Here is a 57671-nt window from a genome sequence, read left to right as displayed (position 1 = left end):
GCAGCACCACGTCGGCGGCCAATATCAACTGCGAGCACAGCATTCCGCAGTCGTGGTTCAGCTCGGCTGCCCGCATGGTGTCGGACATGCACCACCTCTACCCCACCTACATTCAGTGGAACTCGAACCGGGGCAATAACCCCTACGCCGACATTCCGGACGCCACCACCACCCTCTGGATGCGCAACACTACCAGCCAGAGCACCATCCCGACCACCAACATCGACGAGTACAGCGAGGACACCAACTCGCAGTTTGAGCCCCGCGAAGACCACAAGGGCAACGTGGCCCGCACGGCGTTCTACTTCTACACGATGCACGACACCCAGCCGGAACTGATTGCTACCGGCCACCAGAGCATCACGGCACTGGCCCCGCTGGCCACTCTCTACGCCTGGCACCTGGCCGACCCGGTGGATGCCCACGAGATTGAGCGCAACCGCCGCGTGGCCGCCAGCCAGGGCAACTACAACCCCTACATCGAGCACCCCGAGCTGGTGGCCCTGGCCTACGGCCTGGCCCCTCCCGGCCCGGTGTTCACGTTTGCCAGCGCTACGGGCAGCATCATTGAGGGCAATACCGGCACCAGCACGTACACGTTTACCGTGAACCTGGCCCCGGCCGCCACCACGGCCACCACCGTGCAGGTGAGCTTCGATGCAATGAACTCGACCGCCACCAGCGGCTCCGATTTCACCTTCGCCTCGCCCGCTACCGTGACCTTCCCGGCCGGCAGCACCAGCCAGACCGTGACCCTGAACGTGAACGGCGACACCCAGCCCGAAGCCGATGAAACCGTTGTTCTCAACCTGACCAATGCCAGCACCGGCACCGGCCTGGGCGGCCCCAACGTGCACACGCTCACCATCCTCAACGACGACGGCACGCCATCCACGGTGAGCTTCGCCTCGGCTACGGGTGCCATCATCGAAGGCAACACCGGCACCAGCACCTACACCGTGAACGTGGCCCTGACCGGCGCGGCCATCACCAGCGCCCTCACCGTGCCGGTGAGCGTGGACGTGGCCAACAGCACCGCCTCTTCGCCTTCTGATTACACCCTGAACACCACCAGCGTGAGCTTCACCGTGGGCGGCCCCACCACCCGGGCCGTGACCGTGACTGTGAACGGCGACCTGACCTTCGAGCCCGACGAAACCGTGCGCCTGCGCCTGGGCACGCCCTCCAGCACCACCGTGCTGCTGGGCCAGCCCACTGCCCACGTCCTCACCATCACCAACGACGACGCGGCCCCGGCCGGCGCGCCCTGTACCAAGCCCTACTTCACGCAGTACACCGAGTCGAACACGGGCAACACCAAGGTACTGGAAATCTACAACCCCACCACTTCGCCCATGCCCCTGGCCGGCAAGCGCGTGGTGCTGTATGCCAACGGCGCCACCGCCCCCACCACCACGCAGGCCCTGACGGGTACCATCGCCCCGGGCGACGTGTACGTGATTGCCAACGTTGGCGTGACCGATAACGGCGTGGCCGCTCAGGCCGACCTGCTGAGCACCGTGGCCTACTTCAACGGCGACGATGCCATTGCCCTCTTTGATGGCACCGACACCCTCGACATCATTGGCGTAATTGGCCAGCGCCCCACCGAATGGACGGTGGCCGGCGGCGGCTCAACTCTGAACAACACCATGGTGCGCCTACCCAACACCAACCAGGGCGGCCGCTGGTATGGCCCCTACGGTGCCGCCACCTGGACCGGCAACGGCGTGGACAACTTCGCCGGCGTGGGCAGCTACACCAGCACGGCCTGCAACGTGGCCACGGCCACCCGCACCGCCGCCGGCCTGCGCACGGCCCTCGAAATCTACCCCAACCCGGCTTCCGAAAACGTGCAGCTACGCCTGCCCGGCCAGTCGGCCGCCCTCGCCGCCACGGTGGAAGTGCGCGACATGCTGGGCCGCGCCGTGCGCCAGCGCACCGCCCTGCTCAGCGCCACCGAAGCGGCTTCGGTGGACCTGCGCGGCTTGCCCGCCGGCCTCTACGCCGTGCGCGTGCTGTGCGCCGGGGTCGAATATACCGGCCGCGTCGTGGTGCAGTAAGCTGCCCTGCTTTGGCTATAAGAAAGCCCCCCGGCCGGTTGGTCGGGGGGCTTTTTTGTGTTCGGTTGGTTGAGTGCACAGTAGGCCCGGTCGGGCCGCCTGGGGCGGTCAGACCGGACCAACGGGCTTTACGCCAGCAGGTCGGCGTATTCGGCGTGGTGCTTCTGCACGAAGCCGGCCATGAATTTGCAGCTGGCTTTCACCTTGAGTTTTTCTTCGCGGGCGAAGGCCAGGGCGGCACGGGCCAGGTCGTCGGCCAAGCCCTGGCCGCGCAGGGCCTCATCTACAAAGGTGTGGGTGACGTCGATAATACCCTCGGCGGGGCGGGCGTAGGCCAGCTCGCTGGTGTGGCCGTCTTGGGTGAGGGTGAATTGCTGGTTTTTGGGGTCGTGCTGAATGGGCATGGGCTTGCGTAGTTGAAAGGATAAAAGCTGCGGGCTATACGCAAAAGCGAACGAGTACCGCCGGTTTGCGTACAGAGATTATTGAAGCGGGCCCAAGCCCGTTTGCTTTTCAATCCCCTTCATTTTCTTCTGCAGCTGCATGGATACGCCCACTCCCCCCCTCTCAAACGATAACGCCCCCCGTCCTACCGACCAGCAGGAACGCGCCGCCGCTGACCGTCTCAATCCCAACGACCCCGCCGTGACGGCCGCCAGCCCCGACTACGGCAGCTTCGGCCATGCCAGCGCTGCCGATACCGCCGCCCCCGGCCGCAGCGGGGCCAATGACAACCCCGACGAGTTCAGCGAGTTCTCGGACCGCGAGAAAGAAGCGCAGAATGCCCCCGACAACCCCGAAGACCAGCCCGGCCACATTATGCAGAACCAGGCCACTGAGCTGGTGCGCAAGGTGCAGGCCGAAGGCGGCGACAACACCGAGCTGCGCGAAGCCTGGGCCAAAGACGACCCCCGCTACGCCGGCGGCGGCACCCACAACACCCGCGAGGAATCGGCCGATGCCGACTACCCCGCCAAAGACGAGTAAGCCGGCCCCGGCCCTACGCTTCGTTTCCCATTCGATTTTTTATCCCCGACCATGCCTAATAACCCCAACGATACTTTCGACCAGGAACCTTCGGAAGACGGTGCCTCTACCCCCATGCTCGACGCGGCCACCCACGGCCAGGTGCTCGACAATAACAACGACTCGGGCCAGGAAAAAGCCGACGAGATGGATGATTCCCTCCGCACCTTCGAGCAGGACATGAACATGAGCGAGCAGGCCGCCGGCGAAATTCCCGGTACCCTGCCCAAAGAGCTCATCAACCCTAGCGACACTGCCTTCACCCTGCCCGAAGAGCATAGCTAGAACGGCCAATTATGCTAGCCCCAGCGGGGCGACATATCGGTAGCAATGAACCGTAATTATGGTTTTCAAAGCCCCAGCGGGGCGACACTTGTTCGACAAGTGTCGCCCCGCTGGGGCTTTATCATTCGGTGTATGCTGCCACTACCGACATGTCGCCCCGCTGGGGCTTTGTTGGCTACTCCATTCGTGTTCACTACCACCGCCAGCCCACCTGTGCCCCGGCGTACCACGCCCGGCCCGGCGCGGGCTGGAAATACCGCCCACCGAAGGCATTCAAATCATTGCCCAAGCTATAATTGCGGTCGGTGGCATTATCGATACCGCCGTAAATATTCGTTTCCAAATGACCGAAGCTGCGCCGCCAGCCGCCCCGCGCCCCAAACACCCAGTAGCCGGCTGCTTCTTCGGTATTAGCATCGTTGAGCACGATGCGGGCCTGATGGCTGAGGCTGGGACTGAGGTAGAACCCGAGGCGCTCGCTGAAATCCAGGCCCGCGCTCAGCGTGTGCGGCGTGGTGCCGGTGAGGCGATTGCCGCTCAGGTCGGTGGTGCCGCTGGTGTAGCTGCCGAAGCGGAAATTATTGTAGGCGTAGCTGGCCCAGGCGCGCAGGTCGCGCCCGGCAGCTTGCGCATTTTCGGGGCTTGAAATGGGGCCGGTTTCGCGCCACAGCCAGCCGCTTAGGGCCGCTTCGAGACCGCGCTGGTGGGTGCTGCCGGTGTTGCGGAAGACGACGATGCCCTGGTCCGTAGTACTGCTGACAATGGTTTGGCGCAGCTCCAGGTCGAAGATGTTCACCTCGTAAGTCAGCTTATTAGCGAAGAAATTACCCCGTGCGCCCACCTCGTAGCTGGTGCCGCGCTCGGCCTGCAAGTCGCCATTGATGCGGCCATCAGAAGTCCGAATTTCATCCAGCGTGGGCGGCGAGAAGCCGGTACTCACGCTGGCATACACCGATAAGTTGGGACTGAACTCGCGCAGCAGCGCCACGCGGGGCGACACCACCGGCTGGAAATCGCGGCTGAGCTGGTAATCGTTGGGCTGGGTGGCGGCGTTGCTCACCCGCGCGATGCGGTAGCGCAGGCGGTTGTAGCTGGCGGCCACGGTCAGCTGGAAATCGGCGGGCAGGCTGTAGTCGGCCTGAGCGAAGGCGAAGCCGGTGGTGGTCGCGATTTCGTCGTTGTAGCGCAGCGCGCCGGGCGTGCCGCCATTGTTCTGGTAGCTTCGCCCGTCGGTGAAGCCAGCCTGGAACTCGCCGCCGCCCTGCACCCGCAGCACGCGCCCGGCCAGCAACGTGCGGTAGCTCAGGGCCGTGCGCCCGCCCACACCCACGCCGGTATTTCTTTCGTAATCCACCAGATACGGCGTCCGAATGACGGTGCCGCTGCCGTAGAGCGTGGTTTGCAGCTCCAGCTTATCCGTGAAGCGGTACTCGTGGGTGAGGCCCAGCAGGCCGGTGCGCGAGGCGTAAAAGGCCTTTTGCGCCACGGTGCCGGGCGCGGTGGCCGTGCCCGGGCGCGCCTGCCGGGGGTCGGCCGCGTACTGGGCGCGGGTGAGGCCACCGGGCAGCTGGTAGCTGATGTCGGTGTAGAGCAGGTGAGCGGCCAGCGTGGTTTTGGGGCCAGCCACGGTACGGGTGTCGAGGGCGAAAACGTCGCGCTGCAAGGCGCTTTGCTGGCGGTAGCCGTCGAGGCTTTGGTGGGCGTACTGGGCGCGGATGCTGCTGGTGGCGCTGCCCGTTTCGGCCGTGATGGTGCTGCGGAGCAGGCCGTAGCTGCCCACCGTGGCACCCACCGCCACCCGGCTAACGCCCGCTGCCACGGCCGGCGTACCAAACAGCGCCACGCCGCCCGTGCCCGCGCCGTACACGCTGCCGGCCGGCCCTTTCAGCACTTCGAGCCGCCCGATAATGGCGGGGTCGAGCAGATTGAGCGGCGTGCTGCCGCCGGCCTCGGTGAAGGGGATGCCGTTGTAGTACACCTTCACGTTGCGCACCCCGAACGGCGAGCGCAGCGAACTCCCCCGAATGCTGAGCCGGTAGCTGGCCGTGGCCCGCTCCTCCAGCCGCACGCCGGGCAGCGTATTCACGGCCTGCGTGAGGGCCGTGGGGCTGAACTGCGCAATCACGCGGGCATCAATCACGCCGATGGCGGCGGCGGTGCGGCGCAGCGGCAGCCGCTGGCCGTAGCCGGTTACGGGGACTTCGGGCAGGGCCACGATGCGGGTGGTATCGGGGCGGGTTTGGGCCCGGGCGGGCAGCTGGAGCAACCCCAGGGACAACAGCAACAGGTAACGAAGAGGCATAGATAAGCAAGGCAAACAGCACGACGCAGACCAGCGGAGTACGCAAATTGTTGCCGGATGGGGGCTTATTTATGCGGGTTTGCTGTGATTTGGCCCTTCCCCAGTTTGGCTGGCTATTCCTTTGCGCTGTCGTTCTTGGCTAATGCCGTTACGTTCTAGCGGGTTGCCCCTGCCCCACCGTTCTTCCCCACCAGCAGCGCGTCGATTTCGGCCGCGTCGGGCAGGCCGGAGCAGCACCAAAGCTCTACGCCGTGGTGCATGAGCACGCTGGCGGGCAGCTGGGCCGGCGCAAAGCTGCTCATGATGGCGGGGTAGCTGGCCTCATCAATTTGCAGCACCCGCACGGCGGGCCCCAGCTGGCTTTGCAGGGTGGCGAGGGCGGCCGCGAAAACGCCCTGGGGCTGAGCCAGGGGGTACCGGGCCGCCAGCGGCAGCATCACCAGCAGCACGGCCGCCGCCGGACGCTCATACTCAACAGCCTGAAGGCCAGTCATGGCACAATGAAAAAAGGGAGCAGAAAAGTGTGCGACAAAATTAGCCGGCCCCCGGAGGCCCGGACATGACAGCCGTCAGGCCGAAGCCCTGACATGCGTCAGGATACTCCGCAGGCGGCCATTCTGGTGGTACCTTACCGGCTTAATAGCCCGCCATGCCCGTCGACTTTTACCGCAACCCGCTCACCGACATTCTGTTTGAGCAGGCCAGCAACTTTGTGGGCCTGTATGATGTGAACGCGGCCTGGTTTACCCGCGTGAACACGGCCGGCTACCGCCTGCTGGGCTACCCGTCGGCCCAGGCCCTGTACGACGACCCCGTGCGTACCCTGTTGCTGCCGCCCCTCAGCCCGGCCGAGTGGGAGCAGGTGCGCGATGAAACCCTGGCCGTGGGGCACTACGCGCGGGAAGTGGAAATCCGCCGGCACGCGGGCCGCCCCTTCTGGGCCAACCTGGAGCTCACCAGCCTGGCCCTCGACGGCAAGCCCTACTTCCTGGTGCGCCTCACCGATACCGGCCGCCTGCACGAGGCCGAGCGCAGCCTGGCCCAGAGCGTGCGGCGCTTCGAGGCCGTGTTCACCCACGCCACCATCGGCATCATCGTGGCTACCCGGCAGGGCCATATCGTGCTGGCCAACGAAAAATCGCATCAGCTCTTCGGCTACCCGGCGGGCGCGCTGGCAGACCAGCCCATTGAGGTGTTGGTGCCCGATGCCGTGCGCGGGCGCCACGAGCACCTGCGCGAGTCCTTCAACGCACACCCCTCGGTGCGGGCCATGGGCTCGAACCGGGCACTGCTGGCCCGCCGCCGCGACGGCTCGGTGTTTCCAGTCGAAATCAGCCTGAGCTATTTTCATCTGGATGAGGAGCTGTACGTGGTGGCTTACGTGGTCGATATCAGCGCCAAGCAGGAGGCCGAGCAGAACCTGCAGGCCGAGCGCCAGCGCGTGGACCGCCTCAATGCCGAGCTGGAACAGAAGGTGGCCGACCGCACCCACGCCCTGATGACCACGCTGGCCCAGCTGGAGCGCCGCTCCGTGGAACTGACCAAGGCCCTGGCCGCCGAGCAGGAGCTGGGCGAGCTCAAGTCGCGCTTCGTGGCCATGGCCTCGCACGAGTTCCGCACGCCGCTCACGGCCGTGCTCACCTCGGCCACGCTGGTCGAAAAGTACCCGGCCGCCGAGCAGCAGCCCCAGCGCCTGCGCCATCTGGGCCGCATCCGGGCCTCGGTGAAGCATTTGACTGATATTCTGGAGGAGTTTCTGTCGGTGGGCAAAATTGAGGAGGGCAAGATTGAAGCCCACCCGGCCCACCTGGCCGTGCCTGCCCTGCTGCGCGAGGCCGTGGCCGAAGTGCAGGGCCTGCGCCGGCCCGGCCAGCACATCGAGCTAAGCGCCGACGGCCCCGAAATGGTGTGGCTCGATGCTTCGCTGCTGCGCAAAATCCTCGTCAACCTGCTTTCCAACGCGCTGAAATATTCCGGCGAAAACACCACCGTCGGGCTGAGTGCCACCGGCCAGGCCGGCTTGCTCACGCTGCGCGTGCAGGACCAGGGCGTGGGCATTTCGCCCGAAGACCAGGAGCATCTGTTCCAGCGCTTTTACCGGGCGCGCAACGTGGCCAACACCCCCGGCACCGGCCTGGGCCTCTACATCATTTCCAAATACCTGGAGCTGATGGGCGGTGCCATTTCGCTGCACAGCGAGCTGAGCGTGGGCACCACCGTCACCATTACCATTCCCTATGAAAACCATTCTGCTGATTGAGGACAACGACATTATCCGCGAAAACACGGCCGAGATTCTGGAGCTGGCCGGCTACGCCGTGCTCACGGCCGAAAACGGCAAAGTCGGTGTGGAGCAGGCCCTGGCCACCAAGCCCGATTTGGTGGTGTGCGATATTATGATGCCCGTGCTGGATGGCTACGGCGTGCTGCACATCTTCACCCAGAACCCGCAGCTGGCGGGCGTGCCGTTTATCTTCCTCACCGCCAAAACCGAGCGCACCGACCAGCGCCGGGGCATGGAGCTGGGCGCCGACGACTACCTCACCAAACCCTTTGAGGAAACCGAGCTGCTGAGCGCCATCAGCAGCCGCCTCAACCGCTTCCGCCAGCTGCAGCCCGACTACGACCTGCGCGCCCCCGAGGGCCTGGGCAACTTTCTGGACGATGCCGCCGCCGCCGGCCAGCTCCACGACCTCACCACCGACCGCCGCCCGCACGCGCTGCGCAAAAAACAGGAAGTGTACGCCGAAGGCGACGAGCCCACGCGCCTGTACTTCGTGCAAACCGGCCGCGTGAAAACCGTGCGCCGCAACCCCGGCGGCAAGGAGCTGATAACGGGCGTGTATGGCCCCGGCGAGTTCTTCGGCTACCTGCCGCTGCTGGAGCCGGGCCCGCACGCCGACACCGCCCTGGTGCTCGACGATGCCACGCTGCTCTACATCCCGAAGGACGATTTCAGAACGCTGCTGCACCGCAACGCGGCCGTGGGCCAGCAGTTTGTGCGCCTGCTGGCGGGGCGGGTGAGCACGCGCGAGGAGCAGCTGCTGGGCATGGCCTACGGCTCCATTCGGCGGCGTGTGGCCGATGCCCTGCTGCGCCTGCACGAGCAGGCCGGGGCCACGCCGGAGGCCGTCATCCAGCTCTCGCGCGATGACCTGGCCGCCGTGGTGGGCACCGCCACGGAGTCGCTCATCCGCACCCTGAGCGAGTTCAAGCAGAGCGGTTTGATTGAACTGAGCAGTCACGGCATCCGGCTACTGCAGCCCGAAAAGCTGCGCCAGCCTAACTGGTAAACACGCTCAATGAGTGCGCTGGCGCGCGTCTGCGACGCGTGCCGACTGGCTTCGAGCCTGCGGCTCGGGCGTGAGGGGCATTTTTGCGCGACGCTCTTTCGGAGTTGTACTCCGAAAGCCACCCTGCCGGGGGCTTGTAGCCCCCTATGTGAGGAATGCCGCGCCGTGCGTGGGGACTGCAAGTCCCCGGCAGGCCCACTTTCGGAGTACAACTCCGAAAGAGCAAAGGCAGACACGCGCCAGCATTACGTTCCCGCTGAGATTAATCAGGTTGTTGGCTGACATTCATCAGCCGGGGGGCTGGCGCGGGGCCGGAGCTTTGGGGTTGCCATCAGCCCTCCCTTTGCCTGTGCCCCTCGCGCCTGCCCTTGCCCCACCCCCGCCCCACGTTGGCGTAGCCTGCACGCACTGCGGCGATGCCTGCCCCGATACGCCCCTGCGCCTGCTGGCAGCGCCGGAGCTGACCTTTTGCTGCGCGGGCTGCCGCGCCGTGTACGAGCTGCTGGCCGCCAACCGCCTCTGCACCTACTACCGGCTCGACGAGCACCCCGGCCAAAAAACCAAGGCCGTGGAGCTGCCCGGCCGCTTCGACTACCTCGACGCCGAAACGGTGCAGGCGCAGCTGCTGGCCTTCCGCTCGCCCACGCTGGCGCGGCTCACATTCAGCATTCCGCAAATGCACTGCGCGTCGTGCATCTGGCTGCTGGAGAACCTGTTCAGGCTGAACCCCGGCATTTCATCGTCGCGAGTCAATTTCCTGCGCAAGGAGCTCACGGTGAGCTACCAGCCCGCCACCACCACACTCAAGGAAGTGGTGACGCTGCTGGCCGCAGTGGGCTACGAGCCGCAGATTACGCTGGCCGAGCTGGGTGCCCAGCCCCACGCCGGCAGCCGCACGCTGTACTACCAATTGGGCGTGGCGGCCTTCGGCTTCGGCAATGTGATGCTGCTGGCTTTTCCGGAGTATTTTTCCTTCGCCGGGCAGTTACAAAGCACGTTTGGGCGGTTTTTTGGTATCCTGAGCTTGCTGCTGGCGCTGCCGGTGCTGCTGGTGAGTGCGCGGGGCTTCTACCGCTCGGCCTGGCAGGGGCTGCGGCAGCGCTACATCAACCTCGATTTCCCCATCAGCCTGGGCCTCACGGCGCTGTTTGCGACCAGCGTGGTCGAAATTGTGACCCAGCGCGGGCCGGGCTATTTCGATTCCTTCACGGGACTGGTGTTCTTCATGCTCATTGGCAAATGGGTGCAGCAGCGCAGCTACGACGCCCTGCGCTTCGACCGCGACTTCACCTCCTACTTCCCCGTGGCCGTGACGCGCCTCACGCCCACGGGCGAGGAATCGGTATCGGTGAAGGTGCTGAAAACCGGGCAGCGCATCCGGGTGCGGCACCAGGAAATCATTCCGGCCGATGCCGTGCTGCTGCGCGGCGCGGGCCAGATTGACTACAGCTTTGTATCGGGCGAGAGCGAGCCGGTGGCCCGCCGGGCCGGCGACCTGCTGTACGCCGGCGGCCGCCAAATGGGCGAGGCCGTGGAGCTGGAAGTGGTGCGCGAAGTGTCGCAGGGCTACCTCACCCAGCTTTGGAACAACCCCGCTTTTCAGAAGGAAAAACAGCCCTCGCTGGAAACTTACGCCGACAAAGTGGGCCGCTACTTCGTGGGCCTCACGCTGACGTTGGCGCTGGGCGCGGCCATTTACTGGTACCCCAAAAGCCCGGCGATGGCGCTGCGGGCCTTCACGTCGGTGCTCGTGATTGCCTGCCCGTGCGCGCTGTCGCTGGCCACGCCGTTTGCGCTGGGGGCCGCGCTGCGGGTGCTGGGCCGGCGTAAGTTCTACCTCAAAAACTCGGCCGTGGTCGAAACCCTGGGCCGCGCCGATACCATCGTATTCGACAAGACCGGCACGCTCACCGATGTCAAACAATCGGCGGTCGAGTACGTGGGGCCGCTGCTCAGCCCCGGGCAGCAGCAGGCCGTGGCGGCCGTGGTGCGCCAGTCCACGCACCCGCTCAGCCAGCGCCTGGCCTCGGAACTGCCGGCCAGCGCCCTGGCCGTATCGGACTTTGCCGAGACGCCCGGCCAGGGCGTGTGCGGCACCGTAGCCGGCATAGTGGTGCGGGTGGGCACGGCCGCGTTTGCCGGCACTTCAGCAGCCACCGAAGATGCGGCCGGCACGCCGCAATCCCGCGTGTACATCAGCCTGGATGATGACTGGCGCGGCTACTACGCCTTCCGCAACGTGTACCGCGACAGCCTGCGGCCGGTGCTGGCCAGGCTCGGCCGGCACTACCGCCTGGCCGTGCTCTCGGGCGATAATGACACCGAGCAAGCCCGGCTGCGCGAGCTGTTTGGCCCGGCGGCCGAAATCCACTTCCGCCAAACGCCGCAAAACAAGCTCGACTACGTGGCCCAGCTTCGGCAGCAGGGCCGCACCGTGGTGATGGTGGGCGACGGCCTGAACGACGCCGGGGCCCTTCAGCGCGCCGATGCCGGCATTGCCCTCACCGACACGCTCACCAACTTCTCGCCCGCCTGCGATGCCATTCTGGAAGCCGGCAATTTTGGGCAGCTGGCCACCATGCTGGGCTTTTCGCGGGCCTGCCTGCGCATAGTGCTGGCCACGTTCGTGCTGTCGTTCGTCTACAACGGCGTTGGGCTCACGCTGGCGGTGCAGGGCCGGTTCACGCCCATTGTGTCGGCCATTCTCATGCCCATCAGCTCGCTGAGCGTGATGGTGTTTGCCACGGTGCTGGTGCGGCTGGCCGCGTGGCGGCGCGGGCTTTAATTCATCTCCACCATGTCCATCATCTTCCTGCTTATCGGCATCAGCCTGCTGGTGGCCCTCACCTTTCTGGCCGCGTTTTTCTGGGCCGTGCGCTCGGGGCAATACGAGGACGACTACACGCCCGCCGTGCGAATGCTGTTTGAGGACGAAACGGAGCCGGATATTCCGCCCGACAGCTCGGCTACCTGACATCAATCAGCCCGCACACCTGACTTTCGTCAGCTTTCACCACACAATCGGCCGGGACCTTTGGGGTACCAAATAATTCAATTCCCCCTCTATGCAGGCCGAACCGCTAGCTCCCATTGCTGCTCCCCGAGCGCCCCTGATTCCCAGGGTTGTGAACCGGGCCGTTGAGACTTTTTTCTACGACAACAAGATTGTTCGCGACTTCGGCATTGCCACCGTTATCTGGGGCATTATCGGCATGATGGTGGGTGTGCTGGCCGCTTTCGAGCTGGCCCGGCCCGAGGTGAACATGGGCACGGCCTACACCACCTTCGGCCGCATCCGGCCGCTGCACACCAACGCGGTGATTTTCGCCTTCGTCGGCAACGGCATTTTTACGGGCGTTTACTACTCGCTGCAACGCCTGTGCAAGGCCCGGATGTATTCCGACGTCCTTGGCAAAATCCACTTCTGGGGCTGGCAGCTCATCATCCTGTCGGCGGTGGCCACGCTGCCGCTGGGCTACACCACGAGCAAAGAATACGCCGAGCTGGAATGGCCGATTGACATTGCCATTACCGTGATTTGGGTGGTGTTTGGCTGGAATATGTTTGGCACCATTGCCAAGCGGCGCGAGCGGCATTTGTACGTGGGCATCTGGTTTTATATCGCCACGTTCATCACGGTGGCCGTTTTGCACCTTGTGAACTCGGCCGAAGTGCCCGTGAGCTGGATGAAGAGCTACTCGGCCTACGCCGGCGTGCAGGATGCCCTGGTGCAGTGGTGGTACGGCCACAACGCGGTGGCCTTCTTCCTCACCACGCCCTACCTGGGCCTGATGTACTACTTCCTGCCCAAGGCGGCCGAGCGGCCGGTGTATTCCTACCGCCTGAGCATCATTCACTTCTGGTCGCTGATTTTCATTTACATCTGGGCCGGGCCGCACCATTTGCTCTATACCGCCCTGCCCGACTGGGCCCAGAGCCTGGGCGTGGCCTTCAGCATCATGCTGATTGCACCGAGCTGGGGCGGCATGATAAACGGCCTGCTCACCCTGCGCGGCGCCTGGGACAAAGTGCGCGAGGAGCCCGTGCTCAAGTTCTTCGTGGTGGCCATCACGGCCTACGGCATGGCCACGTTCGAAGGCCCCATGCTCAGCCTGAAAAACGTGAATGCCATTGCCCACTTCACCGACTGGATTGTGGCGCACGTCCACGTCGGGGCCCTGGGCTGGAATGGTTTCCTCACCTTCGGGATGCTGTACTGGCTGTGGCCGCGCCTCTACAAAACGCCGCTGTTTTCCAAAAAACTGGCCACCACGCACTTCTGGCTGGGCACGCTGGGCATCCTCTTCTACGCCATTCCCATGTACTGGGCGGGCTTCACGCAAGGGCTTATGTGGAAGCAGTTTAATGCCGAGGGCATGCTGCAATACCCCAACTTTCTCGAAACTGTGATTCAGCTGGTGCCCATGTACTACCTGCGCGGCATCGGCGGGGTGCTTTACCTCAGCGGCGTGTTTCTGCTGATGTACAACCTCTACAAAACGGCCCAGGCCGGCACGCTGCTGGTGAATGAAAAGGCCCAGGCTCCGGCCCTCGGCCCCGAGAGCGAAGACCCGCACGTGCAGGCCGGCCACTGGCACCGCTGGCTGGAGCGCCGGCCCTTCCAGCTGGCCGTGGGCGCCACGGTGGCCATCGCCATCGGCGGCGCGGTGGAGATGATTCCGACCTTTCTGGTGAAGTCGAACGTACCCACCATTGCCTCGGTGAAGCCCTACCGGCCGCTCGAGCTAGAAGGCCGCGACCTCTACATCAAGGAAGGCTGTTCGAACTGCCACACCCAGATGGTGCGCCCGTTCCGCTCCGAAACCGAGCGCTACGGCGAATACAGCAAAGCCGGCGAATACGTGTACGACCGGCCCTTCCTGTGGGGCAGCAAGCGCACTGGTCCCGATTTGCAGCGCGTGGGCCAGAAATACCCCAACTCCTGGCACTACAACCACATGATGGACCCCACCAGCATGTCGCCCGGTTCCATTATGCCGCCCTATCCGTGGCTGTTCGAAAACACGATTGACTACAGCACGCTGCCCGCCAAAATTCGGGTGCTGCAGGGCCTGAATACGCCCTACCCCGCCGGCTTCGACCAGCAGGCCGTGGCCGATGCGCAGGGCCAGGCCCGGGGCATCGTGGCCGAGCTGAAAAAGGAGGACATCGAGGTGAAATCGGACCGCGAAATCGTGGCGCTCATTGCCTACCTGCAACGCCTGGGCACCGACATCAAGGTGAAAAAGTAGCGCGGACTTTGTAGTCCGCGAGTTCCCTCATCTATTCTTCTCACCCTGTTCACTAGCGGACTACAAAGTCCGCGCTACTCTATGGAAAAGAACGTGCTCCAGTCCATTGCCGGCATCACGGTATATCCGCTCATCTCCTTCGCCATCTTCTTTCTCTTTTTCATCGGCCTGCTGGTGTATGTGCTGATTGCCAACCGCCAGCACCTGCACAGCATGAGCCAGCTGCCCCTGGAAGACGAAACGGAAACCCTGAAATCGCACCTCGACCCCGACGAACTATGTTAACCAAACGCCCCCTGCTGCTACTCGCCACGGGCCTGCTCGGCGGCTACGCGGCGGCCGCCCAAACGCCCGACGCGCCCCCCGCTGCCAAAGCCGCCGCCATGAGCGAGCAGGAAGTACTGTTCTGGCTGCTGCTGAGCCTGCTGGGCCTGCTGCTGCTGGTGCTGCTGCTCACCGGCATCGTCATCACGCGGCAGATGAAGCCGCAGCTGCGCCAGCTCTACGACCTGCCCCTGGTGCACGACACCTGGAGCGGCCGCGTGCTGGGCCTGCTGGTGGGCGATGCCCGCCTGGTGCAGGGCGACGTGCGCGACGAACTGCTCGACCATAACTACGACGGCATCCACGAGTTCGACAATGACCTGCCGCCGTGGTGGAAGTACGGCTTCTACGCCACCATTATTTTCGCCGTCGGCTACCTCGCTTACTACCACGTTCTCAAAACCGGCCAGCTGCAGGGGGCCGAATATGCCGCCGAGATGCAGCAGGCCGCCCTGCTCATCGCCGCCACTCCCGACGACCCCAACCTGCTCACCACCTACCAGCCCCTGCTGGTGCCGGCCGAGCTGAGCAGCGGCAAAGCCATTTTCGCTACTAACTGCGCTCCCTGCCACGGGGCCAGCGGCGAGGGCAAAATCGGCCCCAACCTGACCGACGAATTCTGGCTGCACGGCGGCGAGGTAAACCACATCTACAAAACCATCAAATTCGGCATCAACGGCAAGGGCATGGTAGCCTGGAAAGGCAAGCTCTCGGGCAAGCAGATTCTGCAGGTCAGCTCTTACGTGCTGAGTTTGCAAGGCACGAAACCGGCTAATGCCAAGCCACCGCAGGGCGAGAAGGAAGCGGTGGGGAAGGCGGTGGCGAAGCTGTAAGAGGAACGTCCCAACGGTGCGCCTCCCCCCCCGGCCCCCTCTCCGAAAAGGAGAGGGGGAGCCAGCTGACCAGTTACTCAATTCGACACGCTAAATAAATTCGTCCGTGCCGACTCGGCTCCCCCTCTCCATCGGAGAGGGGGCCGGGGGGTGAGGCGAACGCCAGAACGACCATGTCCACCCCCTTCCAGCCCGACGACTCATACCGCGACTCGCTCTCCACGATAGGCGCGGCGGGCGAGCGGGTGTGGCTCTACCCCAAAAAGCCCGCCGGCCGCCTCTACCGCTACCGCAAGGCGCTGAGCTACGGCTTTCTGGCGCTTCTCTTTGCCGGGCCGTGGCTGCGCATCAACGGCCTGCCGGTGCTGCTGCTGAACCTGCCAGCGCGGCGCTTCATCATTTTTGGGCAGATTTTCTGGCCCCAGGATTTCTTCATTCTGCTGCTGGCCACGCTCACGTTTCTGGTGTTCATCATCGTGTTCACCGTCGTGTACGGGCGGGTATTTTGCGGCTGGGTGTGCCCCCAGACCATCTTTCTGGAGATGGTGTTCCGCCGCATCGAGTACTGGCTGGAGGGCGACGCGCCCCAGCAAAAAGCCCTTGACCGGCGCGAGCTGGACTGGGATAAGCTCTGGCGCAAAACCACCAAGCATGCGCTGTTTCTGGCCATCTCATTTATCATTGCCAACACTTTCCTGGCCTACATCATCGGCACCGAGGAGCTGATGAAGATTGTGACCGATGCGCCCACGGCCCACCTGGGCGGGCTGGCGGCGCTCACGGTGTTCACCGGCCTGTTTTATGCGGTGTTTGCGCGTTTTCGGGAGCAGGTGTGCACCATTGTGTGCCCGTATGGCCGCTTGCAGGGCGTTTTGCTCGATAAGGACAGCCTTGTGGTAGCCTACGACTACCAGCGCGGCGAGCCCCGCGAGAAGCTGCGCAAAACCCAGACCCGCACCGCCGGCGACTGCATCGACTGCCACCAGTGCGTGCAGGTGTGCCCCACGGGCATCGACATCCGCAACGGCGCCACCCAGCTCGAATGCACCAACTGCACGGCCTGCATCGATGCCTGCAACAACATCATGGACCTGATAAATAAGCCGCAGGGCCTCATCCGCCACGCTTCCGTGAATGGCATTGCCGAGGGCACCAAATTCCGCCTCACCGGCCGCGTGAAAGCCCTTTCCGGCGTGCTGGCCTTCCTGCTGATTGTGCTCACCGGCCTGCTGGTGTCGCGGGCCAACGTGGCGGCCACGGTGCTGCGCACGCCCGGCCAGCTCTTCCAGAAAACCGACCACGGCACCATCACCAACCTATACAATATCTCGGTCATCAACAAGACCAACCAGCCCTACCCCCTCACCCTGCGCCTGCTGGAACCGGCCCAGGGCACCATTTCCCTCATCAGCACCACCACGCTCACCCTGCCCGCCCAGGGCATTGCCGAGGGCGTGTTTTTCGCCGAGCTGCCCCGCGCCGCCCTCCACCACACCAACCAGAAAATCCGCATCGGCCTGTTCAGTAAAGGAAAGCTGATTGCGGAGACGAGCACGAAGTTTCTCGGGCCGGTGCAGTGAGTACGAGAATATGAAAGGCTGAAAAAGCCCGTCATGCCGAGCGCAGCCGAGGCATCTCGCGTGCCACCACTATTCCTTTTTCAACGATTGAATTACTAGCCCACGCGAGATGCCTCGGCTGCGCTCGGCATGACGGCCTGTTTACCCTAATATCCATGGTCACCTCCCCCTCCAAACCCCGCACCATCTGGCCCTACGCCATCATTGCCGTGTTCGTGCTCTTCGCCGGCTACATCGGCTTCATGGTGCAGCAGGCCATGCGGACCACCGTCGACCTCGTCAGCCCCGACTACTACCAGCAGGAGCTGGCCTACCAGCAGCGCATGGAATCGATGGCGCGCACCGCCGCCCTGCCCGCGCCCGTGCAGCTGCACCACGAGGCCGCCACCCAGCGCCTCACGCTGCAACTCCCGCCCGCGCTGGCCAGCCAACCGGTGCAGGGCCAAATCCACTTCTTCCGCCCTTCCGACCAAAAATTGGATTTCACCCTGCCGCTGCAAACCGGCGCGCAGCAACAGTTCAACACCGCCCAACTGCTGCCCGGCTACTGGCGCGTGCGGGTCGATTTCACGGCCAATAACCAAGCCTACTTCCTCGAAAAAGAACTCACTATTCGGTGAGGTGGTGGATTGGTGGAATAGTGGGTTGGTGGGTTCGATGTCCATCTCTGCTAGCTATGGCACTATTCCACCAATCCACTAATCCACCAACTCACTATTTCACCTCATGCTCTGGGCTGGCTTTTTATTTGGGTTGCTGGGCAGTTTCCACTGCGTGGGCATGTGCGGGGCCATTGCGCTGGCGCTGCCCGGGCCGGCGGCGGGGGCCAGCCGGCTGCGCTACGTAGGCGGCCGCTTGCTCTATAACCTGGGCCGGGCCACCACCTACGCCACACTGGGCGCGGGCGCAGGCCTGCTGGGCCAGGGCCTGCGGCTGGCGGGGGTGCAGCAGGGGCTGTCCATTGCCTCGGGGGTGCTGATTCTGTTGCTGGTGGCAGTGCCGGAGCGCTACACGGCGCGGCTCGCCGATGGGCTCGGTTTTGGGCGGCCGCTGGCCTGGGTAAAAGCCACGCTGGGCCGCCTGTTTCAGCAGGCTTCCAGGCCGGCGCTGTTTGCCACGGGGCTGCTCAATGGCCTGCTGCCCTGCGGGCTGGTGTACCTCGCTTTGGCCGGAGCACTGAGCGCGCCGGGCGTGGCGGGCGCGGCCGCCTACATGGCCCTGTTTGGGCTGGGCACGCTGCCGCTCATGCTGGGCCTCTCGCTGAGCGGGCAGTTGGTGCCGCTGGTTTGGCGCGGGCGGCTGCGCCGGGCGGTGCCCTACGCGGCCTCGGCGCTGGCGGTGCTGTTCATCGTGCGGGGGCTGGGGCTGGGCATTCCTTATATGAGCCCGCAGCTGCAGGCGCCGGCGGCGGCGGCCGGCTCCCAACCCAGCCAGGTACTCGACTGCCATTGATTTCTGCTAACTATCCCTTCAATACCCGCCCATGAAAACCATTCTCGTTCCCCTCGACCACACCGCCGCCACCGAGGCCACCCTCGCCTATGCCAACAAGCTGGCCGTGCGCTGGCCGGCCGAAATCGTGCTGCTCTACTGCCAGCCCGAGGACGTGGTTACCCCCCTCGAAACCCAGGAGCAGCACCTGCACAGCCTGGTGGAGCGCCTGCGCTACCAGCAGCTCACCCGGCAGGACGGCCGCCGCATCCGCTACCACTACCGGGTGCTGGCCGGCTGCCTGCACGACCACATCCGCGCCGAGGCCACCCGCTGCGCTGCCGACCTCGTGGTGATGGGCCTGGAGCACATCGACTGCGGCCGCCAGGAAGCCCCCGGCAACCACGCCGCCGCCCTCACCGAGCTTGTGGCCTGCCCCGTGCTGGTGGTGCCGCCGGGCCGCCGCTCGCTGCCCCAGCGCCTGGTGTTCCTCGCCGATTTCGGCACCCTCAACCCCACCGTGCTGCCCCACCTGGCCGCCCTGGAAAGCGCCTTCCGCACGGCCCCACTCGAATTGGTGCAGTTCTACGCGCCCGCCCAGCGGCCGCAGCGGCGCAGCCTGCGCCAGGGCCTGAGCAAAGCCACTGCCCAACTGGGCTGGACGGCCACCTGCACCCCACATCTGCTCGAAGACGATGCCCCGCTGGAAGGCATCAGCGAGTTCTGCGCCCACATTCAGGCCCAGCTGCTGGTGATTGCGCCCGCCAGCCCTGCCCAGCTGCTGCGCTATTTCGATGCCTGCTACACCACCACACAGGCCTACCACACCCGCATTCCGGTGCTGGTGCTGCGCGCCGCCGAGCGCCAGCCCGCCGTGCAGTGCTGCGACAAATGCGCCGAGCGCCTGGCCCGGCAGGAGGAGCCAACTGAAGCAGCAGCCGGGGCCACGGCCACCGCCGGTAGCCGCGCTACCTACCACGGCGTGAACTGGGTGTAGGCGTCTGCCCGTCATGCTTCGACTCCGCTCAGCATGACCGTTTATTTTTTATAGCCTTTCTTATTTCACTAATGGAAACCTCTGCCTTGCCCCCCCTCCCTGCTACCTCACCCCGCGCCATGGTCGAGCAATGGATGCGGCAGTTTCAGGACTGGCTGTGCCACCGCCTGGAAACCGCCGACGGCAGCGGCCACCGCTTCGTGCCCGAGGACTGGACCCACGCCGAGGGCGGCGGCGGCATCACCCGCGTGCTCCAGCACGGCGATATTCTGGAGAAGGGCGGCGTGGCTTTCTCGGCCGTGTGGGGCGAGATGAGCGAGGCCGCCGCCCGGCAGCTGCTCATGCCCGACCGCCGCTACTTTGCCACCGGCGTGAGCGTGGTGCAGCACCCGCGCAGCCCCCGGGTGCCCATCTCGCACATGAACGTGCGGTATTTCGAGGCCGGCAACGGCGAAGCCTGGTTCGGTGGTGGGCTCGATTTGACCCCGATTTATGTGGATGCGCGGCAGGCCCGCTGGTTTCATGAGCAGATTTGGGAGGTGTGCCAGCGCCACCAACCCGACTATTACCCGCGCTTCAAGGCCTGGGCCGATGAATATTTCTACCTGCCCCACCGCCAGGAAACGCGCGGCGTGGGCGGCCTCTTTTTCGACCGCCTCACGGTGGGCCGCGATGGTTTGTTTGAGGAATTGTTCGCCTTCGTGCAGGACGTGGGCGAGGTGTATGGCCGCAGCTACAGCGCCATTATGCGCCAGAATGCGCCCCTGCCCTACACCGAGCGCGAGCAGCAGTGGCAGCGCGTGCGCCGGGGCCGCTACGCCGAGTTCAACCTGGCCATCGACCGGGGCACGCGCTTCGGCCTCGAAACCGGCGGGCGCACCGAGTCCATCCTCATGAGCCTGCCCCCGCAGGCCGACTGGCACTACAACCTCACGCCCGAGCCCGCCTCGCCCGAAGCCGCCTCGCAGCAGTGGCTGCGCCAGGGCATCGACTGGCTGGCCGTGCCGGCCGACGGGGCGACCGCTTAGGCCGGCACCACCGTCAGGCGCACCGGCACGGGCACCACGGCAACGGACATTTGCCCCAGGCGCGGAGCCGGCACCGCCGTAGCCACCCAGCCCGCGCCCCACGCCGCCGAAACCGTGGACGACACAAAAATCAGTTGCAGATGGTCGGCAGAAACGTGCATGGTCCTGGCGGGGAATCGCTGAAATTCCCGCATGAATGAAGAAAGCAGGCCGATTTGGCGAGGCGCCCACCGGCCAGCCGAAGGCGCTCCGCGAGGCAGGGACTGCCCCGTGAATACCACCCTTAAAGCTCGCTCATTCTTCCTGCACATCCAATAATCAGCATCACACCGGTAGCTGACTTTTATCATTTCGCACAATTCGCAGCTTCCCGAAGGAGGAGCTTTAATTGTTGCGGCGAACGTTGATGGCCGCTCCGTTCCTACTCGCGCGGGCGGGCCGATAGCAGCAGCACCGGCACCTTGGTGTAGCGCAGCACATGGTCTATCACGCTGCCGCTCACCAGCTTGTGCATCCAGCCGTGGCCCTGGTCGAGCAATACCAGCAAGTCAGCGTTCAGCTCCTGCACCGCCTGCAGCACCCCCGATGCGGGCAGCTCGCTCAGCACCGGGCGCAGCTCGTGGCCGGGCGTGGCAGAGGCCAGGCCGCATGCCTGGGCCGCCGCGAAGCCCGCCCCGGTGCCGCCCGGCGCGCCCGGCGGCAGCACCGTCACCGAAATAATTTCGCACTCCAGGGCCTGCAGCACTGGGATTACGGCAGTGGCGGCGGGCTCCAGCGTGAAGGCTTGGTCGGCTTCCAGGGCCAGCACCACGCGGCGGGGCGGATGCATGGCGGCATCAGGCAGGTGCTCGGGCACGAGCAGCATTGGAAAGCCGGTTTGGTGCACCAGCGGCAGGGTGCGGTTGCTCAGCCACTCGTCGAGGTAGCCGCTGGTGGCCGTGAGGCCGGATACCAGCAGCAGCGGGTGGTGCTGGTGCAGGGCCTGCTCGATGGCGCTGGGCCAGTCGGATTCCAGCAGCTCGGCGGTGGCGTGCACGGGCAGGGAGGCGGCCACCTGCTGGAGGCTGCGCCGGGTGGCGGGCACGTACTGGTCGTCGAGCACGGGCAGCACCATCCCGTATTCGGTGGTGATGGGCTGCGGCAGGAAAACGTGTATCAGGTGCAAGTCGGCCTTGAGGGGCGTGGCCAGGGCGGCGGCATACACCCGGGCGCGCTCGGCGGCGAGCGAAAAATCGGTTAAGACAACAAAGTTGGGTTGCATGACGAAGCGAGAAAAAGGTGGCAGCACAATAGCCTGGGCAGTAGTTCGGCAATTCCAGCAGTTTAATTTTTTCGACTTTTCGACGTTTGTCATCCTGAGCATTCGGCAATTCAAGTGACATTCAACGCCTCAGCTCATGCTGGGCATCCAGCTGGGCAGCTCGGGGGTATCGGCCGGCAGCAGCAGCACCGGCACGGGCGTGTGCCGCAGCACCTGCGCCGTGACGCTGCGATGAAACAACCGCCCCAGGAAGCAGCGCGTGCGGGCAATGAGCACCAGCAGGTCGATGCGCGGGCCGTACAGGGCCTCCACGATGCCGGTGGCCGGGATGGGGTGGTGCGACTCCTGCAGCACCAGCGAGGTGGCGGCCGGCAACAGCCGGCTGGCCCGCACATCGGCCAGGGCCATGCGGCTGGAAAGGGCCAGTGGCTCGGGAGCGGCCGTGACGTGCACCACCGTGTAGGAGGCGTGCCAGGCAGCCATGAGCGGGGCCAGGGCCTTGGCGGCGGCATTGAGCTCAAAAGGCTCGGCATCGACGGCGATGACCACGCGGCGCGGCAGCCGGGGTTCGGGCGCGGCTTCGGGCACCAGCAGCAGGGGCCGGTGGGTGGCCCGCAGCGCGGGCAGGGCGCGGTTGTGCAGCAGGTGGTCGAACAGGCCGTGCTCCTCGCTCAGGCCCAGGGCCAGCAGCAGCGGGCGGTACCGGTGCACGGCCGTGGCCACGGCTTCGACGAGCGGCTCCCGGGTGCTGGTGATGCCGGGGGACGCGGGCAGCTGGTGGGCCAGGGCCTGAGCAGCTTCGGACCGCCCCGCCGGCTCGGGGCCCTGGCAGAGGTGCAGCAGTTCGAGCCGGGCCTGGAGCGGGGCACTTAGCGCGGCCGCCCACCGGGTGGCCTGCGCCGCCGGATTCGGCGGATTGTCGAGTACCAAAACAGATGGGTTCATGACTTTGAGCCAAAAAAATAACGTCCAGAATATCCCGAATATCCCTGCCCGGGCTACTCCCCGGCGGGTCGTTACAGCGCTGCCCCGGCGGGCCGGACATTGGCTTCCAGGTGCCACCCCAGCAGGGTCAGCACGCCGGCCAGCAGCAGCGAAAACAGAAGCAGCATCGGTTGCATAAGCAGTAGGCTTTGGAATGATGAAACTGGCATTGAGCGGCGTGGGCGGGCAGTCAAATAACGCACCATCAACCCGGCACCGCCATGATGTTAATCGCCTTATTGCATGATTTTTATCATCCGGCCATAGCGGTTGAAACGCGGGTTTCGGCTCAGGGCCGCAGGCCAAACAGGGCCTGGCGCAGGGGTTCGTCGCGGTGGTACACATCGGCCAGGAAGCGCAGCTGGCCGTTCTCGGCGGTGCAGGTGGCATAGCGCACGTAGAGCGGCAGAGGCCGGCTCAGGCGCACATCGCGCGAGCGCGGCATGCGGGCACATTCGTCTTCGGTGGGCAGCTGCACGGGGCGGCCTTCGCGGCGCAGCAGGTAGGCGGCCAGCAGCATGGGGTTCTGCAGGCGAATGCAGCCGTGGCTGAGCGCGCGGCGGCTGGCCTTGAACAAGGCCCGCGCCGGCGTGTCGTGCACGTAGATGGAGTACGGATTGGCAAAGCGAAACACGATGTTGCCCAACGCATTATCGCAGCAGGCCGACTGCCGGATGGTGTAGCTGAAGTTCTCTTTCGTGACGGTAGCCCAGTTGATGTGCCAGGGGTTGCGCCCCCGGCCCTGGGCATCGGTGAGGCGGTAGTTGTTGCGGTACAGATAGCCGGGGTCCTTCTTCAGACGGGGCAATATTTCCCGGGTGGCAATGGAATGCGGCACGTGCCAGTCGGGGGCCAGCGTGAAGTGGCTGAGGCGGCTGCTGAGCGTGGGCGTGGGCGTTTCGGGCTTGCCTATCACCACACGGTGGCGGCGCTGCACCGAGTCGCGGGCAATTACCTCCAGCTCGTAGGCGGGCAGGTTGATGAGGATGTATTCGGGTTCCGGAATGCCATCCCAGCGCCAGCGTTCCAGGTTCAGGGCCACCAGCTCGTACTGGGTCTGGTGCCGGGCTGCCGAGTCGGGCAGCACGGGGGCCGCCAGCCACTGCGCCAGGGCCTGCTGCAGCTGCCGGTACTCGCGGTTGGCGGGCTGGCTGGCCAGCAGGGCGGCGGGCACATTGTGGCCGGCCAGGGCGGCGCGCAGCACCGCACCCGGCTGCCCGGTCGGCCCGGCGGCCCGCTCCCCCCCCGACACCGTGTAGGGCCGCAGCCGCCCGCGCCGCAAATCGCGCATAAAAGCCAGCACCGCATCGCTGAGGTACACGTCGAGGCGGGCCTGCCGGGCAGCGGCCGGGTGCCGGGCGCGGCCCAGCGAATCGCGCAGGGCCAGCAGCTGGCCCAGGCGGTAGTCGGCGGGGCTCAGGCCGTGCTCGGCGGCGCGGGCCAGCAGGGCCAGGGCGGCGCCGATATTAAGGCTGTCGGGCGCGGGGCCCCAGGCCGGGGCGCAGTTGGGGCCGTAAAACGCCCGCAGGGCGGCTCCGGCCTGCAGGCCGCGCTGCTCATCGGCGGCGCGCTGGCTACCGGCCGCCGTGGTATCGAGCAGGGCCTGAATGTAGGGCGCCACGGGCTCGGTGGGCAGTGGGCTGGCGGGGTTGGTGGCGGCCGAAGCCGGGGCCGGGGCCTGCCAGACGGACGCGGAGCCGCTCCCCGAGGCCACCAGGACCAGGCACAGGCAAACCGGCAGGAGGCGAAGAGCAGCCATCAGCAGCAGACTTAATTCATTATAATAGTAATTAATATATATTACTTCACCAAATCCCTTCGCTGGCTTGCGGGACTGGGGCCAAGGCCGTATGATAAGGCCAGCTGCCCTTCGCAAAACATGATAAAAATCAAGTGTTTTTAATAATGTATGCCAGTTGACCGGCGCAGTGCAAGCCGGTTCTTTGCTTGGCGCATTCTCACCAGCCTCTCCTCATCATGACCGCCTCCCTGCTCGTTCTCACCGACTTTTTCCAGGCCGCCAACCGGGCGCTGGACTATGCCACCAACCTGGCCCGGCCCCTGCACGCCCGGCTGGTGCTGCTGAATGTGCGCCGCGACTCCGTGCTGGACCCGGAGCGCCTCACGGGCGATTTTTCCGACCTGAGCAAGGAAGCCGTGGCGCTGGCCCTGAGCAGTGTGGCGCGCGGCCTGCCGGTGCCCGTGGTGTCCGAAGTAGGCTACGGCCGCGTGGAAGTGGCCGTGGCCGATGCCGTGGCCCGGCACCACCCCGCCCTGATTGTGCTGGGCCGCCCCGACCACTCCGACCTGCCCGATGAGCTGGTGCAAACCACTTCGCTCGAGCTGCTGCGCCACGCCCCCTACCCCATGTTGGTGGTGCCCTACCTGACCAGCAGCACGGCCCCGCCCCGGCGCGTGCTGATGGCCGTGGATGGGGAACCCTTCAACCTGGGCGCACACGCCGGCACCATGCAGCAGCTCTTCACCGCCCTAAAGGCCGAAGTGACCGTGCTCAACGTATCGGCTGGCCACCACGAGCAGGACCTCGCCGCCCTGGAATCGGTGCAGCAAACCGGCCTGCTGGCTGACCTGGCCCCGCCCCACGCCCGCACCGTGACCAGCGCCAGCGTGGCCCGGGGCATTCTGCAGGTGGCCCAGCCCCACGACTTCGATTTGCTGGTGGTGATTGCTCGTGAGCGCAGCTTTCTGGGCAAGCTTTTTCATAATAGCGTGACGGCCCAGCTCGTGCTGGACAGCGCGTTGCCCGTCCTGATACTGCCGGCCCGGTAGGCGTGGCGGCACCTTCCCGGTCCGGGGCACGTAGTTTGCGGCTGAACCCCCGCCCGCGTAGCGCCTCCCCATGCCCGCCCTCCCGCCCGACCTTCGCAAAGCCCTGCTGCAGCTGCCGCAGAAAGAAAAAGACCAGCTCCTAGCCCGCCTCGTGGCCCAGGATGCCGTGCTGACCGAACAGCTGGCCTTCCGGCTGCTCGAAGGCCCCGAGGCGCTGGAAATGCGCCGCGCCGCCCTGCGCACCCAGGTCGACGACCCGGTGCGGGGCTTCCACCAAACGCCCAACGACCTGCTCGTTATCCTGCGGCAGCTGCAGGCCCGGCTGGCCTACCACGCCAAAATAACCGACGATGCCTTTGGCGAAGCCGAGCTCAGCTGGCGACTGCTGGCCAACGTGTTCCGGCACCAGACGGCCAGCACGGCGCGCCAGCACGGCGCGCCTGCACGGCCCCACCCAGCCCCTGCTCCAGCACCTGGCCAAGCGCACCCAGGAAGCCTTGCGCCAGACCACCCGCCTGCACGAAGACTTCCACCTGGAGCTGGCCGAAACTGCCAACGCCGTGCTGGCCGCCCTGTGGCAGTCGGGCGCGGCCCCACTGGCCCGGGAGTTGGGCCTGCCCCGCACCCTTGGTGGCTGACGAACTAATTTTTCAAAGCGCCCGAAACACGATGGGCATGGTCATGCTCACCCACACGGGCTGGCCGTGGATTCGGCCGGGTGTCCACCAGGGCATGAGGCGCACGAGGCGCAGGGCTTCGTCGTCGAGGCCGCTGCCCAGGCCGCGCACTACGCGCGGGTCGTGCAGGTGGCCGGCGGGGTCTACGGTGAAGGCGACGTGGACTTTGCCGGACAAACCACGGTCGATGGCGGCGGCGGGGTATTGCACCTTGCTGCTCAGGAACTTCACCAGCGCCGCGTCGCCCCCGGGGAAGCCCGGCATTTCCTCGGCCGTGAAGTAGACGGTGGGAGCCGCCGGGGCGGCGGCGCTGCTGCCTTCGGCCGGGGCTACCGCCACTACCGAAGCCGTCTGGGCCTGGGCCAGGCCGCTCGCCGCCGCCACCAGGCCAGCCACAAAAGCGCAACGGTAATGCATGAGGGGTCGGGCTAAAGTTCTATGCCACAAAGCTACCTGGCCTTATTGCGGGCGCAGCGGCCGGAGAATTATCCTTTTGTTGTGGTAATGTTGGCAACATAACCGGGGGGCGGACGACAGTCCTGGGCGGCATCTTTTCGGGGCCGAAAGCAGTACAATACCCAACTGTCCTGCCGCTTACTTCGCCGCCCATGGTTCCCTCCCCTACTTCCGACGCTTCCGCTCCGCGCGACCCGCAGCTTTCGGCCACCAACCTGCGCCTGGCCCTCGATGAGCTGGATGCCAAAATCAAGACCCTGCACAACCGCGCCCACGCCACGGCCGCCGGCTCCACCAATACCTACGAGGCCCACGCTGCCGCCCTCGAAGCCAAGCGCGCCCGCCTGGCAGCACAGCTTACGCAGGCCGACACGCCGACCTCCGGCTCCGAGCACGGCACCTGGCAGCAGCTGCGGCAGGACATCGAAAATTTGGGCCACGACGTACAAGCCCTATTGTAGCTGTCCGCTACTGGTTAACCGTTTACTTGCTTCTAAATCACTTCCCGAGCAACTTATTTGCCCCGTCCTTCACCGTCTTTTTTTACCGTCATGCACAAGTTTTTCTCCCTGCTCCTACTCGGCTTCGGCCTGAGCCTAACCATTCCGGCCACCGCGCAGTCGCGCCCCAAGTTGAAAGCCCGGCGCGCCTTTTCCCGCACCTCGGAATCGAGCCGGGGAAAAAACAACAAAATCCAGTTTCGCCGCGAGAGCAACCGCCCGGTTATCGACCTGAAGCCCCACAAGCTGGAGTCCTTCAAAACGGCCAAATCGCCTAAGCCCTACAAGTTCTACAACCCGCGTTAGCACCGCGCAACGCTACTCTGCCAAGCCCGCCGCTTCTGCCGAAGCGGCGGGCTTGCTTTTTACGGATACGCCGATAATCCAACCCGCGTAATAAATACGTAAGCCCTTATCTTTAACTGCGATATCACTGCAACGCTTCTACCTGATGAAAAACACGTTACGCGCATTATTTTTCTACTTAATAATTGGATTGGGGCAGGCGGCTACGGCCCTGGCCACGCCGCCCACCATTCCCGGCCGGCTGGTGCTGAAGCTGCGGCCCGGCCAGGCCCCGGCCGCCCTTGAGGCCGCGCTGAATGCGCTGAGCGCCCACGGTCTGCGGCAGAAATTCCCCCACACCCAGGCCCCCAATCCCGAGCGGCCCGGCAGCGTAGACCTGCGGCAGATTTACCAGGTCGAGCTGCCCGCCGCCACGCCCTTTGACCGGGCCCGGGCCGTGCTGCTGGGCACCGGGGCCGTGGAGTACGTGGAGCCGCTCTATACCCGCGAGCCGTTGTACCAGCCCAACGACCCCCGGGCCGACTCTACGCTCACCAGCCTCGCAGCTAGCCAGTTCTACCTCAAGCAAATCCGCGCTTATCGCGCCTGGGACGTGACCCGGGGCGATAGCAGCATCGTTATCGGCATCACCGACGGCGGCGTGCGCCTCACCCACGAGGACCTGCGCCAGCAGCTGAAGCACAACTACGCCGACCCTATAAATGGCCTCGACGACGACGGCGACGGCTACGTGGACAACTTCACCGGCTGGGACCTGGCCAACAACGACAACGACTGCGGCTACGACATCACCATCATCCACGGCTCGATGGTGGCCGGGGTGGCCGCCGCCCGCACCGACAACGGCCTCGGCATTGCCGGCCTGGGCAACCAGTGCCGGTTTATGCCCCTCAACATTTATCCGAACACGCCCACGGGCTCTTTTGCCGGGTTCGAGGCCGTGGTGTATGCCGCCGACCACGGCTGCCAGGTCATCAACATGAGCTGGGGCGCGATAGGCGGCTACTCGCGCTTCGAGCAGGACGCCATTACGTACGCGGCCGTGAACCGCGACGCCGTGGTGGTAGCCGCCGCCGGCAATACCAACGCCGACGTGCTCTTTTACCCCGCTTCCTACGACCATGTGCTGTCGGTATCCGGGGTGCAGAGCACGGACCAGAAAAGCGGCAGCGGCACGTTCAACCACCGCGTCGATTTGGTGGCCCCGGGCATCAGCATCCTCACCACGCAGGGCTACCACACGGTATCGGCAAGCGGCGTGGCCGATGCCGATTACGTGGCCGTGGGCGGCACCTCGTTTGCCTCGCCCATGGTGGCGGCGGCGGCGGCGCTGGTGCGGTGGCAGTTCCCACAGCTCACGGCCGCCCAGGTACGGGCCCGCCTGCGCCAGACCGCCGACAACATCGACGCCCTGCCCGCCAACGCAGCCTGGGCCGGCCGCCTCGGCACCGGCCGCCTCAACGTGCTGCGCGCCCTCACCGAAAACCCCAGGGAAGCCCGCGTTATCGCCAGCACGTTCCTGCCGGCGCGGCCCGCCTACGCCCCCGGCGACACCCTGCGCCTGGCCGTGGACGTGCAGAATATGCTGCTGCCGGTGGCCGGGCTCACGGTCACGGTCACTTCGCTCTCGCCCTACCTCACGGTGCGGCAGGGCAGCTTTGCGGTGGGCAACATGGCTACGCTGGCCCGCGCCACCAACTTCAGCGCGCCCTTCCGGCTGGCGGTGGCCCCCAGCGGCATCCCGCTCAATGCCACGGCCACGCTGCGCTACCGCATCACGGCCGCCGGCGGCTTTCAGTACGACCAATACGTGGACCTCATGCTGAACCCCGACTATGTGGTGCTCGATGCCAACGACCTGAACATCACGCTCACCAGCCGGGGCAATCTGGCCTTCGATAACCTGGCTGGCACCGTGGGCGCGGGCCTGAGCTACCGCGCCGGTGGCAACATCTTGAGCGAAGGCGGCCTGCTGCTGGCCACCACGCCCACACGCGTGTCGGACCGGCTGCGCAGCAGCGGCGGGCAGTCGCGGCAGTCATTTTTCAGCCTGCGCCAGGCCACCCGCCAGCAGCCCGGCCCCCGCGCCGACCAGGAAGCCCGCGTGGCCTTTCAGGACACCATTCCGGTGGCCGGCAGCCGCGTGCGGAGCGTGGGCGTGGCCGTGCGCCAGCGCGCCTACGCCTGGGCCACGCCCGGCCGCCGCGATTTCGTGGTGCTGGAATATTCGCTCAAAAACCTCACTGCCGACACGCTCAAGCCCCTCTATGTCGGCATTTTCGCCGATTGGGACCTGCCCAACTCCAACGGCGCCGCCCGCAACGCCGCCGCCTACGACAGCGCCCGCGCCCTGGGCTACTGCTACGCGCTGGCCGGCCCGGCCGGCACCCCCGCCCCCATGGCCTACGCGGGCGTCCGGCTGCTGCGCGGCGGTGCGCCGGCCGTGTATTCCATCGACGGCGGCGCGCCCGCCGGCTCCCCCATCCGCCTGGCCGATGGCTTTTCGCTGGCCGAAAAATTCCTGGCCCTGAGCAGCGGCACTGCCCGCGCCCAGCGCACCGCCGGCCTGCCCAACGGGGCCGATGTGTCGCAGGTGGTGGGCACCAGGCTGGCCCGGCTGGCCCCCGGCGACTCTACCACCGTGGCCTTTGCCGTGCTGGCCGCGCCTACGCTGGCGCAACTCCAGGCCTCGGCCGATGCGGCAGCCACGGTTTATGCCACCGTGTTGCCCACGCGCCCGGCAGCTTTGGCAGCCACTGATTTCCGGGTGTACCCAAACCCCACCACCGGCCCGCTGCGGGTGGAAGTGCCCGCCGATTTCGGCCTTGTGGAAGTGCGACTGCTGAATGCGCTGGGCCAGGTGGTGCGGCGGCAGGCGGCGGCCGGCCACTTGCTCGATGTGCAGCTGGGCAGCCTGCCGGCCGGCTGGTACGTGGTGCAGGCCGTGGGTCGCCACCAGATTATGAGCCGGGCCGTAGCTATTCAATAGGACTGAAAACGGGTAGATTAGCTCTATTTATTGTTTTCCAGCTTTGCTGATTATTCATATAAAAGGGAGCTGCTATGCGGCTCCTTTTTATATTTATGGCCGGCTGCTACCTGTAGCGACAAAAATCCTTTCCACCTTAATAACCAGTGTATTTATGAAACACGTATTTACTCGCCTGTTTTTGCTTGTGGGGCTGCTGTGCGGTGCTGGCCTTGCCAGCCTTCAGGCCCAGATACTGGACCCCACCTTTCAGCCCACGGTGCTGAAAAACGGCTACCTGGGCGGCCTGCAAACCGGCGTGCAGCGCCTGGCCGTGCAGCCCGATGGCAAGGTGATAACTGCCGGCGGCTTCGACTTTGTGAATGGGGTGCTGGCCAGCAAAATCCAGCGTCTCAACGCCAACGGCACTTCCGACGCGACGTTTAATCCGGGCGGCATCGGGGCCAATGGCTTTATCGGGGCCGTGGCGCTGCAGGCCGATGGCCGGATTCTGATTGCCGGCGGCTTCACTACCTACAACGGCACGCCGGCGCTAGCCCTCGCTCGCCTGAATGCCAATGGCACGCTCGACCCGACCTTCGCGTCGCTCACACCTGGGGTGCTGCGCCAAATCGGCAGCCTGGCCATTCAGCCCGACGGCAAGATTCTGGTGGGCAGCACCAACAGCTTTGCGCCCGGGCAGGCCGGAGCATTGGTACGGCTGAATACCGACGGCACGCCGGATGCCTCGTTCAGCATTGGCACGGGTACTACCAGCGGCATCGTGAATACCATCGTGGTGCAAACCGATGGCAAGATTGTGGTTGGGGGTTCGTTCACGGCCTTCAGCGGACAGGCCGGCGGCCTCGTGCGCCTGAATGCCAACGGCAGCCTCGACACCACATTCGGCCTGGGCGCGGGCTTCACCGGCACGGTCAACGCCGCAGTGCAGCAACCCGACGGCAAGCTGCTGGTGGGCGGCTCCTTCACGCAGGTAAACGGCCAGGCCTCGCCAGCGGTGGTGCGCCTGCTGCCCACCGGCGCGCTGGATGCCAGCTTCGCGCCGGGCACCGGCCCCACCAACGCCACCGGAGTTAACGCCTCGGTCCAGTCGCTGGTGTTGTTGCCCAACGGCAACGTACTGATAGGCGGCACATTTGTGCAATTCAACGGCGTGGCGCGCGGCCGGGTGGCCCGCCTGCTGCCCGGTGGCACCCTGGATGCCAGCTACGCCGCCGGCACCGGAGCCAACAACACCGTGGTGACCCTCGCGCCACTGCCCAATGGTCAGGTGCTGGCGGTGGGCCTCCTCACCCAGTACGACGGCGTGAACAAAACCGGCGCGGCCCTGCTGACCACTGCCGGGACCATCGACGCGACCTTTGCCCCTGTTTTTGAGCGGCGCGGCACCATCTCCAACGTGGCCCCGCTCACCAACGGCCAACTGCTGATAATAGGCTCATTCACCGAATTCAACGGAATACCATCCTCTTCTCTCTCCTCCGTGGTTCGGCTCAACGCCGACGGCACGGTGGACCAATCGTACTCCACCAGCAATGGCTCGCTGGCGGGTGCCCTGCCCGACGGCAGCTTTTACAACATTCTTGGATTGGGTTCGACAAACACCCTCACCCACACCCTGCCATCGGGCGCGAACGACAATGCCTTTACACCGGTGTCGTTTGGCTTGACGACAAGCGCTGGGCCCGGCCTCGTTGGCATTAAGACACAGCCCGACGGCCGCGTCCTGGCCTACGGCACTTTCACCACTTTTGGGGGCGCGGCCCGCAACGGCATCGCGCGGCTGAATGCTAACGGCACGCTTGACAACACCTTTGTGCCACCCACCAGCAGCCTGACTCGCACAGTCAACAGCGCCTTTATTCAGGCGAGTGGCAAGATTGTGCTCACCTATTCCGAAACCGGCACGGGCTCTACCCCGGGTTACACGCTGGTTCGGCTCAATGCCGATGGCTCCCTGGATAATACGTTTGCAATTGGAGCCGGAGCCGGCCCGGGGAATTTCCCCAGCCTGCTGCAACAGCCCGATGGCAAGCTGCTGGTGAGCAACGTGAGCACCTTCAATGGCCAGACCGTGCCGTTCAACACCGTGCGCCTGCTGGTTGACGGCGCTATCGACCCCACCTTTAATGGCCTCACCACCAGCTATTCTCCCAATCTGGTGCTGCCTGACGGCCGCATTCTGGCCACCACCATAGGCCAGTACGGGGCCGCTATGCTGGTGCGGCTCAATGGCAATGGCAGCCTAGACAACGCTTTCGCGCCCGTGAGCACCCCGGCCCCCATCTTTACCGGCGACGACAGCACGCCCAACTACACGCTGCAGCCCGATGGCAAAATCATTGCCTATGGCAACTTCCGCTCGATAGCCGGCCAGGCGCGCATCGGCCTGGCCCGCCTCACCAACCCCGTGGCCACGGCTACCCGCGCCGGCACGGCTGCCCTGCCCCTGGCAGTGTACCCCAACCCCGCCAGCCAGCGCGTCACCGTGGTGCTGCCGGCCGTAGCGCCCGCCACGCAGGCCACCCTGCTCGACCTCACCGGCCGCGCCGTGCGCCGCTGGGCCCTGCCCACCCAGCAGGCCGAAGCCACCTTCGACCTGAACGCGATAGCAGCTGGCGTGTACGTACTGCGCATTCCCGGCACGGCCGGCACCTATCAGCAGAAAGTAGTGGTAACCCGTTAGCGGCGCCTACCAGACTTGACCAAAGGCCCTTCACATGCCCATCCGCATGTTGAAGGGCCTTTTTTGGGCTTGAGCCGAAAGCAGTTCGTGCCGCCTGCCGCTATTGCACTGCATTACCGCCGCCGCCGGGAGCATACATAGTGATTAATGGGTGCTTCGCCGGGGAATATCAGCTATCCAGCGGTTTAGTACAATCTGTCGCACCTGGCGCGCTAGGTTTGTGGTGCATCTCGGCTCCCGCTTACGCCACCAGTAGTTGACCCGCGCAATTATTTTCCAGCCCATTGCGGCACGCAGCCGGGACTAGCTCACCGGCCCCAAGCAACCACCCAACAGCAGTTGCCGGGTGCTAAAAAGTGGAGCAACGATAAACCCGCTAAACAATACTAGCATAACAATATTTAACTGTTTAAGCGAAAATATTAAGCCCCATAAATTACTAAATAATTTAGCCACGCATTTTCCATTACCCTACCCATTACACAACTACCTTTCGCTGACCACATTATACACTTCATGATATAATCATGTTGAAAACCTGAAATCACCCAACTACTCATCAAAAAAGCCTAAATAAAATTCTTTCCAAATTTTTTAGTTTACTGTAATAATTGTATCTTTGGGTATGTCAAACGTCAAACTCCCTACGCCGCTGCCCCTGCAGCAATTTGCCCGTTGCGTGAACGACGCGCAACGTCCGGCCGACTACGTTGGCGACTGGCCTGAGGCCGGCCGCGTGTACGCCGTGCGCGTGTTGCCGCATGTGCGCACGGGCCAGCCGCAGGTGCACGTCCTCGGTTTCTACGCCGAGCGTCCCTACGGGGCTTTTGCCGCCCACCGCTTCGAGCAAGTGGCGGATGTATGGTTGAACTAGGCCGCGCCGGCCGTTCGCCCGATGGTTTCATCCCTTAAGACCCCGCTGGCTTCATCGCCGGCGGGGTCGGTTTGTTTTGGGGGGAATGCCCGCCACGCAAGCGGCCTGGGCTGCTGTTGCTGCTGGTTGAAATCCGACCTTAAAACGGCTTAAAAACAGTAATCGAGCAACCAGAAACGAGCAACCAGAAACCGAGTGCTTAACAGCAATTACTCAAATCGCCCGATTCCCGTTCGTGTGGACGCTGGTCCCGCTGACCGCGTAAAGGGCGTTGATTAGCATAAAATACTAGCTTGGGAAGAAAGATTACCTAAATTGTCGGGCTTATCCCTGCCATCTTTCTTCCTTTCCCGGTATGCGTTTTTATACCCTGGGCCTCTGGCTGCTGTGCCTGAGCCTATTTATTACCCCTCGCGCCGGCTACGCGCAAACCCCGCCAGCCAAGCCCGCCGCCACGGTTACCAAAGACTCGGTACGGACCCTGGGCCTGAGCACCGACATGGGCCGGCTGCAGCGCCTCGACTCGCTGCGCCGCCAGAACACGGCCCAGCTGGCCCAGCTGCAACAGGAGCTGCTGGGGCTGAAAAGTGGGCCCAACCGCTCGCGCGAGCGCGAGTTGCTCACCCAATTTCAGGCACTGCGCACCGTCGATTCGATGCGGCAGGTGCGGGCCCATCGCTACATCGATTCGCTTAAGCAGTTTGCCCGGGGCTACCCCGTGGTGGCCCACGCCGATACGCTGTTCTACGTGTACACCCGGTTCGGGCCGTTTCGGCCGCAGGAACGGGCCGCGCTCACGACCAGCAAAATTCTGGAGCTGGAGAAGCAGGCCTTCTTCCGGCCCGACTCGCTGCGACTGGTCCCCTCGGAGCAAACCGTGGATTTGATGTATGCCGACCGCGTGCTGCAAAGCGTGAGCGACAACGACGCGCTGTGGCAAAATGTGAGCAAGGACTCGCTGGCCCGCCAGCATCAGCAAGCCATTATCCGGGCCATTACGGCCTACCAGAAGGCCAATAGCGTGAAGACCTACCTGCGACAGGCCGGGCTCACGCTGCTCGTGCTGCTGGTGTTCTTCTTTGCCGTTAAGTACATCAATCGGCTGTTTGGCTGGGTGCGGGGCAAGCTGGTGGCCCGCAAGGGCACCTGGTTTACGGGCATGAAGATGGGCACCTATGAGTTTTTCAATGCCGACTGGCAGCTCAATGCCGTGCTGCTGCTGCTCACCATTCTGCAATGGACCGTGATTCTGCTCACCATTTACCTGGTGCTGCCCATCGTGTTCAGCATTTTTCCCGGCACCCAGAACATTGCCGATATGCTGGTGGGCTACGTGCTGAACCCGGTGCGCAAGATTCTGCACTCGGTCTGGAACTACCTGCCCAACCTGTTCACCATCATTGTGATAGTGGCAGTGTTTCGCTACGTGCTCAAGTTCATCTATTCGCTGAAGGAGGGCATCCGGCAGGGCACGCTCACCATCGACGGCTTTTATCCGGACTGGGCCGACCCGACCTATCAGATTGTGCGGGTGCTGGTGTTTGCCTTTGCGCTGGTAGTGGTTTTCCCCTACCTGCCGGGGTCCGATTCGCCTATTTTTCAGGGGGTATCGGTGTTTCTGGGCTTTTTGCTCACCTTCGGCTCGGCCGGCTCGCTCTCCAACGTGGTGGCCGGGCTGGTGCTGACGTATATGCGGGCCTTTAAAATCGGGGACCGGGTGAAAATCGGCGATGTGACCGGCGACGTGCTCGAAAAAACCCTGCTCGTCACGCGCATCCGCACCGTCAAGAACGAGGAAATCACCATTCCGAATTCCTCGGTGATGAGCTCCCACACCACCAACTACAGCACCGCCGCCCCCACCCGCGGCCTGATTCTGCACACCACCATCACCATCGGCTACGACGTGCCCTGGAAGCAGGTGCACGCCCTGATGCTGGCCGCCGCCGCCCAGGTGGAGGAGTTGCTCCCCGACCCGGCCCCCTTCATCCTGCAAACCAGCCTCGACGATTTCTACGTGAGCTACCAGCTCAATGCCTACACCCGCGCCGCCGGGGCGCAGGCGGGCATCTACTCGCGCATTCACCAGAACATTCAGGACCAGTTCAACGCGGCCGGGGTCGAGATTATGTCGCCCCACTACCGCGCCGCCCGCGATGGCAACCAGACCACCATCCCGGCCAGCTACCTGTCCGCCGACTACGTGGCCCCCAGCTTCCGGGTAGAGCCGCCGGCCGCCAGCAGCGGCCCGGCCGCCCACTAAGCGCCCGGCAAAACACCGCGATAGACCAACAGGACGCAATAATCCTCCTGCTGCCAGCCTCTTACTTATGGAATAGTATCTCTTCAATCCGGTGGTGGGCAAGCTGGTGGCGACCGGCGTAGGCCTGGCCATCGTCTGGGTCATTATCAAGCTGATTCAGCGAAATTTTCTGGCCAAAATTTCCAACAACGACAACCGCTACCGAGCCACTAAATTCAGCAATTTCCTGGGGGTGTTTCTCACGATTGTGATGCTCACCATCGTGTACAGCGACAAGCTGGCGGGCCTCACGGTGGCGCTGGGGGTGGCCGGCGCGGGCATTGCCTTTGCCCTGCAGGAGGTGATTGCCTCGTTTGCGGGCTGGCTGGCCATCATGTTTGGCGGCTTTTATAAGAGCGGCGACCGGGTGCAGCTCGGCGGCATCAAGGGCGACGTGATGGACATTGGCGTGTTGCGCACCACCATTATGGAAACCGGGCAGTGGGTAGATGGCGACCTGTACAACGGCCGCATCGTGCTCATTGCCAACAGCTACGTGTTCAAGGAACCCGTTTTCAACTACTCCGGTGAATTCCCCTTTCTTTGGGATGAAATCAAAATCCCCATTCAGTACGGCAGCGACTATGCCCGCGCCACTACCCTGCTCACGGCCGTGGGCATGGCAGTAGCCGGCGACCTGACCACGGCCTCGCGCGAGAAATGGCAGCTCATGCAGCGCAAGTACCGCCTGGAGGACGCCAACACCGAGCCGATGGTATCGTTGGTGGCCAACGACAATTGGGTGGAATTCACCCTGCGCTACGTGGTGAGCTACCGGAATCGCCGGGCGACCAAAACGGCGTTGTTCACCAGGATTTTGCAGGAAGTTGATGCGACGGCCGGAGCCATTAAGTTCGCATCGGCTACCTTCCAGCTGGTGGAGGCGCCCGAGCTCAACGTCAACGTGCGCCGGGCGCAATAGCCATTTTTGCCGGCCGGTAGCCGGCGCATTCCCTTATTCTCTTTGCATCATGCGTATCGCTCTTTCCGGCCCTGGCGGGCTATTGCTTTTGGGCCTGCTCCTGGCCGGCTGCCAAGCCGAAAACCCACTGGCCGCCGACCTGAACTCCAGTACCCCGGCCATTGCCGCGCAGGCGGGCAAAGTACAGGCCCTAACCACGCAGCTCGAACAGCAGAAGGCGGTTATCGAGGCGGAGAAAGCCAAGCCGGCCGCCATGCAGCAGCAGCTCGACGGTTCCCGCCAGAACCTGGAAGGGCTCAAAAAGGAAATGGGCCCTGCTCAGTAAAGCTCCTTTTTGACCGGTGCGGGCCGGCGGCGACTGGTGACCGCAGCCACTTTGCCTTTTTGTCCACTGCTTCTACGCCGACAGCGCTGGTGCTAAGATTTTCAATCGGCTGCTCGTTTCTGGGTTAATGCTTGTGGGCCGTTTTTGGGCGAGAAGCAACCCGAAACGAGAAACACAAGCACAAGCCGCCGAAGAAGCTGCGTCACGTCACTACTCATCACTTTTTCAAACCCCTCCCCAATCCCATGAAAGCTTCTCATACTCTGTTCGGCCTGTTGCTGGCCAGCGCCGTTTTCAGCAGCTGCTCGTCCAGCCGCAACATCAACAACGATGTTAACTCCTCCAATACCATGGTTTCGGAACAGGCCAAAAAGGTGGAGAGCCTGCAAAGCCAGGTGCGCGACTAAAACCAGGTTGTGAACACGGAAAAAAGCAAGCTCAAGGCCCTGAAGCAGCAGCTCGACGGTGCAACAAGCAACCTGAAGGGCATCAAGATGCAAGCTAAGGTGAAGTAGTCGCTGGCCTGCTCACCCGGCCACCGGCTCAGGCCGTGGCGGAGGTGAGCAGGCCACCTTCTTCGCGGCCCGCGCCCAGGGCGGCCAGCGTGAGCGGGCCGGGCTCGGTGTAGCTCAGGCGGGCGGTGTGGCCGGCGGCCCGCAGGTCCTGGAGCAGGGCCGGGCCATCGGCTTCGGGCGTAAAGACATCGGCGGTAGTGGCCACCACCTGCACCGGGCGCAGCGGCAAGGCTGCCAGTAAGGTGCGCCGGTCGGGCAGCGGCGGAAACACGGCCGCGTACAGCACCAGCCGCTGGTAGGCCATGGTGCTTTCGGCCAGCCAGTGGCAGGCCACCACCGCCCCGTGCCCGTAGGCCAGCACCGTAACGGGGGTGCCGGCCGGGCAGGCGGCCAGCGTTTGGGCGGCCAGGGCTTGCAGATACGTGGCCGAATCGGCCAGGTCGTCGGCTATCGAATTGGGGGCAAACCACATGGCGCGGTCCGACGCGGGCTGGTCGGAGCCATCGGGCAGGGTGTAGCGCGAAAGCGCCTCGGGCAGGATGAGCAGCCGCTCCGGCGTATCGAGGTTCACAAGCTGCGCGGCCAGCTCCGCCACGGGCTGGTCGTGGTCGTGCAGGCATATCCAGATGTGCTGAATGGCGGGCCCCGGCTCGCCCAGGCTAAAAAAACGAGCGGTGCGGGGAGTGATTATGGTTGCGGGCTGCATTAGAAGCAAAATAGCGGGACAAGACGAGGGAAACGGCGTGCGAAACAACGCACCCGGCCAAACGCGAGCAACAAAGAACGGTGATGCTCCCTCTGCGGCCCACGGAGCCGGCCGCCGGCTCCGTACCCGAAACGCTCGCAGCCGGCCGCGCCAACCGGCTACCGGCCGTAGATGAGGAAAATACCTTTGTCGGAAGGCGTCCAGAGGCAGGCGCGCTGGCCGCTGGCTTTCAGGGCGTTGTTGGTCCAGGTGTTGCAAGTGTAGAGAAAGCTGTACACGCGGTGGGCCTCGTAGAAAGCATCGTCCGGACCGTAGCTGTGGCCGGCGATGTGCTGGGGCCGGCCGGCGGCATCGAGGGCGAAGCTGCGCTGGATGTAGGCAATCAGGCGGGCGTATTCGGCGTGGCTGAGGTGGAGCGGGATGGTTTCGGGGCCGGGCGCGAGGCTGTGGAAGTAGGTGGTGTGCATGGCCGACGAGCCCAGCCAGAACGCCGCCACGAAGGCCGTGCTCACCTTGAGGTCGGCCCAGGTGGGCGTATCGAGGTAAAATCCTTTATCGCCCCAGCCGAAGGCGATGTAGCGCATGGTGCTATCCTGCGAGGGAATATTGGCGACGGGCAGCGACTGGCCCCAGTCAATCTGCGGGGTTTTGATGGGCAGCACGATGTCGGTGTGCACGCCGTTGGTGTGCAGAAAAACCGTGACGTCGGCCGGGGCGTTGGGGTCGGCCTTGGGCACCGGAATGGCCGACAGCACCAGCGCCGTGCCCACGTAAAGCGCCGCGACGCCGATGATGCCGCCAACGGTATAGGCGGTGAATTTTAGGGTTTTGCGAAGCGTAAGCGGCATAGATTGGGGTAAGCGGATTTATTGAGCAGTGCACACGCGCTGGCTGTCGCGGGTATTTTTCTGCACGGCAATGGCCGCGAACATGCTCAGCAGAAACGACATGGCGTAGAAGCCTTTTTCGCTCAGGGTGAGCGTGGCGTTCCACAGGCCCACGCTGAGCAGCAGAATGCACAGTACGGTAGAAAACCAGCTCAGGCCGTAATAAATGTTGGTTACGGGAATGCCTTCGAGGCGGTCGCGCACGCTTTTTTGCAGGGAAATGGCCGAAAACAGGCCGTACATCAGCACCGTGAAGTAGTAGCCTTTCTCGTTCAGGGGCATGGCGGCGTTCCAGAGGCCGATGATGAAGGCGGCCAGCCCCGCCAGCAGGGCTGCCCAGGAAGCGGCGATAAAGGCATTGGACGGTTGCGGCTGGGGGTTCATAGGTGGGTGGAAATGGGTGGATTTTGCGCCGCCAAGTACGGCAGAAATAGGGAAAGCCACGGGCCGGCGGCAACCGGCCGCCGCCAGTACTTTTGCCTGGCCGCCACCTGCGGCACCCCTCCCCTCGCTTTCCATGTGGACTTCAACCTCCGAGCGGCTGGCCGCCCTCGACGCCGAGTGGCAGCAGCCCACGACCCGCTTTCGCAACTTTCCGCTCATTGCCCGCTACCACGCGGCGGTGCAGGACGAGCCCGCCTACCACCGCCTCGACCAGCAAACCTGGACCGACCTGAACGGCGACGAGCTGTTCACGCTCCTCGACGGCACCGTGAGCCGCGTGGGCCAGCAGTGCCTCTACCACCGCCTGCGCAGCCCCCTGGCCGATGCAACGGCCCTGCGGGAGTTCGACGCCGCCGCTCAGCTCTTCGGCACCCAGCCCACCGAGCGCGGCCGGGCGCAGCTGGCCCTCAGCCGCCTCGCCTCTACCGAAGCCTACTACCTGGCCGACCTGCTGGCCGGCGATGCCCTGCCCGAGCTGTCTTGGACGGCCACCGCCCCGGCGCTGGTGCTGCTGCTGCTGGCCACGGCCGTGGGCGGCTTTTGGGAGCCGGCGCTGTGGCTGCTCACGGCCGGACAGCTGCTGGTGCACACACTGCTGCATTTCTGGAACCGGACGCGGGTGGTGGCCGGCGTGCGGCCCATGCTGCAATTAGGCAGCCTCTACCGCGCCGGGCGCGACCTGGGCCGCCTGAGCCTGCCCCTGAAGCCCCTGGCCGGGCTGGCCGCGCCGCTGGGCCGGCTGAGCTCCATTGTGAGCAAGGTAGCTTTTTTGCAGTTTGAGGGCCAGCTGCAGTCCGACCTGGCGGCCCTGCCGTGGCTGATTCTGCAATACGTGAAGATTGTGCTGCTGCTCGATTTTATCGTGTACCACCGCTGCCGGCGCGACGTGATGCAACACGCCGAGGCCATCCGGGCCGTGTACGAGGCGGTGGGCTACGCCGATTGCGCGGTAGCAGTAGCTGGATTTCGAGCGAGATACCCACACTGCGCCCCGGTTTTTTCAACCGAAGAAACCGGCCTGCACCTCACGGCGGCCTACAACCCGCTGGTGCCCGGCTGCGTGCCCAACGACCTGGCCGTAACCGAGGCCAGCATCCTGCTCACGGGCTCCAATATGTCGGGCAAAACCACCTTTATGCGTACCATCGGCCTCAATACCCTGCTGGCCCAAACCATTGCCACCTGCCCGGCAGCGGCCTACGCGGCCCCATTCCGGCGGGTAGTATCCAGCATCAACCTGGCCGATAACCTGCCCGAGGGCAAGAGTTACTATTTCGCCGAGGCCGAGGCCGTGCTGGGTTTTATTCAGCAGGCCGAAGCCGAGGGCTACCTGTTTATTCTCGACGAGCTGTTCAAGGGCACCAATACGGTAGAGCGCATTGCGGCCACGCAGGCGGTGCTGGCGCACCTGCAAGCGCGCAGCCTGGTGGTGGCCTCCACGCACGACGGCGAGCTGGGCGCACTCCTGGCCCCGGCTTTCACCGAATACCACTTCTCCGAAACCGTGACCGAGGCCGACTGGTACTTCGACTACGAGCTCAAGCCCGGCCCGCTCACCACCCGCAACGCCATCCGGCTGCTGGCCCGGGCGGGCTACCCGGCCAGCATCGTGCAGCAGGCCCTGGCCCTGAGCCGCACCTTGGACGCGGCCGGTGCCGCCGCCCCGGGCACGGCCACCGGTTGAGCTCCATCGCAGCACCGGCGCACCGCGTGTAAGCCGCCACTGCAAAAAAAGAGCCCTAGCAGTTGCCAGGGCTCTTTTTTTGCGCTTAGAACCTACTCCTTTATCAGCTTCAACACCTGCGTGCCGGCGGGGGTTGAGAGGCGCAGAACATAGATACCCACCGGCAACCGGCCGAAGGCAGCGGGGTCAAGCGCGGGCTCGCTGAGGCCGGCGGGCAGCGGGCCCAGCTCCTGGCGCAGCACCTGCCGGCCCACGCCATCAAGCAGCGTGAGGGTGGCCGAGGGGGCCGCCAGCGGCAGCACCACGCTCAGGCGCACCGCCTGCTGATAGGGATTGGGCCAGGCCACCAGTTGGGCGGCCGGGGCCTCAAACAGCGCGGTGCGTACCGGCGAGAACGTGGCCGTGCCTTGGCGGTCCACCTGGCGCAGGCGGTAGTAGCGCAGGCCGGCTTTGCTGGCTTCGTGGTCGGCAAAGCGGTAGCTGCGCGGGGTGGCGCTGCTGCCTGCCCCGGCCACGAAGGCCAGGGACCGGAAGCTTTGCCCATCCAGGCTCACCTGCACGTCGAAGCCCTGGTTATCGAGCTCCGTGGCCGTGGCCCAGTCCAGCAAGGCATCAGTGCCCTGGCGGGTGGCTTCAAACCGAACCAGCTGCACCGGCAGCGGGCTGGCCGCATCGCTGATGGCCAGCAGGCCCAGGCGGTCCAGGGTAGCCGGACCGGCGAGGGTGCGGCTCAGGGTGTTCACCACCGTGGAGGCGAAGGTGGCGTAGCCGCTGTTGCTGGCCGTACGCTGGCTGATGCGCTGGGCCGTTTCGCCGACGATGGTGCCCAGCAGGGCCGGGTCGTAGCTGAGCGTGGGCTGGTACGTGTAGGCGCTGCCGTCGGAATTATCATTGCTGAAAGTGAAATAGGCATTCGCATACTTGGCCCCGGCCACGAAAGGCGCGGGCGGGTTGGTGCCCGAGTAGTAGCGGGCCACCACGCTGGTGGGCACCGTGCCGGCGCTGCCGTACGTGAGGCTGACCAGGGTGCGCCCGCCGAGTGTGAACATCTGCGTACCGCCCGCCACGGGGGCGGCCGATACGGCCATGGCCGGGGGCGTGGCAGTGGGCGTTACTTCGGCCGAGCCGATGTCGGGCGCACCGGCGGCCACGGTGGTGGGGCGCGCGGTGCCCAAGTAGTCGGTGCCGATGCTGGCGACCTGCACTCCCGTGCCGTTGGCATACCAGGCGGCCGGGCTACCGGCTGCCAGCGCCAGGTCGCCGGTGGCGGGGCTGGCAAACAGGCTGGCCGCCAGCACCACGGCGCTGGTTTCGCTCATGCTGCTGCCGTCGCCGCTGCTGATGGTTTTCCAGCCGGCAAACGAGTAGCCGGTGGTGCCGTACAGACCCACTTTGGCAGCATCGGCGGTGAAGAACAGGTTGTAGTCCGACGTATTGGGGCCGGGGTTGGTGGTAGAGCCCACGAAGCCCGTGGCCGAGCCGGTGGCGACGGCGTAGTTGCTGCCGCTGCCAGTGCGGGCGTTGTAGAAGATGTTGTTGCGCAGGGTGGTAGCAGTGGTGCCGCCCCGGTAGTAAGCAAAGGTGCCGGACGCGCCCGCGCCGGCCAGGTACACCGAGTTGAAAGCAATGGTATTGCTGCCGCTGGCGTCGTATATGCCGGCCGTGAATGGCGCAGTTGCGACCGAAGCCAGCAGGCTGAGTTGGTTGTTGGCGATTGCCACGCCTGTGGTGCTGGAGAGCTGAACCCCGTAGACCTCATCGGCGAGTAAGCCGGTGCCGTTGCTGGAAGACGACACGTTCCAGACGCGGTTGCGCGCCACCTGCGAGGCGCTGCCCGCCTGGTAAAGCAAAATGCCCTGCACCGTGATGTAGTTATAGCTGTTGGAAGTATTGACGCCCGTGGCAGCGGCGGTACTCACCACATTTGCCACTTGGTTGTCCTGCACCGTAATCACTCCGGTGGCGGAGCTGAAGATGCCACGGGTGAGGGGGCCATCGTCGTTGGTGTCATCCACCAGCGAGGCGTTGGTCACGCCGTTTATGGTGTTGTTGGCCACGGTGGTCGTGCTCGTGTTATTCACAAAAACACCGTACAGGTACACGGCCAATTGCGCATTGCTCGTCGTGTTCAGGTTCAGCACATGGTTGTTGCGAATGGCTACGGGCACGGTGCTGGTCACCGAAATCCCGCGCCCGACGTAGCTGGCCCCAAGGCCCTGCCCCGTGCCCGCATTCCCGACGATGTTGCCCGTTACGGTGCCCACGTTCACCATACCGGCCGTTACCTGAATGCCGGCAATCAGTGACGTGCCGCCGGTGCTGCTCAGCGCCCGCACCACATTGCCCTGCACGCTGGTGGCCGCCGAAGTGCCCACCGTGAGCAGGATGCCGTTGGTGGCCCCAGTGGCCGCCAGCGTGGTGCCGGTGGCGGTGGCGGTGGCTCCGCCTACGTAGTTGTCCTGCACCAGGTGCCCGGTACCACCGCCAATGAGGCTGATGCCGGTGAACGCACCCGTCAGCGTACCCGCCGTTTGGTAAACACTGTTCGTACTGATGGTGTGACCGTTGCCGGTGGCCAGTCGCACGGCGATGGTGGCCGTGGAGCGGCTGGCTTCCTGGTAGAGGCTGTTGCCCGATACCGTCCAGCCCGTGCTGTTGGTCGAAACAAATACCCCGCTGCCCGAGAAATTGTGCAGCAGGCTATTCGAGACGGTATTGCCCGAGTTGAGCACCGTGCTGCTGAGGCCAGCCGAGTACACGCCGTTGGCGTAGCTGGCCGATGTTACGTTGGCCGCGCTGCGAATGTCCAGATTGGTGAGCAGGTTGTTGCTGTTGCCGGTGCTTGTGCCGCTGCCCAGCACGATGGTGCCGCTGGTGGCGCTGGTGTTCGCGCTTTCTACCAGCAGGTTGGCCAGCGTGTTGTTGCTGGCATCGGCCGTCAGGTTGAAGGCCGGGGCCGCGCTGTTGCCGTTGCGGAACAGCAGGCTCTGCGAAGCAGCCGTGGGCTGCGCCCCCGTGAAGGTGACGCGGCTGGCCCCGGCAAGCCGCACGAGGCCCGTGGCAGCCGAGGAGCTACCCGTGATGCTGCGCAGCGTTCCGTCCGACTTAATGGTGAGCGTGTAGCCGTTGCCACCGTCGGGCAGCGGGCCCAGGGCTACCGTGCCCAGCTCGCCGGTCAGGTCCGAGGTGATGGTTGCAGTGGTATTGCCGCTCAGCGTCCCACCGTTGATGGCCTCAAACAGGCCACCTGTGTTGGTGAGCGAAGCATAGGTCTGACCGGTGCCCACCGAAATTGCCACGGGCAGCGGGCCGAAAATGGTGTAGGCGTTGGGCCCGGCGGGGGCCGTACTGCCGGGCGGGCTGATGCCCGTGCCGCCCGTGGGGCTGGTGGCCACGTTACTGGCCAGGCTGGCATCCTGCGCCGCCACGTAATACTGCACCACATCGCCAGCCGCTACGCCGCCAATGGCAGTATAGTCCAGCGTGAACGTGTAGGTGCCGTTGTTAAGCCCATTAACGGCCGTGCTGGTGGCTACGGCGCTCACGTAAGCGCCGCTGCTGCCCTTGCGATAGTAGATGAGCGGAGCACCCGCCCCCATGGCCACGCCGCTAACATCCGTAATGGTAGCCGTCAGGGTGCGGTTGGCGGTGCTGGTGGTGTTGCCCAGCGCCGTGTAGGTAATGGTGGGGGCTTGGTTGTCGACGTATGCAAACTCGTCGGCCCCAATGTCGGGCGTGGTGGCGCTCCGGGCGTCGCCGTCGATGTCCACGGTGGTAATGCCCGCAATGGGCGGCGTAATGGGTGTCCCCGCGTTGTCGAGGTCCGGCGAGGCGCTGTGCAGGTCAGTAGCCGAGGTAAAGACCGGGTCCAGGCTCTTGGAGCTGGCATCCTTACTGGTTGTCGTCTGCCAGATGCTCAGGGACTTGCTGGTCGTGGGGGCCGTAGTGTTGAAGCCCCCCGTGATGCCCACCACATAGTACGTGCCGGTGCCCACGTACAGGTCGTTGTAGTCCGACGTGAGGTTGGTGTAGGTACTGTAGGCTAGGCCGATGGCGGCGTTGTAGTTGGCCGTGCCCGTCGTCTGGGTGTTGGCCAAGGCGTTGTTGCGCACGTTCACCACCGGGTTGCTGCCCCCAATGGCCAGGGCAATACTGGGGTAAGTACCCGCCGAGCTGCCGCCGTTGGTGCCGCTCATCCACACCGAGTTGTAGTACACCTGCGTAGTGCCGGCCCCACCACCGAGGTAGATGCCGGCGCCAAAGTCGCCGCCGGTGCCGTTGGCGCTCACGCCGCTCACAAAGTTGTTGGCAATGGTGGAGGTGCCCGTCGCGGCCGAGGCCAGGGCAATGCCTGCAGCCGAATAGGTGCCGGTGTTCTTCACCACGCCCACCCGGTTGCGGACGATGGTGGCATTGGTCACCTCGTTGCCCGTGAACGTACCGGCGTTGATACCGTTCGCGCCGAAGCCGGCGTTGATGCCCACCACGTCGGGCGAGCCGGCGCTGGTGATGTTGTCTATCGTATTGAGTGAGATGTTGATGCCATCTTCAAAGCCCACCACAATGCCGCCGTAGCCCACCAGAGCCCCGGCGCTGGTCCCGAGCAGGTTCTGGGTGATAACGGTGCCCGTGTTCTTGTTGGCGAGGCTGGCTCCCTGCGAGTAGATGCCGTACTGCACCAGGCCCACCGAGTTGTTCTGCACCGTGTTGTTCACGTTGGCTGTGCCCAGGCTGCTGGTGCTCACGGCCGTGCCGCCAAAGCCCACGCCAAACAGCGTGGCCGTTTTGCCGCTGCCGGTCAGCATCAGGTTTTTCACCACGTTGTTGGTGGCCGCGTCGGCCGCGCCCGTCGTCTGGCCCCAAATAATGGCGCTGCTGGTGCCCGTGCTGGTGTTGGTCAGGGTCAGGTCGCGGCTGGTGCCGGCGGCGGCGTTGGAGCCGTCGATGGTCACGTAGTCGGCTCCATTGAGCAAAATAAGCTCGGCCGTGCTGCTGCCGCTCAGCGTGGTCGTCACACCTGCGCTGGGCTTAATGGTCAGCGTATTGGTAGCGCTGGCGTCGGCGTTTGCATTAATCGAAATCGGATACGTCTCGGGGCTCTGCGTGTTGCTGAACAGCAGGAAGCGCACCGCGCCGCCCAGGCCCTTGCTGTTGTAGTCGGCCACGGCCGCCGTCAGGGTCGCGTATTCGCGGGTGGCCCCGCCCGGCGAAGTACCGGCCCCGGCCGTGCCCAGCACGTAGTAGTCGCCGGCCAGCTGGGCCAGAATCTGGTACGAGGCGGGCGCCGCGGGGGCAGTGCCGCCGGGCGGGCTGATGCCCGCGCCGCCCGTAGGGCTGCTGGCCACGTTGCTGTTGACGCTGGCATCCTGGGCAGCCACGTAGTACTGAATAGTAGTGCCTCCGGCTGGCGCGCCACCGATGTTGGCGTAGTCAATGGTGAACGTATAGCTGCTGCCCGCCACCGCGGTAGCTACCGCGCCGAAGTATGTGGGGTCCGTGCTCAGCCGGTAGTAAATGCGCGGAGCCCCCGCGCCCGTGGCCACACCGCTGGCATCGGCAATGGTGGCCGTCAGGGTGCGGCTGGCTGTGCTGCCGGTGTTGCCCAGCGCCGTGTAGGCAATGGTGGGCGGTGTCTGGTCGTTGGGCGTGAAGCTGCCCTCGTCGGCCCCGATATCGGGCGTAGTCGCGTTGCGCGTGTCGCCGTCGAAATCAGTGGTGATGCCGCTGATGGCCACGCCCCCGCTTTCTACCTGCGTCGCTACGCTGGGGTTGATGTGCAGGAAAGTGGCATCGCTGCCCGTAGTGCTGGCAAAGGTTACATCCTCCGTCTTGGAAGCGGCTTCGCGGGGCGCAATGCCGGTGCCGGCCTGCCAGGCGGCCAGCGTCTGGTACGAGTTGGTGCCATCGTAGTACAGCAGCCGGTTGGCGGCCGGCGCACCGGCGTAGTACAGGTTGTAGTTGGAGGTGCTGGCGTAGCCGGTGACGGCCGTTGCCGAGCGGCGCAGGGCCACCGTCAGGCCGCTGGTCGCGCCGGGGGTGGATTTGTTGTCCACAATGTTATTGATGAGCAAAACCGTCGGTGTGGTGCTCGACAGGTAAATGCCCGACGAACCGAACGTAGCCGCGCCCGCAGCCGCCAGGTATATCGTGTTGTAATACACGTTCACGGTGGTGCCGCCCGATACCTGCAGGCCGGTCACGCCGGTGGCGCTGGTAGCGACCGGGGCGCGCAGGTCGCCCACAAGGTTGTTGGCCAGCGTGGTGGTGCCGCTGCTCACGGCCAGGCCCGTTACCGTGCTAGCCCCCGTCAGGGCAAAGTCATAGAGCTTATTGCCCGTTACAGTGTTGGTGGTGCCCGCCGATACTGACAGGCCCACCAGCACGCTGGTTGTTCCCCGCAGCCCCCCGATAATGTTCTGGGCCACCGTCTGGGTACTGGTGCCGCCCGCCACAATGCCCGTCACAGCAGCAGCGCCGCTAATACCGGTAATGGTGTTGCCATTGATGGTCTGGGCTACTATCGACGTGGCATTGATGCCGATGCAGGCCCCGGCCGTGCTAGTCAGGTTGAGGGTGTTGTTGCTAATTGTGGCCGTACCCGCCTGCGAGGCCACCCCAATGCCCGTCAGCGCGGCCCCGGCCGTAATGAAGGCAATGGTGTTGCCAGTAGCCGTGACGGCACCAGTGAAGGAGGTACTGGTAAAACTAATGCCGAGACTGGCCGAAGTACCCGCCGTAATGCCCGTCATCGTATTGTTGGTGGCCACAAGTGCCTGCGTGGAAGCAGAGCTACTGTACAACCCGTTGAATGCAGTTGCGCCCGTCAGGGTGATGTTGGTAATGGCATTGCCATCCATCGTCGCAGTACCGGCACCGCCCCCGTTATTATAGTACCCGTACACGGTGCCACCGGCCCCCGTCTTGTTCAGGCTATTGAGGGTGTTGTTCTGTACCAGCAGGTTATTGGTTGATGAGTTGGCATAAACCAGGTAAATCGTGCCGGTAGTAGCCGTTGTGCTGTTCAGATAGGTGTTGCCGCTGAAGGTGAGCAGGCCCGTTACCGTACCCGAATTGTAGACCGCGTTTACCACCGAAGAGAAAGTACCCGTACTAGTATTGGTACCCGCGTGCGTGAAGACATTGGTGTTTAGTGTGGCCGTGCCGCCTATAGCGGCCGAATTGTAGGCTCCGTACAGCGCACTGGAAATAGTCCCCGTACTGGTATTGCTACTGGTAATGCTTACCGTGTTACCGGTCATGGTCAGGTTACCCGCAATGGCCGTTTGATTGAACACCGCCCCGCACACCGACGACAAAGTGCTGCTGCTGGAGTTATTAAGGGTATACGTAACCGTGTTATTGCTCATCGACACGTTGCCGGTCACTGCGCCCTGGTTGTTTACCCCATAAGCCCCCCCCGACACGTTGGTGCTGGCGGCGGCAATGCTGAGCGAGCAGTTCACGGTGTTGCCATTCATGTTGAGCGTGCCCGTTGCCCCGCCGTTAATAAGCAGAAAGCGCGCACTGGTATTGGCCACGCCTCCGGTAGCAGTCAAGCTAAAATTTACCGTGTTGGTGTTGACCGTGGTAGTTCCGGTGCCAGCCAATACCGTTTGTATGGCTACCACCTGGCTATTATTCAGCCCCTGGCTGATGGTAATGGTATTGTTGCTGGCCGTGCAGCTGCCGTTAGCACCGCCCGTAAACTGGATGCCGTAGAAGGTGCTGGGGCTGACTACTCCACCGTTAGCCGCGTTGCTCACAGCATTATAGCCGGAATTGCCCCCATTTTGGTTGCCCATGCGGATGCCGTAGGCCGTTACCGCCGCTATTCCGCCAAAATTCTGGATGGTATTGCCGGTGGCCACCGCTGTACCGCCCACATCATTGCCCTGGTCGAGCAGGGCATAAGGCGAGGTCGCATCAGCAAAGCCCAGCAGGTAAATACCCATCTGGGTATTCTGGATGGAGTTGGCATAGAACTTATTGTTCGAATTGGTACCCGCCGCACTGGTCGTGGCCACAGCTGTGCCCGTGGCATCGGTGCTGGCTCCGTAAATGCCGTACGGTACGCCCGTCGTGGCCGAGGTGGTCAGGTTCGAGCGGTTCATGGTTACAACGCAATTCTGAATCGTGTTGTTCTGGCTGCCGTTGGTGGCGGTGGGCCGGAACAGCGCGAAGCCCGCCTCCATGGCCGTGGTCTGGGTAACGTGGCTCGTGAGGTCGGCCAGGTCAATGCCGTCGAACGTCACGTAGTCGGCCCCCGACAGAGTGATGATGGCGTCTACCGTAGTGGTAGTGCCCGTCCACGAAGCCGTAATTTTTGGGTTGAGGCCCGTACCCGACTTGCGAAAGACAATCTGCCCGGCCACGCCGCCTGTGCCTTGTGCCGTAAGGGCGGGCAGCGCAGTAGTGGGGGCTTCGGAGTAGTCGGCCGCCACGCTCACCGTCACGCCCCCGTTGGGGAAGTTGGCATTGATGTCGGTGATGGCATCTGAAAAGCTGACGTAGCTGCCCGGCAGGGTTCTGGTGGCCTGCGCCCACGCGCTGGTACCGCCACCGATTAGCAGCAGGGCCAGCACCGCCAGCACCCGGCCCCAACGGGCCGCTTTTGGAAATTTTTCTGCCGGTTGGCCCGGCAGTCCGTAACGTAAAGGTTTTTGCATAAAGAAGAAAGAGGAGTAAAAAAAGAAAATGAGGGACTAAATGAAAAGATGAGCTATTAAATCAATCTATATAAAAGGCCATGACTACTGGCATTTTAAAAATCAAACCACTAAACAATAATTAGTTGCGGTGGCACAATGGCACAAATGCAGAAATGGATTGCCATTAATTACATTCTTGAAGCACAAGCCCAGCGCAGAAAGATACTACCTAATGGCCCCTTATTCACAGGTTCAGAAAATTAAGTTAAGCCATTGACTTATAAGAGTTATATCCACGAATTAGTCGAGGTCGGCAGTATACCAGGCGCATGGGCCGCCCCGACCACCATCCACTACCTCATCCGAGCATCACACCCCGCCCGAAACGGCCCCGGCGGCAACTTTTTTGGCTCTCCCGACGAACACCCCACCTATGCATTTTACCGTCATCACCCCCACCCACCAGCGCCGGGAGCTATTGCCCGAGGCCGTGGCCAGCGTGCGCGCCACCGTCAGCGCCCCGCTCGATTTCTCCTTCGAACACCTGATTTACGACAGCGGCTCGCGCGATGGCACGGCCGCCTACCTGCGCGAGGCCGCCGCCCAGCCCGGCCCGCCGCTGCGCCACTGGCACTCGCCCGGCCGCCAACTGGCCGGTGCGGCCCGCAACGCCCTCATCCGGGAAGCCGCGCCCGATGCCTGGGTTGTGCCCCTCGATGACGATGACATCATGCTCCAGCGCACCCTGCACCACTACGCCGCCCACATTCAGGCCCACCCCGGCCGGCCGTGGCTCGTGGCCGATTTCCTGCGCGTGGATGAATCCGGCCGCTACCTGCCCCACGAGGACTACTACGCCTGGCAGTTTGAAACGCCCACGGCCATGCTGCAAGCCATTTTCCGGGCCGAGCATTTCATCCAGGGCAACGTGTGCTACAGCCGGGCTTTTGTAGACGAGGTGGGCGGCTACGACGGCGAGCTGGCCATGGCCGAGGACCTCGACCTTTACGTGCGCTTCCTGCTGGCCGGGCAGCTGCCGGTGGTGTGCCCGCACATCAGCCACCTGCACCGCTTCCACGCCCGCAACGTGAGCATTGGGGTTGATGCCAATAAGCACAACGCCGATTTGCAGGTGATTTATGAAAAATACGCGCCGCAGCTGCGGGCACTGGGCATTGCCGCACCAGGGAAGTAGCGCCGGCCTTATTTTTGAGCTTTTGCCCGCCCCATGGCCGTCCCCGAAACCGCCGTTGCAACCGAAGAAGTGTACGCCATCCCAGCCGCATTCCGGAAGATGGAAAACACGCACATCCTGTTCTGGCTACTGAAGGATATTGCCTGGTGCATGGTGTGGCGGCCGCTGGGCCTGCTCATGGTGGTGCCCACGCTGGGCATTGCCCTGGTCATTGCCTGGCGCACCCGCGCCTACGCCTCGGAGCTGGCCCACAACCTGGCCATCGTGTTCTGGATTACGGCCAACTCGTATTGGATGGGCAGCGAGTTTTTTGGGTTCGATGCCGTGCAGGTGGCTCCGCACGTCACGGGCAAGCACCTGGCGCTGGTGCCCTTTCTCATCGGGCTGGGCATTCTGCTGTATTATTACCTGGTGCAGAAGCCCCGCGAAACGCGGGCCAGTCAGGTAGCCACCTTATAGCGCAAGCTGTAACGTTCGCGCTACGGCCCTTTTCCCTTTTCCGAATGAACTCCGAAGAACAGCAAGCCCGCATCGAGCTTCGTGCCTGGCAGCTGAAAATGCAGCGGTCACCGTCGTTTCTCAACAACTTTGCCCGGCGCGTGCAGGTGAGGCTCAATGCCTTTTTGCCCGAGCGTGTGCACCAGGCCATCACGGCCGCCATCCGGCAAATGGTGCGCGGCGTGCTCTTCGGCTCGCAGCACACCACCGGCAAGCTGCTGGCCAATGTCTCCTTTGCGCAGCGCGAAACCGCCGTGCGCAGCCAGATTCGCAACTACCGCACCATGGCCACCGCCGAAGGCGCCGTGACCGGCGCGGGCGGCTTCCTGCTCGGCCTGGCCGATTTTCCGCTGCTGCTCGGCCTCAAGCTCAAGCTGCTCTTCGACGTGGCCGCCGCCTACGGCTACGACGTGCACGACTACACCGAGCGCCTCTACGTGCTCTATGTTTTCCAGCTGGCCTTCAGCAGCCAGCACACCCGCAACGCCACCTACCACCGCCTCGCCACCTGGGACGCCTACCGCCTCACCCTGCCCCTCAACCCCGAGGAATTTGACTGGCGCACCTTTCAGCAGGAATACCGGGATTACATCGACCTCGCCAAAATGGCCCAGCTCCTGCCCTTCGTGGGGGCCGCCGTGGGAGCCGTGGCCAACTACAAGCTCATCGCGCAGCTGGGCCACACAGCCCAGAACTGCTACCGGATGCGGTATTTTGCTGTGAGGCAACTGGAGTAGCTTAAGGGGCTCTTTCGGAGTTACACTCCGAAAGCCACCTGCCGGGGGCTTGCAGCCCCCGCGCCCGGCCCGAAATTTACCACTCGGGCAAAATACAACTCCCCCCTCGCTCCCACCCAAATGGGCCTAAAAAACCGCATCTTCCCCGACCACATCTACTTCCTCACCATGACCGTGGTCGACTGGGTCGACGTATTCACCCGCCCCTCCTACCGCCACATCATCGTCGATGCCCTGCGCTACTGCCAACAGCACAAGGGCCTGGAACTGTACGCCTGGTGCCTAATGAGCAACCACCTACACCTGATTGCCGCCACCCCGCCCGACAAGAACCTGTCGGACATCCTGCGCGATTTCAAGCGCCACACCAGCAAAGCCATTACCACCGCCATCCAGCGCGACCCCGAAAGCCGGCGGCAGTGGCTGTTGCACCGCTTCGCCTACAACGCCCGCACCAATGCCAAAAGCGAAACCTATAAATTCTGGCAGGATGGCAACGAAGCCAAAGAATTAATGACCCGGGATTTCACCCTGCAAAAGCTGCATTACCTGCACCAAAACCCCGTTCGCGCCGAACTAGTGGCTGAGGCCGAATACTACCTCTACAGCTCCGCCTCCAACTACGCCGAGCAAGGCGGCCTGCTCGACGTCCTATTTCTCGACTGAAAAGGCGAAAAGCTCAAAAAGCTCTTTCGGAGTTATACTCCGAAAGCCACCTGCTGCGGAGTTCTACTCTGCCTGTATGGCAGGTACCGGGCTATGCTCGGGGGCTACAAGCCCCCAGCAGGTTGAACTTCCGGAGTACAACTCCGAAAGAGCAGCGGTAGCAGCGGCGCTGTATTTATTAGCAGGGAAACTACTGGAAATATTTATCGATTTCCGGACGGTGATAATCAGCAATCCAGTCATTTCGCCGCTGATATAAATCCCGGATGTTGTCCGCTGAATTGCTTTCTACAAAGCAGCCCCGGTCATCATACATGCGGAAAATACGGTCAGTTTTTGGGTCAACAAAATACACTCGGCTATCGATTGCCGGCTCAAATCCCATTTCACTATTAGCAATTGCCTCAAGGATATGTTGATATTTAATATCCTTAACCTTGACTTTGCCAATAATTATTTTGCAATCTTTTCCATCATTACCCTCGTTTTCAAGCTCATTCACATTGCCGACACATTCATGAACTCTTTCTACCTGATTATAAAAGGTGGATAATAGGTCTGACGGAAATTGCTGGCATAAAAAATTTGGATTCTCATCAACCAGAGTTTCTGAATAGTCATAAATCAAAACCCATATTTTGTTCTCAGTGTCTGGGAAAGTATCTTCAAATAGTGTAACGGCCCGTTGCGACGATTGCGCAACCCGCTCTCTGGTACCATTCCTAAGCAATTCTCCACCAAGTTCAAAACGAATGTGCACCTGCCCCCCAACCGAATAATCCAGGTTGATATCGTTGGTTGAATAAGGTGGATGACGACCAAAAGATTTGTGCAAATACTGTTGTAATTCTTCCTTCATAAGATGGCAATTTATTAAAAACGGCCGCCCCAGTTTCCTGAGGCGGCCGTTGCAGCTTAAGCTCCTGGCTGATGGCAGTTACGCCACCTGGCCGGCTTCTTTCAAGCGAATCAGGTTCAGGGCCGAGCCGGCTTTGAACCACTCAATCTGACCTTCGTTGTAGGTGTGGTTGAGGGTGATGAGGTCGGTGTCGCCGTCGGCGTGGTGCAGGCGGGCCTGCAAGGGCTTGCCTTCTTGGAAATCCGTCAGGCCGAGGATGTCGATGGTGTCGCCTTCCTCAATCAGGTCGTAGTCGGCCTTGTTGGCGAAGGTGAGGCCGAGCATGCCCTGCTTCTTCAGGTTGGTTTCGTGAATGCGGGCGAAGCTCTTCACAATCACGGCGCGTACGCCGAGGTGACGGGGCTCCATGGCGGCGTGCTCACGCGACGAGCCTTCGCCGTAGTTCTCGTCCCCGATTACCACGGTACCGATGCCCAGGCTCTTATAGGAACGAGCCGACTGCGGCACGGTGGTGTAGCCGTCGCCCTGCACGGCGAAGTTGCGCACCGAGTTTGCCTCGCCATTGAAGGCGTTGGTGGCTCCGATGAGCATGTTATTGGAGATATTGTCCAGGTGACCGCGGTATTTCAACCACGGGCCGGCCATCGAAATGTGGTCGGTGGTGCACTTGCCCTGGGCTTTGATGAGCAGGCGCAGGCCCATCAAATCGGTGCCTTCCCAAGCCTTGAAAGGTGTGAGCAACTCCAGGCGGTCGGAGGTATCGCTCACCAGTACCTGCACGCCCGAGCCATCGGCAGCGGGAGCCTGGAAACCGGCATCCTCCACGGCGAAGCCACGCGGGGGCATTTCCACGCCCACCGGCTCGTCGAATTTCACGGGGCCGTTTTTGCCGGGCAGCGTATCGGTGAGGGGGTTGAAGGTCAAGTCGCCGGCAATGGCGAAGGCCGTCACGATTTCGGGCGAGGCCACGAAAGCGTGCGTGTTGGGGTTACCGTCGTTGCGCTTGGCGAAGTTGCGGTTGAAGCTCGTAATGATGGAGTTACGGCGCTTGGGGTCGTCGGTGTGGCGAGCCCACTGGCCGATGCACGGGCCGCAGGCGTTGGCGAGCACCACGCCGCCCATGTCGGCGAAGGTGTCGAGGAGGCCGTCGCGGGCCACCGTGTAGCGCACCAGCTCCGAGCCAGGCGTGATGGTGAACTCGGCGTTCACGGTCAGGCCCTTATCTACGGCCTGCTTGGCAATGCTGGCGGCGCGGGTAATGTCTTCGTACGAAGAGTTGGTGCACGAGCCGATGAGGCCCACTTCCAGCTTCTCGGGCCAGCCGTGCTCCTTTACGGCGGCGGCAAACTCCGAAATCGGCCAGGCAGCGTCCGGCGTGAAAGGGCCGTTCACGTAAGGCTCCAGCGTGTTGAGGTCGATTTCGATGAGCTGGTCGTAGTATTTAGCCGGGTCGTTGTACACCTCGTCGTCGGCGCGCAGGTGCTGGCGCACGGCGGCGGCAGCCTCGGCGATTTCGGCCCGGCCGGTACCGCGCAGGTAGTCGCCCATCTTCTCGTCGTAGGAGAACACCGACGTGGTGGCGCCGATTTCAGCGCCCATGTTGCAAATGGTGCCTTTGCCAGTGGCCGAGAGGCTCTCGGCACCGTCGCCGAAATACTCCACGATAGCGCCCGTACCGCCCTTCACGGTCAGGATGCCGGCTACTTTCAGAATCACGTCTTTGGCCGAAGTCCAGCCGTTCATCCGGCCGGTCAGCTTCACGCCAATGACTTTCGGGAACTTCAGCTCCCAAGCCATGCCGGCCATTACGTCCACGGCATCGGCACCGCCCACGCCAATGGCGACCATGCCCAAACCGCCCGCGTTGGGGGTGTGCGAGTCGGTACCAATCATCATGCCGCCGGGGAAGGCGTAGTTTTCCAGCACAACCTGGTGAATGATGCCCGCGCCGGGCTTCCAGAAGCCGATGCCGTATTTATTGGAAACCGAGGCCAGGAAGTCGTACACTTCCTTGTTTTCAGAGTTGGCTTCGGCCAGGTCGGCAGTAGCGCCGTCCTTGGCCTGAATGAGGTGGTCGCAGTGCACGGTGCTGGGCACGGCGGCGGTGGGCTTGCCGGCCTGCATGAACTGGAGCAGCGCCATCTGGGCGGTGGCATCCTGCATAGCCACGCGGTCGGGGGCGAAATCGACGTAGGAAACGCCGCGCTCGTAGGCCTGCTTTACTTCGCCGCCATAAAGGTGGGCGTAGAGAATTTTCTCGGTGAGGGTAAGCGGGCGTGCCACGGCGGCGCGGGCCGCCTCGATGCGGGAACCCATGCCGGCGTACACCGTGCGAATCATTTCCAGGTCGAAAGCCATAGGATGCGTGTTATATAAAGAGTGGTTGCGCAAATGTAGCACTCCGGCTAAGTTGTACCTAGCCAAAATGCGCCGATGCGGGTTTTCATAGGTTTAACGCGGTTTTTTGGGGTGGCGTTCGGTGTGGGGCGGCCATTATTTCTCGCGGAGGTGCGCGGAGGTTTCCGCGGAGGTACGCAGAGGCAGGCGTAACCTAACGGCCCAGGGCTTGGTTGTTGGGCTTCTGTCTGCATTTTTGCGCTTACCATGAAATCAATTTCCCTTTCGCTGCTGGCTGCGGCCACGCTGGGCCTGAGCCTCGCCGGCTGCTCATCCAATTCCACTTCTTCCGAAACGGCCGCTACCGGCGGCGCGACCGGGGCCCCGGTGCTCACGCCCGGCCCGTGGCGCGGCGTACTGGCCACGCAGGGCCAGGAAATCCCGTTTTTGTTTGAGGTGAAAGATGAAGCCGGCCAGCCGGTGGTCTATCTCATTAATAAAGGCCTGAACGGCGAGGAGCGACTGCGCTGCGAGGATATCAAATCGGCCGGCGACTCGACTACTATCCGGATGCACGCCTTCGATGCCGCGCTGGTGGTGCGGGCCGACGGCGCGGGCAAGCTGAAAGGCACCTGGGTGAAGTATGATTCGAAAACGCCGTACCGCGTGCCGATGACGGCAGCGGCGGGCGCGCAGGATTTGTTTCCAGCCACCAAATCGACCGAGAAAACGGGGAGCTTTGGCGGTACCTGGCGGGCTACCTTCGACGATAACGGCAAGCGCTACCCGGCCACGGGCGTCTTCACCCAGCAGGGCAATCTGCTGGCGGGCACTTTCCTGACTAATACCGGCGACTACCGCTACCTCAGCGGCCAAGTAAGCGGACAGGATATAAAGCTGAGCACCTTCGACGGCAGCCACGCCTTTCTGTTCACGGCCCACAACGGGCCGAAGGAACCGGTGGATATCACCAAAGAGTACGCGCCCAACACGCTGTTCGGTGACTTTT

47 protein-coding genes (2 of these 47 running past the window's edge) are annotated in these 57671 nt (G+C 63.8%); 32 read left to right on the top strand and 15 right to left on the bottom strand.

Annotated features, from left to right (window positions below; all coding sequences use genetic code 11):
* Positions 1–2063, top strand: the 3' portion of a protein-coding gene (locus tag HBN54_RS14320; RefSeq protein ID WP_168673901.1) for an endonuclease. Its footprint begins 280 nt before the window's first position; only the last 2063 of its 2343 coding nucleotides appear in the window; the start codon falls outside the window, past its left edge; it ends in the stop codon at positions 2061–2063.
* Positions 2064–2191: 128 nt separating this feature from the next.
* Here HBN54_RS14320 and HBN54_RS14315 read toward each other — a convergent pair whose 3' ends face one another.
* Positions 2192–2467 (bottom strand): GNAT family N-acetyltransferase, encoded by a 276-nt coding sequence (locus HBN54_RS14315; RefSeq protein ID WP_168673900.1) that lies wholly within the window; start codon positions 2465–2467, stop codon positions 2192–2194.
* A 139-nt stretch (positions 2468–2606) separates the two neighbouring features.
* On the opposite strand from HBN54_RS14315, the gene HBN54_RS14310 reads away from it, so the two are divergent.
* Together HBN54_RS14310 and HBN54_RS14305 are read left to right on the top strand one after the other, a co-directional pair.
* On the top strand, positions 2607–3050 hold the full coding sequence (locus HBN54_RS14310) for a hypothetical protein (RefSeq protein ID WP_168673899.1): 444 nt from the start codon (positions 2607–2609) through the stop codon (positions 3048–3050).
* Positions 3051–3101: 51 nt separating this feature from the next.
* On the top strand, positions 3102–3374 hold the full coding sequence (locus HBN54_RS14305; RefSeq protein ID WP_168673898.1) for a hypothetical protein: 273 nt from the start codon (positions 3102–3104) through the stop codon (positions 3372–3374).
* Positions 3375–3567: 193 nt separating this feature from the next.
* Here HBN54_RS14305 and HBN54_RS14300 read toward each other — a convergent pair whose 3' ends face one another.
* Together HBN54_RS14300 and HBN54_RS14295 are read right to left on the bottom strand one after the other, a co-directional pair.
* Positions 3568–5676: a TonB-dependent receptor family protein gene (locus HBN54_RS14300; protein WP_168673897.1), complete on the bottom strand. Its 2109-nt coding sequence runs from the start codon at positions 5674–5676 to the stop codon at positions 3568–3570.
* Positions 5677–5831: 155 nt separating this feature from the next.
* Positions 5832–6170: a thioredoxin gene (locus HBN54_RS14295; RefSeq protein ID WP_168673896.1), complete on the bottom strand. Its 339-nt coding sequence runs from the start codon at positions 6168–6170 to the stop codon at positions 5832–5834.
* A 155-nt stretch (positions 6171–6325) separates the two neighbouring features.
* Between HBN54_RS14295 and HBN54_RS14290 the strand changes: the two genes are divergently transcribed.
* From HBN54_RS14290 to hemF, 12 genes are all read left to right on the top strand, one after another.
* Entirely contained in the window at positions 6326–7936 is a 1611-nt protein-coding gene (locus HBN54_RS14290; protein ID WP_168673895.1) for a sensor histidine kinase, read from the top strand.
* Entirely contained in the window at positions 7914–8969 is a 1056-nt protein-coding gene (locus HBN54_RS14285) for a response regulator (protein WP_168673894.1), read from the top strand. The genes HBN54_RS14290 and HBN54_RS14285 overlap by 23 nt, the downstream gene beginning before the upstream one ends.
* Before the next feature lie 349 nt (positions 8970–9318).
* Positions 9319–11754: a heavy metal translocating P-type ATPase gene (locus tag HBN54_RS14280; RefSeq protein WP_168673893.1), complete on the top strand. Its 2436-nt coding sequence runs from the start codon at positions 9319–9321 to the stop codon at positions 11752–11754.
* A 12-nt stretch (positions 11755–11766) separates the two neighbouring features.
* Complete coding sequence (gene ccoS, locus HBN54_RS14275; protein ID WP_168673892.1) at positions 11767–11943, top strand: cbb3-type cytochrome oxidase assembly protein CcoS; 177 nt, start codon at positions 11767–11769, stop codon at positions 11941–11943.
* 91 nt (positions 11944–12034) lie between these two features.
* Positions 12035–14221, top strand: coding sequence for a cytochrome-c oxidase, cbb3-type subunit I (gene ccoN, locus HBN54_RS14270; RefSeq protein WP_168673891.1), 2187 nt, complete (start codon positions 12035–12037; stop codon positions 14219–14221).
* An 81-nt stretch (positions 14222–14302) separates the two neighbouring features.
* Positions 14303–14506 (top strand): hypothetical protein, encoded by a 204-nt coding sequence (locus tag HBN54_RS14265; protein WP_168673890.1) that lies wholly within the window; start codon positions 14303–14305, stop codon positions 14504–14506.
* Positions 14500–15378 (top strand): cbb3-type cytochrome c oxidase N-terminal domain-containing protein, encoded by an 879-nt coding sequence (locus HBN54_RS14260; protein WP_168673889.1) that lies wholly within the window; start codon positions 14500–14502, stop codon positions 15376–15378. The genes HBN54_RS14265 and HBN54_RS14260 overlap by 7 nt, the downstream gene beginning before the upstream one ends.
* 173 nt (positions 15379–15551) lie before the next feature.
* A complete protein-coding gene (ccoG, locus tag HBN54_RS14255) occupies positions 15552–16958 on the top strand; it encodes a cytochrome c oxidase accessory protein CcoG (RefSeq protein ID WP_168673888.1) in 1407 nt (468 codons plus the stop codon).
* Between the two features lie 155 nt (positions 16959–17113).
* Entirely contained in the window at positions 17114–17578 is a 465-nt protein-coding gene (locus HBN54_RS14250) for a FixH family protein (RefSeq protein ID WP_168673887.1), read from the top strand.
* Positions 17579–17684: 106 nt separating this feature from the next.
* Entirely contained in the window at positions 17685–18410 is a 726-nt protein-coding gene (locus HBN54_RS14245) for a sulfite exporter TauE/SafE family protein (protein WP_168673886.1), read from the top strand.
* Between the two features lie 31 nt (positions 18411–18441).
* Positions 18442–19386, top strand: coding sequence for a universal stress protein (locus tag HBN54_RS14240; protein WP_168673885.1), 945 nt, complete (start codon positions 18442–18444; stop codon positions 19384–19386).
* A 71-nt stretch (positions 19387–19457) separates the two neighbouring features.
* Positions 19458–20414 carry an oxygen-dependent coproporphyrinogen oxidase gene (gene hemF, locus HBN54_RS14235; RefSeq protein WP_235955537.1) on the top strand — a complete coding sequence of 319 codons (957 nt, stop codon included), beginning with the start codon at positions 19458–19460 and terminating at the stop codon, positions 20412–20414.
* On the opposite strand, the gene HBN54_RS14230 is transcribed toward hemF, so the two are convergent.
* The 4 genes from HBN54_RS14230 to HBN54_RS14215 form a co-directional block, all read right to left on the bottom strand.
* Positions 20411–20575 carry a hypothetical protein gene (locus tag HBN54_RS14230; RefSeq protein ID WP_168673884.1) on the bottom strand — a complete coding sequence of 55 codons (165 nt, stop codon included), beginning with the start codon at positions 20573–20575 and terminating at the stop codon, positions 20411–20413. The two genes, hemF and HBN54_RS14230, sit on opposite strands and share 4 nt — an antisense overlap.
* A gap of 260 nt (positions 20576–20835) precedes the next feature.
* Positions 20836–21675: a universal stress protein gene (locus tag HBN54_RS14225; RefSeq protein WP_168673883.1), complete on the bottom strand. Its 840-nt coding sequence runs from the start codon at positions 21673–21675 to the stop codon at positions 20836–20838.
* 129 nt (positions 21676–21804) lie between these two features.
* A complete protein-coding gene (locus HBN54_RS14220; RefSeq protein ID WP_168673882.1) occupies positions 21805–22620 on the bottom strand; it encodes a universal stress protein in 816 nt (271 codons plus the stop codon).
* A gap of 328 nt (positions 22621–22948) precedes the next feature.
* Entirely contained in the window at positions 22949–24418 is a 1470-nt protein-coding gene (locus tag HBN54_RS14215; RefSeq protein WP_168673881.1) for a L,D-transpeptidase scaffold domain-containing protein, read from the bottom strand.
* 218 nt (positions 24419–24636) lie between these two features.
* Between HBN54_RS14215 and HBN54_RS14210 the strand changes: the two genes are divergently transcribed.
* Positions 24637–25449: a universal stress protein gene (locus tag HBN54_RS14210; protein ID WP_168673880.1), complete on the top strand. Its 813-nt coding sequence runs from the start codon at positions 24637–24639 to the stop codon at positions 25447–25449.
* Between the two features lie 139 nt (positions 25450–25588).
* Here the strand turns inward: HBN54_RS14210 and HBN54_RS14205 are convergent, their stop codons facing one another.
* Positions 25589–25882 carry a hypothetical protein gene (locus HBN54_RS14205; RefSeq protein WP_168673879.1) on the bottom strand — a complete coding sequence of 98 codons (294 nt, stop codon included), beginning with the start codon at positions 25880–25882 and terminating at the stop codon, positions 25589–25591.
* Positions 25883–25946: 64 nt separating this feature from the next.
* Between HBN54_RS14205 and HBN54_RS14200 the strand changes: the two genes are divergently transcribed.
* Positions 25947–26087: a hypothetical protein gene (locus HBN54_RS14200; protein WP_168673878.1), complete on the top strand. Its 141-nt coding sequence runs from the start codon at positions 25947–25949 to the stop codon at positions 26085–26087.
* A 12-nt stretch (positions 26088–26099) separates the two neighbouring features.
* Here HBN54_RS14200 and HBN54_RS14195 read toward each other — a convergent pair whose 3' ends face one another.
* On the bottom strand, positions 26100–26543 hold the full coding sequence (locus tag HBN54_RS14195; RefSeq protein ID WP_168673877.1) for an energy transducer TonB: 444 nt from the start codon (positions 26541–26543) through the stop codon (positions 26100–26102).
* A gap of 191 nt (positions 26544–26734) precedes the next feature.
* Between HBN54_RS14195 and HBN54_RS14190 the strand changes: the two genes are divergently transcribed.
* The 9 genes from HBN54_RS14190 to HBN54_RS14150 all read left to right on the top strand — a co-directional run bounded on the left by HBN54_RS14190 (position 26735) and on the right by HBN54_RS14150 (position 37893).
* Positions 26735–27043 (top strand): hypothetical protein, encoded by a 309-nt coding sequence (locus tag HBN54_RS14190; RefSeq protein ID WP_168673876.1) that lies wholly within the window; start codon positions 26735–26737, stop codon positions 27041–27043.
* Between the two features lie 90 nt (positions 27044–27133).
* Entirely contained in the window at positions 27134–27388 is a 255-nt protein-coding gene (locus HBN54_RS14185) for a hypothetical protein (protein ID WP_168673875.1), read from the top strand.
* Between the two features lie 145 nt (positions 27389–27533).
* Positions 27534–30377: a S8 family peptidase gene (locus tag HBN54_RS14180; RefSeq protein WP_168673874.1), complete on the top strand. Its 2844-nt coding sequence runs from the start codon at positions 27534–27536 to the stop codon at positions 30375–30377.
* A gap of 154 nt (positions 30378–30531) precedes the next feature.
* The gene (locus tag HBN54_RS14175; protein WP_168673873.1) at positions 30532–33063 is read left to right on the top strand and encodes a T9SS type A sorting domain-containing protein; all 2532 of its coding nucleotides are present in this window, start codon (positions 30532–30534) and stop codon (positions 33061–33063) included.
* A 625-nt stretch (positions 33064–33688) separates the two neighbouring features.
* Entirely contained in the window at positions 33689–33937 is a 249-nt protein-coding gene (locus tag HBN54_RS14170; RefSeq protein ID WP_168673872.1) for a hypothetical protein, read from the top strand.
* A gap of 355 nt (positions 33938–34292) precedes the next feature.
* Positions 34293–36200: a mechanosensitive ion channel family protein gene (locus tag HBN54_RS14165; RefSeq protein WP_168673871.1), complete on the top strand. Its 1908-nt coding sequence runs from the start codon at positions 34293–34295 to the stop codon at positions 36198–36200.
* Positions 36201–36291: 91 nt separating this feature from the next.
* On the top strand, positions 36292–37161 hold the full coding sequence (locus HBN54_RS14160; protein WP_168673870.1) for a mechanosensitive ion channel family protein: 870 nt from the start codon (positions 36292–36294) through the stop codon (positions 37159–37161).
* A 49-nt stretch (positions 37162–37210) separates the two neighbouring features.
* Positions 37211–37486, top strand: coding sequence for a hypothetical protein (locus HBN54_RS14155; protein ID WP_168673869.1), 276 nt, complete (start codon positions 37211–37213; stop codon positions 37484–37486).
* Positions 37487–37731: 245 nt separating this feature from the next.
* The gene (locus HBN54_RS14150; RefSeq protein WP_168673868.1) at positions 37732–37893 is read left to right on the top strand and encodes a hypothetical protein; all 162 of its coding nucleotides are present in this window, start codon (positions 37732–37734) and stop codon (positions 37891–37893) included.
* Between the two features lie 136 nt (positions 37894–38029).
* On the opposite strand, the gene HBN54_RS14145 is transcribed toward HBN54_RS14150, so the two are convergent.
* The 3 genes from HBN54_RS14145 to yiaA all read right to left on the bottom strand — a co-directional run bounded on the left by HBN54_RS14145 (position 38030) and on the right by yiaA (position 39978).
* Entirely contained in the window at positions 38030–38707 is a 678-nt protein-coding gene (locus HBN54_RS14145) for a hypothetical protein (RefSeq protein WP_168673867.1), read from the bottom strand.
* 158 nt (positions 38708–38865) lie between these two features.
* Positions 38866–39555 carry a TIGR02117 family protein gene (locus tag HBN54_RS14140; protein WP_168673866.1) on the bottom strand — a complete coding sequence of 230 codons (690 nt, stop codon included), beginning with the start codon at positions 39553–39555 and terminating at the stop codon, positions 38866–38868.
* An 18-nt stretch (positions 39556–39573) separates the two neighbouring features.
* Entirely contained in the window at positions 39574–39978 is a 405-nt protein-coding gene (gene yiaA / locus HBN54_RS14135) for an inner membrane protein YiaA (RefSeq protein ID WP_168673865.1), read from the bottom strand.
* Between the two features lie 133 nt (positions 39979–40111).
* Here yiaA and HBN54_RS14130 point away from each other — a divergent pair, with 133 nt between their 5' ends.
* Positions 40112–41722, top strand: a complete 1611-nt coding sequence (locus HBN54_RS14130) for a MutS-related protein (RefSeq protein ID WP_168673864.1) — start codon at positions 40112–40114, stop codon at positions 41720–41722.
* Positions 41723–41814: 92 nt separating this feature from the next.
* Here the strand turns inward: HBN54_RS14130 and HBN54_RS14125 are convergent, their stop codons facing one another.
* Positions 41815–50388, bottom strand: a complete 8574-nt coding sequence (locus tag HBN54_RS14125) for a beta strand repeat-containing protein (protein WP_168673863.1) — start codon at positions 50386–50388, stop codon at positions 41815–41817.
* Between the two features lie 415 nt (positions 50389–50803).
* On the opposite strand from HBN54_RS14125, the gene HBN54_RS14120 reads away from it, so the two are divergent.
* The 4 genes from HBN54_RS14120 (at position 50804) to HBN54_RS14105 (ending at position 53466) form a co-directional block, all read left to right on the top strand.
* Positions 50804–51565, top strand: coding sequence for a glycosyltransferase family 2 protein (locus tag HBN54_RS14120; protein WP_168673862.1), 762 nt, complete (start codon positions 50804–50806; stop codon positions 51563–51565).
* Between the two features lie 33 nt (positions 51566–51598).
* Complete coding sequence (locus tag HBN54_RS14115) at positions 51599–52024, top strand: hypothetical protein (protein WP_210428064.1); 426 nt, start codon at positions 51599–51601, stop codon at positions 52022–52024.
* Between the two features lie 44 nt (positions 52025–52068).
* Positions 52069–52800 carry an EcsC family protein gene (locus HBN54_RS14110; RefSeq protein WP_168673861.1) on the top strand — a complete coding sequence of 244 codons (732 nt, stop codon included), beginning with the start codon at positions 52069–52071 and terminating at the stop codon, positions 52798–52800.
* A gap of 120 nt (positions 52801–52920) precedes the next feature.
* Positions 52921–53466, top strand: coding sequence for an REP-associated tyrosine transposase (locus HBN54_RS14105; protein WP_168673860.1), 546 nt, complete (start codon positions 52921–52923; stop codon positions 53464–53466).
* Between the two features lie 190 nt (positions 53467–53656).
* Here HBN54_RS14105 and HBN54_RS14100 read toward each other — a convergent pair whose 3' ends face one another.
* A complete protein-coding gene (locus tag HBN54_RS14100) occupies positions 53657–54325 on the bottom strand; it encodes a DUF3885 domain-containing protein (protein ID WP_168673859.1) in 669 nt (222 codons plus the stop codon).
* Between the two features lie 78 nt (positions 54326–54403).
* The gene (locus tag HBN54_RS14095; protein ID WP_168673858.1) at positions 54404–56683 is read right to left on the bottom strand and encodes an aconitate hydratase; all 2280 of its coding nucleotides are present in this window, start codon (positions 56681–56683) and stop codon (positions 54404–54406) included.
* 246 nt (positions 56684–56929) lie between these two features.
* On the opposite strand from HBN54_RS14095, the gene HBN54_RS14090 reads away from it, so the two are divergent.
* Positions 56930–57671: the 5' portion of a peroxiredoxin family protein gene (locus HBN54_RS14090; protein ID WP_168673857.1), read on the top strand. Its footprint extends 584 nt past the window's final position; the window shows 742 of its 1326 coding nt (coding positions 1–742); it begins with the start codon at positions 56930–56932; its stop codon lies off the right edge, out of view.

The organism is Hymenobacter artigasi, assembly GCF_012275535.1.
In the GTDB taxonomy this organism is placed as follows: Bacteria; Bacteroidota; Bacteroidia; order Cytophagales; family Hymenobacteraceae; genus Hymenobacter; species Hymenobacter artigasi.
Note: the sequence above shows the minus strand (reverse complement) of the source record. Positions and strands in the feature narration are given on the sequence as shown.

Excerpts from the sequence above, each read along its gene's own strand:
- hemF (WP_235955537.1), top strand. The coding sequence starts at position 19,458 with ATGGAAACCTCTGCCTTGCCCCCCCTCCCTGCTACCTCACCCCGCGCC.
- HBN54_RS14210 (WP_168673880.1), top strand. The coding sequence starts at position 24,637 with ATGACCGCCTCCCTGCTCGTTCTCACCGACTTTTTCCAGGCCGCCAAC.
- ccoS (WP_168673892.1), top strand. The coding sequence starts at position 11,767 with ATGTCCATCATCTTCCTGCTTATCGGCATCAGCCTGCTGGTGGCCCTC.
- HBN54_RS14315 (WP_168673900.1), bottom strand. The coding sequence starts at position 2,467 with ATGCCCATTCAGCACGACCCCAAAAACCAGCAATTCACCCTCACCCAA.
- HBN54_RS14285 (WP_168673894.1), top strand. The coding sequence starts at position 7,914 with ATGAAAACCATTCTGCTGATTGAGGACAACGACATTATCCGCGAAAAC.
- HBN54_RS14165 (WP_168673871.1), top strand. The coding sequence starts at position 34,293 with ATGCGTTTTTATACCCTGGGCCTCTGGCTGCTGTGCCTGAGCCTATTT.
- HBN54_RS14175 (WP_168673873.1), top strand. The coding sequence starts at position 30,532 with ATGAAACACGTATTTACTCGCCTGTTTTTGCTTGTGGGGCTGCTGTGC.
- HBN54_RS14170 (WP_168673872.1), top strand. The coding sequence starts at position 33,689 with ATGTCAAACGTCAAACTCCCTACGCCGCTGCCCCTGCAGCAATTTGCC.
- HBN54_RS14295 (WP_168673896.1), bottom strand. The coding sequence starts at position 6,170 with ATGACTGGCCTTCAGGCTGTTGAGTATGAGCGTCCGGCGGCGGCCGTG.
- ccoN (WP_168673891.1), top strand. The coding sequence starts at position 12,035 with ATGCAGGCCGAACCGCTAGCTCCCATTGCTGCTCCCCGAGCGCCCCTG.
- HBN54_RS14120 (WP_168673862.1), top strand. The coding sequence starts at position 50,804 with ATGCATTTTACCGTCATCACCCCCACCCACCAGCGCCGGGAGCTATTG.
- HBN54_RS14245 (WP_168673886.1), top strand. The coding sequence starts at position 17,685 with ATGCTCTGGGCTGGCTTTTTATTTGGGTTGCTGGGCAGTTTCCACTGC.
- HBN54_RS14150 (WP_168673868.1), top strand. The coding sequence starts at position 37,732 with ATGAAAGCTTCTCATACTCTGTTCGGCCTGTTGCTGGCCAGCGCCGTT.
- HBN54_RS14300 (WP_168673897.1), bottom strand. The coding sequence starts at position 5,676 with ATGCCTCTTCGTTACCTGTTGCTGTTGTCCCTGGGGTTGCTCCAGCTG.
- yiaA (WP_168673865.1), bottom strand. The coding sequence starts at position 39,978 with ATGAACCCCCAGCCGCAACCGTCCAATGCCTTTATCGCCGCTTCCTGG.
- HBN54_RS14155 (WP_168673869.1), top strand. The coding sequence starts at position 37,211 with ATGCGTATCGCTCTTTCCGGCCCTGGCGGGCTATTGCTTTTGGGCCTG.
- HBN54_RS14195 (WP_168673877.1), bottom strand. The coding sequence starts at position 26,543 with ATGCATTACCGTTGCGCTTTTGTGGCTGGCCTGGTGGCGGCGGCGAGC.
- HBN54_RS14115 (WP_210428064.1), top strand. The coding sequence starts at position 51,599 with ATGGCCGTCCCCGAAACCGCCGTTGCAACCGAAGAAGTGTACGCCATC.
- HBN54_RS14265 (WP_168673890.1), top strand. The coding sequence starts at position 14,303 with ATGGAAAAGAACGTGCTCCAGTCCATTGCCGGCATCACGGTATATCCG.
- HBN54_RS14290 (WP_168673895.1), top strand. The coding sequence starts at position 6,326 with ATGCCCGTCGACTTTTACCGCAACCCGCTCACCGACATTCTGTTTGAG.
- HBN54_RS14190 (WP_168673876.1), top strand. The coding sequence starts at position 26,735 with ATGGTTCCCTCCCCTACTTCCGACGCTTCCGCTCCGCGCGACCCGCAG.
- HBN54_RS14100 (WP_168673859.1), bottom strand. The coding sequence starts at position 54,325 with ATGAAGGAAGAATTACAACAGTATTTGCACAAATCTTTTGGTCGTCAT.
- HBN54_RS14305 (WP_168673898.1), top strand. The coding sequence starts at position 3,102 with ATGCCTAATAACCCCAACGATACTTTCGACCAGGAACCTTCGGAAGAC.
- HBN54_RS14310 (WP_168673899.1), top strand. The coding sequence starts at position 2,607 with ATGGATACGCCCACTCCCCCCCTCTCAAACGATAACGCCCCCCGTCCT.
- HBN54_RS14230 (WP_168673884.1), bottom strand. The coding sequence starts at position 20,575 with ATGCACGTTTCTGCCGACCATCTGCAACTGATTTTTGTGTCGTCCACG.
- HBN54_RS14215 (WP_168673881.1), bottom strand. The coding sequence starts at position 24,418 with ATGGCTGCTCTTCGCCTCCTGCCGGTTTGCCTGTGCCTGGTCCTGGTG.
- HBN54_RS14225 (WP_168673883.1), bottom strand. The coding sequence starts at position 21,675 with ATGCAACCCAACTTTGTTGTCTTAACCGATTTTTCGCTCGCCGCCGAG.
- ccoG (WP_168673888.1), top strand. The coding sequence starts at position 15,552 with ATGTCCACCCCCTTCCAGCCCGACGACTCATACCGCGACTCGCTCTCC.
- HBN54_RS14140 (WP_168673866.1), bottom strand. The coding sequence starts at position 39,555 with ATGCCGCTTACGCTTCGCAAAACCCTAAAATTCACCGCCTATACCGTT.
- HBN54_RS14185 (WP_168673875.1), top strand. The coding sequence starts at position 27,134 with ATGCACAAGTTTTTCTCCCTGCTCCTACTCGGCTTCGGCCTGAGCCTA.
- HBN54_RS14180 (WP_168673874.1), top strand. The coding sequence starts at position 27,534 with ATGAAAAACACGTTACGCGCATTATTTTTCTACTTAATAATTGGATTG.
- HBN54_RS14260 (WP_168673889.1), top strand. The coding sequence starts at position 14,500 with ATGTTAACCAAACGCCCCCTGCTGCTACTCGCCACGGGCCTGCTCGGC.
- HBN54_RS14095 (WP_168673858.1), bottom strand. The coding sequence starts at position 56,683 with ATGGCTTTCGACCTGGAAATGATTCGCACGGTGTACGCCGGCATGGGT.
- HBN54_RS14125 (WP_168673863.1), bottom strand. The coding sequence starts at position 50,388 with ATGCAAAAACCTTTACGTTACGGACTGCCGGGCCAACCGGCAGAAAAA.
- HBN54_RS14130 (WP_168673864.1), top strand. The coding sequence starts at position 40,112 with ATGTGGACTTCAACCTCCGAGCGGCTGGCCGCCCTCGACGCCGAGTGG.
- HBN54_RS14220 (WP_168673882.1), bottom strand. The coding sequence starts at position 22,620 with ATGAACCCATCTGTTTTGGTACTCGACAATCCGCCGAATCCGGCGGCG.
- HBN54_RS14105 (WP_168673860.1), top strand. The coding sequence starts at position 52,921 with ATGGGCCTAAAAAACCGCATCTTCCCCGACCACATCTACTTCCTCACC.
- HBN54_RS14250 (WP_168673887.1), top strand. The coding sequence starts at position 17,114 with ATGGTCACCTCCCCCTCCAAACCCCGCACCATCTGGCCCTACGCCATC.
- HBN54_RS14240 (WP_168673885.1), top strand. The coding sequence starts at position 18,442 with ATGAAAACCATTCTCGTTCCCCTCGACCACACCGCCGCCACCGAGGCC.
- HBN54_RS14145 (WP_168673867.1), bottom strand. The coding sequence starts at position 38,707 with ATGCAGCCCGCAACCATAATCACTCCCCGCACCGCTCGTTTTTTTAGC.
- HBN54_RS14110 (WP_168673861.1), top strand. The coding sequence starts at position 52,069 with ATGAACTCCGAAGAACAGCAAGCCCGCATCGAGCTTCGTGCCTGGCAG.